This is a genomic window from Agrobacterium sp. FDAARGOS_525, from assembly GCF_003938925.1.
In the GTDB taxonomy this organism is placed as follows: Bacteria; Pseudomonadota; Alphaproteobacteria; order Rhizobiales; family Rhizobiaceae; genus Agrobacterium; species Agrobacterium pusense.
Genome location: NZ_RKIU01000003.1, coordinates 562,375 through 619,259, shown reverse-complemented (window position 1 = coordinate 619,259; position 56,885 = coordinate 562,375). Strand labels below are relative to the sequence as shown.

Here is a 56,885-nt window from a genome sequence, read left to right as displayed (position 1 = left end):
CGAACATGTTCCCGTGGATGAGCGCCCCGTGCCCCGTCTTCCGGTGAGATGAAAGGGCCTTCAACGTGGACGCCCGGAATCATCTTGGCGAGCCATTGATATTTTTTGCGGGCGGCCGCGATGACGGAAAGTGCGTTGCAGATCGTATCGCTTGATGCGGTGATCAGCGTCGGCAAGAAAGCCCTGATGCACTGGCGGCGCATTCCCACAGCAATAGCGAGGACCTTCTCTTCGTTGATATCATGGCCATTGAAGTCATGCCCGCCCCACCCGTTCACCTGCAGATCGACAAGACCCGGCGCCAGCCAGGGAATATCCCCGCCGAGATCTTCCTCTATATGACGGAGAGCGGCGATCTTGCCGTTTTCGACGGAAAGGCCGATAAGCCGTCCGCTGAGCGCATCGCGTCCGACGATCATGCCGCGCTCCTGTCGATGTCGGGCATGGAATCACCATCGATATAGAGCCGCGCCTGATTATGGGTGCGCAGGATACTCGCGGGGCAGTCTTCCGCAACTGGCCCGGTCAGCATACGTGTGATTGCCTCTTTCTTGGGCGCGCCGGGCACGACGCATATCATGCTGGCTGCGGCTAGAAGTGCAGGAATGGTAACGGTGATGGCCTGCTGCGGCACGTCTGACAGTTCGGCGAAACATTCGTCTTCCACCTGCTGCACGCGGCAATCATCTGCAAGCGTCACGACTTTGACCGCATCTTTTTCGTCGAACCGCGCTTCCGGCGGATCGTTGAAGGCAAGATGGCCGTTGATGCCGACGCCGAGGCATACGAGGTCGAGCGGTTCGGCGGCGAGGCGGCGGGCATAATCGGCGGCGCAGGCTTCGGCGGAAGCGAAACGATGCGGCTCGATGCGATGTACGGTTCCGAATGGCAGGCGTGAAAACAGATGCCGGTCGAGCCAGTTGGCGAAACGCGCCATATGGTCGGCCTCAAGTCCGATATATTCGTCCATGTGGAAGGCCGTGATCCGCGACCAATCGATATCCTTTTCCTGGCAGAGGAGGGCAAGCGTATCCTGCTGGCTGGGAGCGGCGGCGAACATGACCGAAACGCGATCCTTCGCAGCGAGAAGCTGGCGCAGCGTGGCAGCAAGGTCGAGACTGGCCATCCTGGCCATATCGCTACGCGACGCTCCGCTCCGGATGACGAGACGATCGACCTGCCATGACGATGACATATGTAAACTCCCCATTTGTTGCCTTCAGAGAAATGCAACCGATTGCATAAGTCAATAGTGGTTTTGCAGAAATTTCCATTCGTAATCATCCAGATTGCAGCAATTTTAGGCAGATCAATAATTTATATGGAATGCCTATTGCAAAATTTTATGAAATCGGTTGCATAGTCATCATCTTTAATGCGCGCGCTCAGGAAGGAGACAGACGTGTCGGTCATCAAGGTCGGGCTGGTTGGGCCTGGAACAATTGGCAGAGTTCATCGCGATGCGATCGGCGCCACTGAAGGTCTCGAGTTGACCGCCGTCGCAGGCGGCACCGAGGAAGAGCTGGAACTCTTCGCCGCGCCGCAGGGCGTGCGGCTTTTCTCCGATGCCGCATCGATGATCGAGCAGGCGAGTCTTGATGTCGTCGTGATCGCCACTCCGAGCGGCACCCATTATGCGCCGGCGCGGGCCGCACTGGATAAGGGCCTGCATGTCGTCGTGGAAAAACCGCTGGCCGTCGATCTCGATGAGGCGATCGATCTTTATCGGCGTTCGCAGGCGGCGGGTCTAGTCTGCTCCACCATGTCGCAGCGGCGTCTGGAGGCGCAGCATCAGGATATCCATCGCCGTCTGCGCTCCGGTGATCTGGGGCGGTCCGTAGCCATCGAAGGCCAGGTCTACTGGCACCGCGCGGATGCCTATTACGATGAAAAGCCGTGGCGAAAGCTCGATGTGCAAGGCGGCGGATCGCTGTTCAACCAGGGCATCCATACCCTCGATCTCATGCTCTGGCTTTTTGGCCCGCTCGCAAGCGTCATGGCGGAGGCGACCAATATCGCTGGACGTGAAGGCGGCAGCGAGGATCTCTGCCAGGCCCTTCTGACCTTCCAGAATGGTGCACGGGGCATCATTGTCACCAGCACGGCGACGCCTCCGGGGCGCCCCGCCTCGTTGATGGTGTTCACGGATCGCGGCCATGTGGCGATCAATCATACGGATGTCGTTGAGTGGACATTCCCCGATCAGCCTCTGCCGACCGCGGCCGATGCCTCGATCAAAAGCGGCGCCGGCAGTCAGGTCAGCATCGGTATTCGGGGGCACGTCGACCAGTGGCTCGATATCCGCGATGCAATCCGCGATGGGCGTCCGGCGGATATTACCTTCCGGGACGGTCTCGAAGCGGTGCGTGTCATCACCGCCATCTATCGATCCGCTGAAACCGGACGCAGAATTGTCATGAGCGACGTGGGAGACGCGTGATGTCGGTAAAAAAACTTGCCATACTGGGTGCGGCCCATGGCCATGTCAGCTATGTCACCGATGGCCTTACTGGACGCAAAGACGTTGAGCTTGTGGCGCTGGCCGATCATGACGAGCAACGTCGCCGCAGCTTCAGCGAAAAACTGGGCGTTCCGGCCTATGCGGATCTCGATACGCTTCTTGCTGCGCACGAAATCGACGGTGCCGCCGTGGTTGCCGAACCTGGCCTGCGCGCCGGTCTTATCGAGGCATGCCTTGAAAGGAATATTTTCGTCATCGCCGACAAACCTCTCGCCTTGACCGTGGAAGAGGTGGAGCGGATCGGAAGGGCCGATAATGGCCGCAACCGTGTGGCGTTGATGCTGGAAAAGCGCTTTTATCCGGTGACCAGAAAAGCCCGCGAACTCTTCTTGGGCGGGGAGATCGGCGATCTCGTCGCCGTTACCGCAACCGGGCCGCACAAGCTCCTGCCGTCGGCGCGGCCCGCATGGTTCTTTGATCCCTCGCTCTACGGCACGATCGTCAATGATCTCGCGGTGCATGACATCGATCTTGTGCTATGGCTGACGGAGGCGTCATCGGGCCGGATCAGCGGCTGGAAAAGCCCGCGCCATCCCGAGGGGCACCCAGCATTTTCCCTTGCGGGACGTGCGGTTTTGACCCTTGATTCCGGTGTGCAGGCGGCAATCGACATGGACTGGCGTCAACCGGAAGCCGCGATCCGGCATGGCGATTACGCAATGCGTCTTGTCGGAACCCGTGGACGCATGGATATTCTGTTTGGAGAGGGGCGCCTGCTGGTGGAAACCGATGGACGCCGCCTCTGGGAGCCGGAACTGCCGTCGCCCATCGGGCCGGCGCAGGATGCTCTCGATGCATTGACAGGGGTCGCACCTTTGCAGGTATCGACAGAGGAAGCGCTTCTGGCAAGTCGTATCGCGGCACTGGCCGCTCTCAGTGCCGATAACGGGGGGCACGACTATCGCTGGTAAGAAGGAACAAAAGTCGAAGGAACGCGCGAAGCCGACGCTGGAGGAAATAGCGCATCGCGCGAATACCTCCCGCTCGACGGTTTCGCGCGCCTTCAGCCGGCCGGATCTGCTCAATCCGAAGACGGTCGAGCAGATATTGTCGATTGCGGAGGAACTCGGCTATCGGCCGAACAACATGGCCCGTGCGCTGTCCACGGGCCGGACGGGCAATATCGGTCTGCTCGTCCCGGATATTGCCAACCCGTTCTTTCCGCCGCTCATCAAGGCCATTCAGCAGAATGCCGACGCCTATGATCTCTGTCTGTTCCTGGGCTCTTCCGGTGAAAGCGCGATGCGGGAAAACACGCTTTTCCAGCGTCTGGCGAGCCAGACCGACGGCATCATCCTGGCTTCGACCCGACTTAGCGAGGCGCAGGTGCGGGCCCATGCCGAAAGGCACCCGATAACCCTAATCAATCGCGACATCGCGGGATTGCCGCGCGTGCTGATAGACACGCAGGCGGCGGTGAGGGATGCGATCGGTTTCCTCATCGAGAACGGCCATCGTGATATCGCCTATCTCTCCGGCCCGAAGGAATCCTGGTCGAACCAGCAGCGACTTGAAGCCGCAACCGAAGCGTGCAAGAGTGCAGGCATCCGCTTCGAGGTCATCCAGCTGTCCGAGCCGAGCTTCGAAGGCGGCGAAAAGGCCGCCGAGGAGTCCGTCGCAGCGGGCGTGACCGCGATCCTTGCCTTTGACGATCTGACCGCGCAGGGCGCTCACGCCCGGCTTTCGGCTTTAGGGATCGTCGTGCCGAGGGACATGAGCCTCATCGGTTGCGACGACGCGCTCCCCGCCATGACCCATCCAGCTCTTTCGACCCTGAGCGGCCTTTCGCAGGAGGCGGGGCGACATGCGTTGAAGCTTTTGCAAGACGCTATACTGCATGGAAAAAGCTTGCAGGATATGAAGGTGGTTCTGGGCGCAAGGTTCATCTGCCGTGAAACATCTGGGCCGGCGCAGAGCAAGCGCCAATCGAAACATTAGTTATGGTGGCCCGTTGCCCTTTCGTAACCGGTGTCCCGCTCCCACATTGTTCTGTCCGTCCTGATCTGTGATCCGCTTTCCATGGATGAGCAAAGGGAGTTTCTCCATGGAGAGTACGTTGGAGTTTCTCACGACCAGGAAGTCTGGGCGTGAGCCGCAGCGGCACTGGCCGGACGACGTCAAGGCGCAGATCGTTTCGGAAAGCCTTCGGCCCGGAGCGTTGGTGAATGAGGTGGCAGAGCGATATGGCCTGAAGCCGAACCACCTATCCACCTGGCGGACGATGGCACGGCAGGGCAAGCTGGTTTTGCCTGCACCCGAGGATGCGATGGAGTTCGCGGCGGTGATCGTCGATCCACCCGTTGCGGAGCCGTCCCTCAAGAAAGCCAGCCGTCCCGAGATCATCGTCGGCGCTGTCACGATCCGCTTGGAAGAAGGCGCGTCCGCCTCCCGGATCGCCGCTGTCGCACGTGCCTGTGCGGTTCCGGCATGATCTTTCCCTCGAACCGGGTTCGGATCATGGTGGCGACCAAGCCTGTCGATTTCCGCAAGGGTCACGATGGATTGGCGGCGCTGGTCAAGAACGAACTGCACAAGGACCCATTCACGGGGACGGTCTTCGTATTCCGGTCACGCAAGGCGGACCGATTGAAGCTGATTTACTGGGATGGCAGCGGTCTGGTGATGGCCTACAAGCGATTGGAGGAGCATACGTTTACCTGGCCAGACATCCGGGACGGCCTAATGACCTTGGGACATGCCCAGTTCGAAGCGCTGTTTGCCGGGCTCGACTGGCGTCGGGTTCGGTCCGTAGAGGCACGAGCGCCAACCGCAATCGAATAGGTGCGTCACGATGACTCGGTTCGCAAATTCCGGCGGCGTGATGCCGCCCAATTTGATAAGATTCCAGCATGTTGGATGCGGTCGATCTTCCAGACGATATTGCTGCCCTGAAGGCGATGCTGATTGCCTCCCAGCTTCGTGAAGTCCGCAAGGACGAGCGGATCGAACGGCTGGAGAAACTGGTCGCTGCTTTCAAACAAGCCGCCTTTGGCCGCAAATCCGAGAAGGTCGATCCTGAGCAATTCGATCTTGCACTGGAAGACCTAGAAACGGCCATTGCGGCGATCCATGCCGAAGACGAGGCCGACAGCGCTCCAGGTAAGCCGCACCCCAAAACTCGCGCCGCCAATCGTGGCTCTCTTCCCGCCCACCTTCCTCGTGTCGAGGAGATCATCGAGCCCGAAAGCTTGATCTGCAACTGTGGCGGCGGCCTGCATTGCATCGGGGAAGACGTGTCCGAGCGACTCGATATCATCCCGGCACAGTTCCGCGTCATCGTCACTCGTCGTCCCAAATATGCCTGCCGTGCCTGCACCGATGGCGTATCTCAAGCTCCAGCGTCTGCACGATTGATCCACGCCGGATTGCCGACCGAGGCGACTATCGCGCATGTGTTGGTGTCCAAATACGCCGATCACCTGCCGCTTTATCGGCAGGCACAGATCATGAGCCGCCAGGGTATCGATCTCGACCGTTCGACGCTCGCCGATTGGGTCGGGCGGGCGGCATTCGAACTCGGTCCGGTCTTTGATGCTCTGATCGCCGACCTGAAGCGCTCTACCAAGCTGTTCATGGACGAGACCCGTGCCCCGGTTCTCGATCCCGGCTCGCGCAAGACCAAGACCGGATACTTCTGGGCGCTGGCGCGGGATGATCGCCCATGGGGCGGCGGCGCTCCACCGGGCGTGGCCTTCACCTACGCTCCCGGTCGCGGGGGCATTCATGCCGAACGTATATTGCAGGGCTTCTCCGGCATCCTGCAGGTGGATGGCTATGCCGGATACAACAGACTGATCGCACCAGAGCGCGTTGGGCCGGACATTCGGCTGGCCTATTGCTGGGCCCACGCACGGCGCAAGCTGGTAGAGATCACGCGCAACGGATCAGCACCCATTGCCGAGGACGGCGTCAAACGGATCGGGGAGCTGTATCGCATTGAAGCCGAGCTACGACGCCGTGATCTAACGGCTCGTCTTGCTGGACGACAGGAACGCTCAGCGCGGGTCGTCGCCGACATGCAGGCCTGGCTTGACCATCACCGTAGCCGTGTCGCGACCAAGTCCCCGCTTGGCGAGGCCTTGGCCTACATCAACAAATACTGGGATGGTTTGAAGCTCTTCCTGACAGACGGCCGCATCGAGATCGACAACAATACGGTTGAGCGGACCATCAGACCAATTGCGTTGAACCGGAAGAACGCTCTCTTCGCGGGACACGATGCGGGAGCGGAGAACTGGGCGACAATCGCCTCACTCATCGAAACCTGCAAGCTCAATGCTGTCGAGCCGTTCGCCTACATGAGCACCACCCTGACCGCCATCGCCAACGGCCACAAGCAGAGTCAGATCGATGACCTGCTACCGTGGAGCGCCCGATTTAAGTCTCGGATCGACGGCCAAATGCGGTGAGCAAAACCGCACCAATCAAGCCCGATGTCAGTGAACCCAGCAGAATGCCGATTTTCACGTGATCCTGGACGTTCGGATCGTTGAATGCCAGCAGTCCGATAAACAGAGACATGGTGAAGCCGATACCGCACAAGAGTGCCACCCCGGCCATCTGTCCCCAGCTCGCTTGTGCAGGAAGTTCGGCAAGTTTGAGGTTTACAAGAACTGCAACCGTGCCAAGAACGCCGACCAGTTTTCCGAGCAGCAGCCCGGCGGCGACACCCATGGTCAGCGGCTCGGTGACAATCGACATCGAAACCCCGGCAAATGAGACACCAGCATTGGCAAAGCCGAAGATCGGCACGATGGCAAACGCCACCGGCTTGTGAAGATGGTGCTCCAGCTTATGCAAAGGAGATTCTGCATGAGTGGCTTCCGGAGTGCCCGGCGTGAGTTTCAACGGAATCGTAAGCGCCAGTACGACACCCGCCAGCGTAGCATGGACGCCGGATGAGAACACCAGAACCCATAGCACTGCACCCAGCACCAGGTAGGGCCACAGTGCCTTTACGCCCATCCGGTTAAAGATGATGAGGTTGCCGACGACAATAGCCGCGCCGGAAAGTGCCAGCAGGTTGAGGTCGGCGGTATAGAACAGCGCAATTACGATGACTGCCCCAAGATCATCGATGATTGCCAACGCGGCCAGAAAGATTTTCAGCGATGCCGGGACACGTTTCCCGAACAGCGACAGCACGCCGAGCGCAAAAGCGATATCGGTCGCCGTCGGAATGGCCCATCCCCTGAGCGCGGACGCATCGTTCCAGTTAAAGTAAATGTAGAACAGCGCCGGAAACACCATCCCTCCGGCGGCGGCGGCTCCCGGCAGGATGCGTCTGCTCCAGGTCGATAGCTGACCGTCCAGCATCTCTCGCTTTATTTCCAGTCCCACCAGCAAGAAGAAGACAGCCATCAGTGCGTCATTGATCCAGTGCTGGATGCTGAGCGGCCCGATATAGACATGAAGGATATTGAAATACGCATCCGCCATCGGCGAATTCGCTGTCGCGATTGCCATTGCGGCAACGAACATCAGGATGACACCGCCTGATGCCTCGTTATCGAGAAAGTGGCGGAGAGTGGATTGAATGCGGCCCTTGGACATCGTCGAAGACATGGGTTCGCGCTCCTTGTGAGAGGTTGATCGTAGTCTCCGTGGATTTCGGGGGAACCCGCAGCACCGCAGCACGCGCTGTGGGCAATATCTAGCGACTATCCGTGCTCATTTCTACAAAATTCGACCCGCATGAGCCAGATACGCGCCATCAAGTGATCAAGCATGATCCTGTAAAATGTCCGCGCCGCAATTGCATGTTTGATATGGGCGCGAATTCAATGTGCCAGCGGCACACCGCTTACGCCCTTTCTACCATTGCTGACCGATATTCAACATGAGGGACGTCGATTACCCCCACAGGAGGTATTGGTCGTCTATATCTCCGTAGATGGCTGTCGTACTGAGGTCTTCTCTTCGAGACAAAAGTGTCGAAATCTTATACGGTGAAAGCCTGAATATCGTCGCGACGTGGTTTCGTTGTTGATTATGGGATGGACTGCCCTCGTGAAACATCTTGCTCGATGCCTCGCAAAGGCAATCCACCGGCGTATTGAGAAGCTTCAAAAGTCGAGTTTTCTCAGGTTCTAGGATTGAGGAGATTTTGATGAAGACGAGCAGATCATTGAACCCACCGCACTACAACCGAAAATCACATAAGCTTTATTATGAACCGACCTCTTTACGGGCAATTGGTTCGTTTCCTTTCAAGAGCCAGAGAAATTTTACAATTCTCCGTGTATTCAGGCCCCCGCAACCAAAATTACGAAGAAAGCAAACACGAAAGCCCTCTCCCAAAAGAGGGCTTTCTCGCGTTTTGGGCATAGCATAACACTAGCACAAATCCGGCCCCGAGCACCCGCGGCAAGTGGATGCACCCAAACACAGTCGAACACTCCGAAAACAACCCGGCTTCACAAAGTCCCGGATGCGACCGTGGCCCGAAGCCGAGAGCTGGCTCGGGAAATTTGAACAGCGGGGATAAGTGGAATTTCTGCCTGACTTCGGCTTAGATGCCGTGAACAGGAGATACCATGACGAGACGACCGCGCCGGAACCACAGCCCGGCTTTCAAGGCAAAGGTGGCGCTTGCCGCTATTCGAGGCGAACAGACGCTGGTGGAGTTGTCCCGGCAGTTTGACGTGCACGCCAACCAGATCAAACAGTGGAAAGACCAGCTCCTTGAGGGGGCGACAGGCGTTTTCGGTGATGAAGCGAAGGCGGAACCGGCGGGTCCAACCGTCGATGTCAAAACACTGCACGCCAAGATCGGCGAATTGACACTGGAGAACGATTTTTTATCCGGTGCGCTCGGCAAGGCGGGATTGCTGGGCGGAAAGAAATGATCGACCGCCAGCATAAGCTATCCGTCGTGCGCCAAGCGAAGCTTCTCGGCTTCAGCCGTGGCAGTGTCTATTATCTGCCTCGTCCGGTGTCTGAGGGCGATCTGGCTCTGATGCGCCGGATCGACGAACTGCATATTGACTACCCCTTTGCCGGAAGTCGGATGTTGCAAGGGCTACTGAGGGGAGAAGGGCTGGAGGCTGGGCGGCGGCACGTCGCCACGCTGATGAAGAAGATGGGCATCGAGGCGATCTACCGTCGCCCGAACACGTCGAAACCGGCACCTGGGCACAAAATCTATCCCTACCTCCTGCGCAAGCTGGCGGTTACAAGGCCCAACCAGGTCTGGGCGATGGACCTGACCTATGTTCCGATGGCTCGCGGATTCGTCTATCTCTGCGCCGTTGTGGACTGGTTCAGTCGGAGGGTTCTGTCGTGGCGGCTGTCGATCACGATGGAGGCAGCCTTCTGCATCGAAGCAGTCGAGGAAGCGCTAGCCCGTTATGGCAGACCCGACATATTCAATACGGACCAGGGATCGCAGTTCACCTCGGTGGACTTCACGGCGGTGCTGAAGAAGGCGGAAATCGCCATCTCAATGGATGGCAAGGGTGCGTGGCGGGACAACGTGTTCGTCGAGCGGCTCTGGCGTTCGATCAAATACGAGGAAGTCTACCTCCATGCCTATAAAACAGTGTCCGAGACCCGCGCTGGCATCGGCCGCTATCTGACCTTTTACAATAGCCGACGCCCACATTCATCCCTTGACCGACAGACGCCGGATCAGGCCTACTTCAACGCGCTGGCACCAATGATGGTGGCAGCATAATCGAGGCGGAAATCCACTTAACAAAAAGCCCGAAACTGTTCAGACAAACCGAGCCACCTCTCCGTGCTTGCCTGTGCCGATCACGTCTACGGCTGCTGCCAATGAGGATAGGTCACATAAGCAGTCAACGCTCCTACTTCGTGAGACCGGATCGTAACCCTGTCGCCTTTCTGCATGGCGATGATCTCTCCCGGACCTGCCATCACCGTCTTGTGGCTATCGGAAACGGTAATACTTCCTTCCAGGATGACCATCGTGTCGTGTACGGCCATTGTTTCTTCGAGAATCTGGTTTGGTCCATAACGCCCGAATCCGATAGTGACCGGCCCGCCATGGCGCTGATCGAGGAGGTTGGCGGTGAAAATGTCACCGTCTTGTCCTGGCGAGCGTTCAAATGCTGCATCAGCAACGGCGAATTTATGAATGACCATACATTGTCTCCTTAAAGGTTTTGCCGTGCGTGGAGCCGCTTTGAACCGCAGCACGTGCTTGTGCACTCCGCCGAGAGGCTTCTTGTCTGGCGATAACGCCGAAAATCTTCATTCAGGATGGCAGCGTTGATCATCAACACGCCGAGGGAATAACCGGAATAGGTCTTCAGTGTTCCGTTTTACGATTATTGCTTGCGGAAGGCTTTGGCCTGCCGTCCCCGGAAGAGTTCAGCGCTGCAGGTCGGCGACGGGCGCCGTGCCAAACATGCTCTTATACTCCCGACTGAATTGCGAAGGGCTTGCGTAGCCCACGTCATACGCCACGCGGGAGACATTGGTGCTTCCGGAGGCGAGAAGCTTTCGGGCTTCCAGCAGGCGTATATGACGCTGGAAGGCCAGGGGGCTAAATCCCGTGACAGCCTTGAAGTGCCGGTGAAAAGAGGTGACGCTCATGCCGGACGAGGCCGCCAGCTCGGGAATGACAATCGGTTCGTTGTGATTGGTGGCAAGCCAGTCGGCCGCCGTCTTGAGTTGCTGGAACCGGTCGTTTCGCCGTCCGACCTGCCGAAGCGTATCGCCCATCGAGCTTTGCAGCAAACGATAATAGAGCTCGAACTCGTAGTGTGGCGCGAGCGCGCCGACGTCATCGGGCGTGGCCAGAAGTCCGACAAGGCGAACAAATGCATCGCCGACAGGTCCGTTCAGATTGTCTGATGCGACCGCACATGTCCAGCGATCCTCATGCTTGGGCATGTCGAGCACGACACGCGTGAGCATTCCGATATCGAGATGAAGGCTCATGCCGATGTAGGGAAGCTCTGGCGTCGCGTCAGTCAGCTGGTGGATATAGGGCAGGCCGAAGGACGATGTCGCGCAGTCGCCCGCCAGCAGTTCGAAGCGATTGGCGCCCATGGTCAAAACCTTCGTGCCCCGTAGAACGGCGTAGAACATCGGCTCGAACACCGCCGGTGTGGGTGGCGTGGTGCGTGTACTTGTCCATAGCGTCAGGCGCGGGACAGGGGTCGGGATGGCGACGGTTCCCCCCTGACGCTCAACAAAGGGAGCAACGTCCTTCAGCAGTTGGGTGATTGGTTTCACGGAGCCGGCCATCATCTCAGGCATGTAGTGATTTGGAAGGATCAGGCAAGTCTCTGGGAAGATCGGGCATGTAGCTTTCGCCGTGCCCGCCTATCTTCAGGCTTAACGAATTGAGCTGCCACGATCCCCGGTAATCAGGTGGAACATACCTCGGGACCGCGCATCGGGGCGACATGAGATTGAAAGGGTCCGGATTATGCAGGAACTGGCTGGAAAGAACGCTCTGGTAACGGGTGGTTCGCGTGGCATAGGCGCAGCAATTGCGCGCGCTCTTTCTGGGAAGGGAGCGAATGTAGCAATAACCTATGAGCGGTCAGCCGAGAGCGCCGCGCAACTCGTTCGGGCGATTCAGGCCGCGGGGGGCACGGCCGTCGCGATCCAGGCTGACAGCGCCGATCCGGCCGCAATACAACACGCCGTGGACGAGACGGTCCGGGCTCTGGGCGGCCTCGACATTCTCGTCAACAATGCCGCGATAGGACGATACAATAATATTGCCGATTTCGCAGTCGAGGATCTTGACGCGTTGTTGGCGGTTAACGTCCGTGGGCCTGTTCTGGCGTCCAAGGCAGCCATTCCACACCTCAAGGAAGGTGGCCGGATCATAAATATCGGCTCAGCGGGCGCGGATCGCATCGTCGGCGTGCCCGGTACGGTCTATTATATGACCAAGAGTGCGCTTCAGGCATTCAATCGCGGACTTGCGCGAGAATTGGGTGCTCGGGACATAACGGTCAATCTGGTTCAGCCGGGATCGACGAACACCGATTCGAATCCCGAGACGGGAGAATCAGCGGACTACCAGCGCAGCCTGAGCGCGCTTGGCCGCTTCAATCAGCCGGAAGATGTCGCGGCCGCCGTCGCTTTTCTCGCAACGCCTGCCGCCCGGCAGATCACAGGGACGATCCTTACCGTCGACGGCGGCGCGCTTGCGTGAAAGCGCACTGCAGCCGGTGCTTCGCTCGATGAAAATCGGACGGGGCACCGATCGGTAACCGATCTCTGTTGAAAAATCGGCGCAGTCTGCACATCCATTCGTTCGAACCGCGAAGCGAAAAAATAGCGTCGCATCATGCTCCCTGCCAGCCAAGGAAAAATACATGAAAGCCGCAGTTTACGACAACCCCGGTCCTCCGACAGTTTTGAGATATGCTGATGTGCCCGATCCGGTTTGCGGGCCGGATGATGTGCTTATTGCCGTCGAGGCGATTTCCATTGAAGGCGGCGATCTGATCAATCGCCGGTCGACACCACAGCAATCCCCGTGGATTGTCGGCTATGCCGCTGCAGGGACCGTGATTTCCGTTGGTAAAAATGTCCGCGACCGGCGGTCGGCGAAAGGGTGGCTGCATTCGATATGCAGGGGTCCCATGCGGAACTCTGGTCCGTCCCGGCCTCGCGCACGTGGCTTTTGCCGGGAGGCGTCGGAATGGCACAGGCCGCGGCCCTGCCGATTTCGTTCGGCACGGCTCAGCATTGTCTGATCACCAAAGGCGGCTTGCAAAAGGCAGAGACAGTTCTGATACAGGCTGCCGCCGGCGGCGTGGGTCTGGCTGCCGTCCAATTGGCGCGTGACGCGGGCGCGACCGTCATTGCTGCGGCGGGCGGTAGTGAAAGACAGGCACGCCTGCGCGGCCTCGGCGCATCACATGTCATCGATCGGCTGGAAAAGGATGTCGTTGAGGAGGTTCTCCGGCTGACCGGTGGCATGGGGGCTGACCTCGTCATCGATCCTGTCGGTTCGACTTTGCAAGCGTCCTTATCCGCTCTCGCGCCCGAGGGTCGCCTCGTGTTCGTCGGGAATGCAGGTGGCGGCAGCCTCCATGCCGACCTCTGGCCGCCGATGCAGAACAATCAAACGCTGCACGGTGTCTTCATGGGGCCGCTCTTCGAGAGGCAGGCGGTATACGGAACTGTCATCCAGCTTCTCAAGGCCGTGGCCGAGGGACGCATGGAGGTCGTGATCGACCGCGTGTTTCCGTTGAGCGACGCCTCGATGGCACATGAATATGCGGAGAGAGCCAAGCCGCTTGGCCGCGTCGTGATGACACCTTGAGGCTGCTGCCACCCATTCATGCGGTCAGGCGCTTGAGCCCTTCCCACTGCCGAAGCACTCGATCAGCATTTCGGTCAGCACCCGGACTTTTCTTGCGGGATGCTGACCCGGCGGCCGGACGACATATATCCCGGCCGGGGGTGGAGGATGACCTTTCATCACTTCCACCAGCTCGCCCGCAGCCAGATAATTTTTGACGAGGTCGTAAGGCAGCACGGCGACTCCCAATCCGGCCGCCGCGGCGACAGCAAGAGCAACTCCGTTATCGGCCTTGAACTGTCCCTGCGGACGAACGGTTATCACCCTGTCTCCGTCCATCACCTGCCAGGTTTCCGTGCCTTGCATGAGAGCCTGATGAGCCACAAGTTCTTCGGGTGTTTGCGGCGAGCCGTGGACCTTGATGTAATCCGGGCTGGCAACAAAAATTCCATAGAGCGGACCGACGCGTCTGGCGACGAGGCTTGAATCCGGAAGGTTCCCGACCCGGATCGCGCAATCATATCCTTCGGCGATCAGATCCACGAAACGATCAGTGTAGCAGGTCTGGATCTGAAGCTGTGGATAGCGGCGCGCCATTTGCGCAATCACGAGCGCGAAATGCGTTGGGCCGAAAGAGAGCGGCGCCGCAATCCGCAGACGCCCGCGAAGCTCACCAGCCGGAAGAATCGTCTCCCGCGCCATATCGATGTCGGCTGAAATCCTAGCGGCATAGTCCCGGAAGGTGGCGCCCGCCTCCGTCAGGGAAGCGCCGCGTGTGGACCTGGCCAGAAGCTGAACGCCAAGTTCAGCCTCAAGCCGCGCCAGCCGCCTGCTGACCATGGACTTGGAGATGCCGAGCCGCACTGCGGCCGAAGAGACACCTCCCGCATCTGCAACTTCGACAAATGTCCTGATGTCTTCGATATCCACTCTGCGTTCCCCATTCTGCAACACAGCTCAACGCTGACAAGGACTACCGCATCATAAACAGGAATGACAAGTTTCCTCCCGCGGCAACGCCCGAAGGGATGCAGGTCCCTTGCGCAAGCGCCTCGATAAACCGCCAACACAGGATGAACCCATGACCTTTCGTAACGGCCTTGATTCACTTCTCCGCCCCGAAGATTCCGTCCTCGTTCTGATTGATCATCAGCCCTATCAGCTCGCAAACCTGAACAGCCACGATCCGCAGGCTGTGGTCAATCTCACGACGGCGCTGGCGAAGCTGGCCAAAGCCTTCGATGTTCCGACTGTCCTCACCAGCGTAATTGCGGCACGCGGCGGACTTCTCTTCAAGCAGATCACCGACGTGTTTCCTGATCAGCAAGTCATCGATCGCACCTGGGTGAACACCTGGCAGGACGAGAATGTTGTGAACGTTGTCAAGGCGACCGGCCGCAAGCAGCTGATCATTGCCGGACTGTGGACCGAAGTCTGCGTTGCAATGCCCGTGATCCAGGCCGCTGGCGAAGGCTGGGACGTGACCGTGATTACCGACGCTTCCGGCGGGATTTCGAAGGAATCTCATGAAGTTGCCATCCAGCGCATGATCGCGGCCGGCGCAAATGTGATGACGGTAATGGCGCTTGCGGGTGAATGGCAACGCGATTGGGCCCGCACCGAGCATGTTGAGGAGCTGACCGAAATTCTCATCCAGCACTTCGGCGGCAGCGGCATCGCCTATCTCTGGGAGCAGCAGTTGCTCAACACGCCTGCCCCGTCCACCAAGGGCGGCCACTAAAATAGAGCGGGATGTTGGGGTGCCGGACGGAGAGCTGCGGAAGGCTCACCGTCGCAAGCTTCTTCATCCCAGCCCTGCATCCGCATTGCACGAGAAATCGTCCGTGGCGAGTTTCGTCATGAAGCTGTTACCGAAAGGGACGCTTACCCATGGTGTGAGGCCGCGGGCAGGAGCTTAAAAGTGCCCGTTGCATCACGGGTGGTGCAACGGGCGCTTATCCGACCTACAAGTGTTTTCAGTTCGGACGAGACGGAGGCTCGGTATCTGGCACGACCGACAAGGTGTGCTTGAGACATTTGAGTGCAAAGCAGGAGCGCGAATGGCGCACGCCCTCGATCTTGTAGAGCTTGCGGCGCAGAAATTGCTCGTAACCTGCGGTTCCCGCCACCGCGACCTTGATGAGATAATCATATTCGCCGGTGGTCAGATAAGCTTCCAGCACCTCTGGAAGAGCCGCCATGGCTTCGCCGAAACGTTCCAGAACCTCATCATCGTGACGCTCCAGCATGACCTCGATGATTACCGTCTCGGTCAAGCCTAGCTGCGCCTGATCGAGAATTGCCGTATAGCCGCGGATGACACCTTCCTCTTCCAGCCGCTTGACTCGCTGCCAGCAGGGGCTGGGTGAAAGTCCCACCTTCTCGGATAGTTCCGTATTGCTCAGCCTGCCGTTTTCCAGCAGGGCGCGGAGTATTTTGCGGTCGATCCTGTCGAGCGGCTTCGTCATGCCGGTCTCTCCCAAACATGCAGCAAAAAAATCTGCCGCCGATCCGTCGGCGTGCGAAAGAAGTGTCTTGGTTTCGATGCTTTGGCGGCGCCATTCGAAAGCACCTTCGGCTGGTTTTTTAGTACCGTACTGCATGGTACAGGCAACAGGGAGGAGCGGGCATGGCACCGATATCGCAGCAGCATTTTCCAAGACCCAGGACGTTGATCCATCCCGGTATTTCCGCGCCTGTGCGCATCAACAGCCTGCGCTCGCCCTCGGCGCGCCATGTCCGGCTGTTCATCAAGCCGGGGCGCAGCCTTTACGACGGCATCGTTCAGCCGCTTGCGGGGGAAGGCATTGAAAGCGCCTCCCTGACCATACTCGGAGGGCACTTCGATGGATTGTCCTATTGCGTTGCTCCGCCTGATCCATCCGGCAACGCCGTCATCGCTTATACGAAGCCCATCGACGCCGGTGCGGCGTGGCTCATCTTCGGCAACGCTACGCTCGGGCGCAGCATGAAGGGCGAGCCGATCGTGCATTGCCACGCCGCCATGCGAACCGCGGCGGGTTTGGTCAGGGGCGGTCATTTGCTGACAGAATCCTGCATTGTCGGCGAGGGTGGCATTTCCGCGCTTGTAACCTGGCTCGACAGTTTCCTGTTGCAACAGTCTTTCGATCCAGAAACGAATATTCCCCTTCTTCAACCGAAAAATCGCATGGAGCGCGCCGATGAACATGCATGATATTGTCGAATCCGGTTCCATGGGGCGCGTGGCCTATGCCCGCATAGCCCCCAATGAAGATCTTGTGCTCGGCGTCGAAAAACTGTGCCTGGCCGAGGGCTTCCGCAATGCCTTCGTACGCGGTGCGCTGGGCAGCCTGGTGGATGCGTGCCTCGGCACCCGCAGCGGCGATTTTCTGCAGATAAGCGGCCCCGCCGTTGAAATCGTTTCGATAGCCGGCGAAGTACGCGCCCAGCCTGATGGCTCGTTGCGCGCTGCGCTGACCGGCGTTGTGGCCGATACGGAGGGTGCGGTTTACGGCGGCCCCTTCATCGCAGGCGCCAACCCTGTCTGCATGACTTTCGAGGTGACGCTGGAGGAATGGCTGCCGACGGAAAAATCGCAAGCGGCGTGAACAAAATGGGACGAGCAGGGGCGCCGTGTCGCCAAACGTCCCTGCGCCACTCAAGCTGCGGCCTCACGTTTCTCCGTCAGAAGAAGTTCGAAGGTGACGCAAACGGGGTTTTTGCCGCGCACCAACCGCCCGCCGCTGATGTGGCGGGTGAGATCGACCATCGCAATATCCAGCGCCGTGCGTTCACTGTCGGAGCTGATATGGCCTGCGCGGATAAGGATTTCGCTGGCGTAGGCGGTAATGGTCGTTCCGTCATCGTAGTCCGCGCCAATAAGGCTTCCAATGCCATTGACATCGGCTTCCGGCAGGCCGAATTCCGTGCAGGCCGCTTCGAGGGCGAGGCAGATGTCGGTGTTAGGCCGGACAGTGCATAAAAGCGCCCTCAGTCCCGCATCCTGATGCCTACGCGGCCGAGGGATGGGTGTGAAAAGCGGAAAATTCGTTTCCTCATCCTGCCGAGCGTCGAGGATCGCTCCGTCAAGCGCCAGCGCCTCAAATTGTATTTCTTGGGCAAATTCGGCTTCGAAGGGAAGCAGATGTCCCATGGAGACGACGCCCTGAGCACTTTTCCACGAACCATGGCAGTGCAGAAACGGCTGGCCATCGCGCCGTCCCATATGAAGGCCGGCATCGATGATCGTGCCCTCAGGCATGGAAAAGGTTTCGCTGTACCAGGCTGCATGGGAGGCATCAGGAGCGGCCGCGGGCATAACGTATTCCAGCCGCTTCATCGGCACGTTTTTCAGCCTGATGTAGCCACCTTGGAAACCCCGTTCCGCAAAGGCAGCGGCAATCGCTTCGTTGACGCACATGCCGGCACGGACGGTTAACGTGACGGGATGGGCACGGCAGCCGATTGCGCGAAAGCGCTCGGGTGTCTCCGGTCCGGGGTGGACGATGCTGCGCGGAAGCGCTGCCTGGGCCATCGGCGTCATACCGCCAGCCCCGCGGTGATGAAGCCGCCATCCACGGCAAGAACCTGACCATTGACGTAGCTCGCATCATCCGAGACCAGAAACGCCACGGCAGAGGCGATTTCATCGGTTCTGCCATAGCGGTGCATGGGAACACGGCTATGCCACTGGTTGCGAACATTCTCGGTATGGACCGCTTGGGTCAGCGGTGTATCGACCGGGCCGGGTGCAATTGCATTGACGCGGATGCCCGATTGTCCGAGCTCGTTCGCCATCACCATCGTCAGGAGATTGACGCCGCCTTTCGAGGCACCATAGGCGCTGCGGCCCCGGTTGCCACACATGCCGGAAACCGAGCTGATGTTGACGATGGAGCCGGGAATCTCACGGTCCAGCCAGTAACGCGCCGCCGCGCGAGCCACCGCGAAGCTGCCGACGAGATTGACGTCGACGATGCGGCGAAATTCTTCGACGCTGGTCTCGACGGAAAGCTTGTCGATGCCGATGCCGGCGCTGTTGACGACGGCCACCAGCTCAACCGCCTGTTCAACGCCATTTACCGTCAACGCGGCGAACGCCTCCTCTATCGACGCTTCATCCGCCACGTTGCACACGATGCCACGCGAGGCGTCGATACCGAGCTTCTCGCAGGCCGCGTCCAGCGCTTCGCGCTTGAGATCCAGCAGCCAGGGTTGCCATCCGCGCGCCATCAGCAGCTGCGCGGTGGAAAAACCGATGCCGGATGCTCCGCCGGTGATCGCGACAGCCCCTTTTGTCCCTGCCGTCCGTTGTGTCATACCCTCTCCTCCCGGTTGAATGCCGCGCGCGTCAGCCCGTCCGCTTTTCCTCGAAAACCGGCATCTGGCCGCGCCTTTCCAGCTCTTCGCGGATCAGTTTCTTGGTGATCTTGCCATAGGCGGATTTTGGCATGGCATCCCAGAACACGACTGCTTTGGGCAGCTTGTAACGGGCCATCTTGCCTTCCAGATAGGCCTTGAGGTCGATGCCGGCGATGTCAGCGCCTTCTCTCGCCACGCAGACCGCCACGCCCACTTCGCCCCACACAGCATCTGGCACACCCAGAACCGCCGTCTCGCTGATATCGGGATGCATGAGAATTTTTTCTTCGATCTCGCGCGGATAGATGTTCGAGCCGCCGGAAATATACATGTCGGAGGCGCGCCCGGTGATGTAAACGAAGCCGTTTTCATCGCGGTGGCCGAGATCGCCGGTGCGGAACCAGCCGTTGCGGAAGGCTTTGGCATTGGCGTCGGGGTTGTTGTAATAACCGGCGAAGACGGCGGGACCGATCACGCAGATCTCGCCGGTTTCTCCCGCCTCCACCTCTTCGCCTGCGTCGTTCTGGATCTGCACTTCCATGCCTGTCCGGTCGAACCCGCAGGTGCCGACCCGCGCTTCCGGACCGTCTTCTGCGCTATGGAAGGAAGGGGGAAGCACCGTGATATTGCCGGTGACTTCACCGAGGCCGAAATATTGCACCAGCACCGGACCGAGCTTTGCCAATGCCCGTTTCTGGTCGGCGCGATACATCGGCGCGCCGGCATAGATGACATAGCGCAGCGAGGAATGATCGAAACGATCCACGGACGGGTCTTCAATCAGCATTTTCAGAATGGTCGGCACGGTGAAGGCATTGGTGACACGCCATTTCTCGATCAGCGCCCAAACGGCGGGGACATCGAGTTTTTCCGCTGCCGGCAGCACGGTCTTTGCCCCGTGCGCCACCTGCACCAGCTGGTGAATGCCCGCGCCGTGCGAAAGCGGAGCGACAACGATGGATGCGTCGCCTGTTCCCGTGCCGGGCATCAGATCGCAGAGATGGTTGGTGATGACAAAGGCCATCTGCCCGTGGGTCAGCACCGCCGCCTTGGGGCGCCCGGTGGTGCCCGACGTGAAGAAGAACCAGCAGGGATCGTCGCGATCCACCGCCTCGCCCTTGACCTTCTGACCCAGATGACGGGCGACAATCGCATCATAATCCTCACCGAATTCCGCCTGACCGATGGCGATGGTGAAATCGATCGCTGCGGCTTCACGGCTTGCTTTCGCATGTTCGGGAAAAGCGCTGGCGCAGATCATTCCGCGTGCGCCGCTGGCCTTCGCCAGGTAGCCGACTTCATCTGGCGATTGGCGGTAATTGGTCGGCACCCACACCGCGCCCACCCGGAAGCAGGCGAACATCGATTCGAACATCTGGTTGTTGTTGGAAGACTGCACCAGAATACGGTCACCCTTGACGACACCGAATTCATTGACCAGCGCATGCGCCATGGCGTCGACGCGGGCTTCCATTTGCGCCCAGCTCCAGGTCTTTTCACCCCAGACGAAGCCGATATGATGCGGGTTGCGGCGCGCGGCCTGCGTCAGAAAATGCGAAAGGTTCATCACCCGCGTGGTTGATGGTGTGACACCGCCCGGAGGATGCTGCACGGGGCCAGGTGTCCTCATTTCACGCGCTCCATGATCGAAACATAGTTGGCAACCGCGGTGCCGCCCATGTTGAAAACGCCGGCAAGCGAGGCGCCGGGGATCTGCATGTCTCCAGCCTCGCCCATCAACTGCATCGCTGCCATTACATGCATGGAAACGCCGGTCGCTCCGACCGGGTGGCCTTTCGATTTCAGTCCCCCTGAAGGGTTGATTGGCAAACGGCCGGTCTTCAGCGCGGTGCCTTCGTGCACGACCCGGTGCCCTTCGCCTGGTTTTGCAAGCCCCATGGCCTCATATTCGATAAGTTCGGCTATGGTGAAGCAGTCGTGCGTTTCAACGAAGGAAAGGTCGTCGAGCGTAGCGCCCGCAAGTTCCAGCGAGCCTGCCCATGCGCGGCGGGCGCCCTCGAAGGCCAGCGGGTCGCGGCGGCTCAGCGCCAGAATGTCATTGATCTGTTTTCTGCCCCGAAAGCCGATAGCCCGGTGGAGGCTGGCTGCGGTTTCTTCGTCGGCCAAAACGATGGCCGCCGCGCCGTCGGAAATCAGCGAGCAGTCGGTACGGCGTAGCGGGCCTGCGACATACGGGTTCTTATCGGACACGGTGTTGCAGAATTCGAAGCCGAAATCCTTGCGCATATGGGCATAGGGATTGACCGCGCCGTTGGCGTGGTTCTTGGCGGCGATCATCGCAAGCTCCTCCGAGCGATCGCCATAACGCTGGAAATAGGCCTGGGCGATGCGACCGAACTGGCCGGCAAAACCGCCGGGGATATTGGCCTCTTCTGCGCGGTAGCAAGCAGAGAGCAGAATGTCGCCTACCTCGGCGGTGGGAAGCGCCGTCATTTTTTCGGCGCCCACGACGAGCGCAATGCGGCCCCGCCCCGCCTCGATGAAATCCATCGCGCTGTACAGGGCGGCCGATCCCGTCGCGCAGGCATTTTCGAAGCGCACGGCGGGCGTATAGGCCAGTCTTTCATCACCCATTGCCACCAGGGCGCCCTGAAAATCCTGTTTCGAGAAACCATTGTTCATCACACCGACAAAAATGCCGTCGATATCGCCAACGTCGATGCCCGCATGGTCTATGGCCGGCGCGACGACTGACGCCATCAGCTGTTCGGTATTTTCAAGGGTCGATTTGCCGAAAGGCGAATGCGCCCAGCCGACGATCTGCGCTTTGCTCATTTGCTCGTTCTCCTTGCCTGTCGCTTCGGTTCGCCGTCTCCGCGCGTGCGTGCGCGGCTGGCCATCATTTCTGCGATGCGTGTTTCGATACGTGTCACCTCTTCGCGCAGCAGCGCCGCCAGTTCTGGCTGACGCTCCGGCCGCATGCGGCTATCGACGGCGGCGATGCTCAACGCTCCCGCCACCGCTCCATCCGGCGTGCGGATTGCGACACCGATACCCCATGAATTGGAAAGGATGAGGCCGGGATTGAGCGAGTAGCCGTTCGCCCGGGTCAATTCGACATCACGGCGTAGCCCGTCGAGCGTGATGCCGGGATAATTCGCGGCGATGAGGCCGCTATTGGCGGCAATGACGCTATCCACTTCGGCATCGGGCAGGGCGGCCAGCATGGCGAGAGATCCGGCGCCGATACCCAGCGGGTGCTCGAAACCGGCCTGGAGCGCATGGGTGCGCACGGGCCAGGTGCCTTCCTCGCGATAGAGGCAGAGAGAAAACGTATCGCGGCGTACCGAAAGGAAGCTCGAATCCTCGGTGCGGCGGGAAATACGCGTCAGTCCGTCCTGGGCCATCTGCAACAATCCGAAACGGCGTGATGACAGGCTGCCCAGCACGTAGGCTTCCTCGCCGAGATAATATCGGCGTGTCTCCTCGTCCTGTTCCACGAGGCCTGCCCGGATCAACGCCAGCAGCAGGCGGCGGGCCGTTGGCTTGTTCAACCCGCTTTCGGCGACGACGCCGGAAAGCGACACACCGCGTTCGGCGTGCCGCCCCACCATGGACAGCAGCGCCAGCGCCCGGTCCACGGCACGTGCCCCTGTCAGATCGTTTTCCGCCGCAACCACCGTGGCCATATCAGGTAAACGCCCCCACTGCGCAACTTTGGCCGCCGTCGACCGGCAGGCAGATGCCCGTGATAAATTTTGCTTCATCGGATGCCAGAAAAACGGCGGCGCGGGCGATATCGAAGGCATCACCCATGCGCCCCACGGGCACCGCGGCATTACGCGCCGCCACCATTTCCTCGACGGAGGCGTACTGGCTGCTGATCTGCTTGTAGATCAGCGGCGTATCGATCATGCCCGGCAGAACGCAATTGGCGCGAATACCTTGCCGTGCGTATTGCATCGCCAGCGCCACGGTGGCCTGGTTGACCGCGGCCTTCATGGCGTAATAGGCGAAATAAGGATAGCCGGTCCAGCGGATCGAGGCGAGTGAGGAAATATTGACGATGGCGCCGCCGCCCTGCCTCAGCATCACCGGCAGAACAGCCTTGGCGGTGCGATAGACAGAGCCGATGTTGAGATCGACGGAGGCGCGAAAGCGCTCCTCATCCAGCTCCACCGGCCCGCCCATATGCGTCACGCCGACATTATTGTGCAGGATGTCGATGCCATCAAAGGCATCGCAGGTTCGTGCAACTGCCGCTGATACGGATTCCAGCTTCGTGACATCGGCGGCAACGGCGATTGCCTCAAAACCTTCTTCGCGGATGATCTGCGCGGTTTCTTCAGCCGCGCCGGCGGAGAGGTCGACACAGGCCACGCACGCGCCCTCGCGGGCAAATTGCACGGCCGCAGCCTTGCCATTGCCAAAGCCCGGCCCCGATGATCCTGCGCCAAATACAAGCGCGCGTTTTCCCGTCAGGCGACCTGTCAAAACAGTCTCCATTAAAACAGCCAGAAGTGATCGGATCGGCCCCGCTTGCGGCGGGACCGATTATTTGCTGACCGGTCAGGTCAGGCTGGCGCCAACGGCCTTTTCAAGAATGGCCCAGGCTTCGTCGCCATATTTGCTTTTCCACTCGGAATAGAATCCGGCTTCCTTGAGGGCTGCACGGAAGAGCGATGCGTCAGTATCGTTGAAGGCCATGCCCTTGCTGATCAAGTCTTCCTTCACCGAGGCGTTGAGCTTCGCCACGTCGGCGCGTTCATCCTTGCCGGCCTGATTGAGGTTCTTGGCAACGATGGTGCGCAGGTCGTCCGGCAGCCGCTCCCACGCGCGCTTGTTGGCGAGGAACCAGAAACCATCCCACATATGATTGGTAACCGAGCAGAACTTCTGCACTTCGAAGAGCTTCGCGGTGGAAATGATGGCCAGAGGGTTTTCCTGGCCGTCGACGACGCCGGTCTGCAACGCGGTGTAGACTTCCGCGAAGTTGATGGAAGCGGGAGCCGACTTGAAGGCCTTGAACATCGAGGTCCAGAGAGGGCTCACCGGCACGCGGATCTTGAAACTTTCGAGATCGGCAGGCGTGGTGATGGGTTTCGACGCGCTGGTGATCTGGCGGAAACCGTTGTCCCAGATCGTATCCATGGCGACGAGATTCTGTTTGGCAATTTCACCGCGTACATATTTGCCGAGATCGCCGTCCATGGCCGCCCATACGGAATCATAATCCGGGAAGGCAAAGCCGATGCCGCTGATGGACGCGTTTGGTACCAGCGTGGACAGGATCAGCGGCGAGAGCGTGAAGAATTCAACGCCGCCGGAACGCACCTGGCTCAGCATGTCGGTATCGGCCCCCAACTGGCTGCTGGGGAATATCTTGATATTGACCCGCCCGTCGGTTTCTTTCTCGATACGATCGGCCGCTTCCTTGGCGCGCACGTTCATGGGGTGCGCAGCCGGCAGGTTATTGGCATATTTGTAGCTGAATTCCGCGGCGCGTGCGCGCGATACGAACGCGGTGGCAAGAACGGCAGAACCGGCGCCGGCGAGCATGGTACGTCTGTTGATGATCATTGCTTTCTCCTCCCAAATAAAAGCATGTGTCGTTCGTCGGCATGGCGGGTGCGGACCCGCCACGGTGTCAGAGCAGAATTGTGGACAGACCCGGAATTCCGGCAATCAGCAGCAGGCCGATGACCATGGCTGCGAGATAGGGCCAGATGGCACCCATGGCTTCATCGGGCGAGACATTGCCGATCTTGCAGGCAATGTAGAAGCCGATGCCGATGGGCGGCGCCATCAGGCCGATATTCATGGCGACCACAACGACCATCGAATAATGGATGTCGTTGATGCCGAGCGTGCGGGCAATGGGGAACATGATCGGCGCGAGCAGAACGATTGCAGGCAGTCCTTCCAGCACGCAGCCGAGGATCATGAAGATCAGGATCGACACGATCATGTAGGTCATCCAGCCGCCCGGCAGGTCGGTTATCATCGCGGTCAATTCGAAGGCGAAACCGCTTTGCGTCAAACCCCAGGCCATGGCGGAGGCGCAGCCGAGGATCAGCAGGATCGCGCCCGAGAGCGCCGCTGTCTCCACCAGCATCGAGTAGAGTTTTTTCAGGCTGATCCCGCCATAAAGCACCGCGCCGATAATCATGGCATAGAGCACTGCAATGGTGGATACTTCGGTCGCCGTTGCCACACCGCCGCCCACAAGGCTGCGGATAAGGAAAGGCAGAACCAGAGCGGGTGCGGCAACGAGTGCCGCCTTGCCGACCAGCGGCCACGGAGTGCGTCTGGCGCCATCCATGTTTTCATTGCGCGCTTTCCACCGGGCCAATACCGCCAGCACCAGAAGCAGCACCATGGCGATCATGAAGCCGGAGGTAAACAGGCCGGCAATCGATACGCCCGCTGCCGAACCGAGGACGATGAGAACGATGGACGGCGGAACGGTATCGGCCATGGCGGCGCCGGTGGCCAGCAGTGCGATCATTTCCTTGGGCTTGTGGCCGCGTCGCTTCATTTCCGGAAACAGCGCAGGTGCGACCGTTGCCATATCTGAAACCTTGGAGCCGGAAATGCCCGAGACCAGAAACAGCGAACCGAGCAGAACATAGGACATGCCCGCGCGGATGTGGCCGAACATCGAGGACAGCAGTTCGACGATCGCCTTGCCCATGCCGGTTGCGTCAAGGACGCAGCCCAGCAGCACGAATACCGGCACCGACAGCAGAATGATGCCCGACATTCCTTCATCCATGCGCCCGACCATAACGATCATCGGAACCCAGGTGGTGAAAGTCAGATAGGACAATGTTCCAAGGCCGAAACAGAAGGCAATGGGCACGCCGAGCGCCAGAAACACCGCCACGAACAGGCCGAGGAAGATCGCCAGGTTAAAATTGCCAAAGGATTCCAGTGTGGGCGACGCCAGAAACAGAAGGCCGGCAGCCACCGCAACCGTGACGATAGCGGCGACGATGTCCCGCAGCCTTTCCCTCCGGAAGAGGTTGTTCATGACCAGGAGCAACATCAGGGAGGCGCCGAATGGCAGGGCGGCGGCGCGGAAAGTCATGGGAATGTTCAGCGCCGCCGATGTGACGACCCATTCCTCGATGGCGTATTCGATTGCGGGCTTGATGATAGCCGCAAGAAATGTCGCCACCAGCACCAGCGCCAAAGAATTGATGTAATCCAGAAAACGCTGCGGAAACATGTTGAGGAACAGCGTCAGGCGCAGGTGCTCGCTACGGTCGATGGCAATGGCCGCACCCAGCATGGCAAACCACAGGAAGCACAACGACGCCGTTTCATCGATCCAGACAATCGGCAGATGCAAGGCATAACGTGATGTCACGCCGAGCAGAAGCAGGCCGATCATCAGCGCCAAAAGAATGGCTGCCATGGCCTCGACCGGCCGCATGAACCAGGAGCCCGTTACCGGCTCCGTGTGCAGTAGCTCGCCGTCGAGCACAAAGACGTCGTCATTCGCGTTTGCGGTCATGGTCATTGGGGCCTCCTCTCCCGCAGAACAACCTTCGCAATGGATGGTGGTCAGCAAGGCAGAATGTCCGGGCCCCAGCCACGATCATGGCCGGCATCAGGATATATCTGTCATCGCAAGACCGGCCAGACCCCTCCAAAAGTCTGAGCGTATCGGTATATCTCCTCCACGATATGGACCGTTACAAAACCATACGTTCGGGATACACAGGAAGAATGATAAAATCAATAGTAAAAGGCCGCAATTACACAGTTTTAGACTCGCGTATAGAGGTCCATATAGTGGATCTTACTTTGGCCCATTCGAGCTTGTGCCTGTGCGATGATCCGGGCGACAGACGCCATCCTGCCTGACAAGTGAACATCGTCGGCATCGAATGATCCCCTCGATGCGCCCTGGGGCCGCAACGCGACCCGCGCCTCAAATGTCCTTTGCGAGGCGCAGGGCGTCGTAGATCGCCGCATGGGTGTTGCGCGCCGCGACGGCATCGCCGATGCGGAACAACCGATATGTGCCTGTCGGATTGCGCGCGACGGTCTGAGCCTCTCCGGCGAGCAGGGCGTCATAGGAAACCTCCCCGAGATTTGTCGAGCCGGGCTTGAGTTCGAAATACAGTTCATCCAGCGGGACTGTACCGTGATTGACGACGATCTGGTCGACGGTGCGCTGTCTGGAAATGCCGCCATAGTCGCTGCCGACGTGGGCGACGATCTGGTTGCCGCTTCTTTCGGCTGCTTCCAGCCGGTAAGTGACGGTGAATGTGGCGTCGAGCTTTTGCAGCGAGCGCATATAGGGAACGAGATTCATGGCCATAACTTCAGGGGCGAAGGAGCGATCCGGTGTCATGATTTCCACCTTGCCGCCAGCCTTGGCGATGAGCTCGGCCGCCTGAAGGCCGGCATGGTCTCCCGCGTCGTCATAGACGAGAACATTGGCACCCGGCCTGACGTCTCCGGAAATAATATCCCACGCGGAGACGACCAGTTCGTTGCCCTTAGACAGCACCTCGGTATGCGGCAGCCCGCCTGTGGCGATGATCACCACATCGGGTTTTTGCGAGAGAACCGTGTCCGCTTCCGCCCAGCTGTTGAAGTGGAAGACGACACCGAGCTTTTCGCACTGGCTCATGCGCCAGTCGATGATGCCGGTCATTTCCCGGCGGCGTTCGCTCTGCGCGGTGAGGCGAATCTGCCCGCCCGGATGGCTGGCTGCCTCGAAGACCACGACCGTATGGCCGCGTTCGGCACAGACCCTTGCGGCTTCGAGGCCTCCCGGCCCGGCGCCGACGATAACCACCTTCAGGCTTTTCGCGGCCCTGGTGATGGCGTGCGGCATGGTTTCCTCGCGGCCGGTTGCCGGATTGTGAATGCAGAAGGCAAGGCCGCCCTGATAGATGCGGTCGAGACAGTAATTAGCGCCGACGCAGGGACGGATATCGTCCTCCCGCTTTTCCATGATCTTGCGCACAATATGCGGATCGGTCATGTGCGCGCGGGTCATGCCGACCATGTCCACCTTGCCGGTGGCGATGGCATGCCGGGCTGTGGCAACGTCCTGAATTTTGGCGGCATGGAAGGTCGGGAAACGTGTCGCTGCACGGATTTCCCCGGCAAAATCGAGGTGCGGCGCACTTGCCATGCCCTGAATCGGAATAACGTCGGTCAGGCCGGGATCGGTATCGATATGCCCCCTGATGACGTTGAGATAATCGATCAGACCGCTTTCTTTCAGCAGTCTGGAGATTTCGAGGCCTTCTGCCTTTCCGGTGCCACCCTCCAGACATTCATCGGCGGTGTAACGAACACCGAGGATGAAGTCCTCACCCACGCGCCTGCGTATCGCCCGGAAAACGTCGAGGCAGAAACGCATGCGGTTTTCAAGCGAGCCACCATAGGGGCCATCCAGCTCGTTGGTCAGCGGGGAGGCGAACTGATCGATGAGATGACCATAGGCCTCCAGCTCCACCCCGTCCATGCCGCCAGCCTTCATACGCTCGGCGGCGTCGGCGAAATCCTTGATGACACGCTCAATATCCCAATCCTCGATTTTTTTCGGAAAGGCGCGATGAGCGGCTTCCCGCTGGTGTGAAGGTGCGAGCACCGGCAGCCAGTCACCCTTGTCCCACCGGGTGCGCCGGCCAAGATGAGTGAGCTGGATCATGATTGCCGACCCCGCCTCGTGGACGGCGTCGGTCATTTCCCTGATCCACGGAACGATTTCATCCTTGTACGCGAGCAAATTGTTGAAGACGGGAGGGCTGTCTTTCGAAACGGCGGCTGAGCCTGCGGTCATCGTCAACGCCACGCCGCCTTTCGCACGCTCGACGGTATAGGCGCGATAACGCCCTTTCGGCATGCCGTCTTCCGGATAAGCGGGCTCATGCGACGTCACGATGATACGGTTGCGCAGCGTCAGGTGCTTCAGCTGATAGGGTTGAAGAAGGGGATCGTTCGACATGGGCCTGCTCCAAGGGGGGGGGTATGGTGCGAGGCTAAGAGAAAATGTACATATGTGTCAATTAACAAAACACCAGTGTCTATAAGTTAGACAAGAGTGTACGCCTCGCCTTGTCGCGCAGGGACTGATTTGCTACTCAACTGTCATGGACGCGACATTAAACGAAACCGGTTGGCGTGGATCGCAGGAGGGTTGGCTTGAGGCCGCCTACGAGTCCCTGCTGGAATCGGGGGTGGATTCCGTCAAGATTTTGCCGTTGGCGAAGAAGCTCAATCTCTCGCGCACCAGCTTTTACTGGTTCTTCAAGGATCGGGAGGAGTTGCTGGCGGCGCTTTTGTCCCGCTGGCGCGACAAGAACACGGGAAGCATCCTCAGGCAATCGGAGGCCTACGCGGAAACCTTGGCCGAGGCGATGCTGAACGTCTTCGATTGCTGGCTGGATCCCTCGCTTTTTGACAGCAAATTCGAATTCGCGGTGCGCAGCTGGGCGCTGCAGTCCGATGATATCCTTGCCGAGGTTCGCAAGGCGGATGCTGTGAGAATGGAGGCGCTTTCGCGCATGTTCGTCCGTTTCGGCCATCCCGAAAATACTGCGGATGTGCGCGCCCGCACCACTTATCTCGTGCAGATCGGCTACATTTCCATGCAGGCCGAGGAAGATGTGGCAGTGCGGATGAAGAGAATTGCGGATTATATCGCCATCTATACCGGCGAGGTGCCGCAACAACGGGAGCTTGATCGATTTTATGCGAGGCACGGATACAGGCCAGGCCCCGGGGCCTGACGCCTGCGTGCGGATCTCGACAGGCGCGGACAACCCTCGGGACAGCGATAAGTGACGCGGCCAACGCCTTCGATGCCAGTCGGATTACGCCGTTTGGGATGGTACAAGAAGAAGGGGCGGCCGGGCTGCAATCTATCTGCAACATTCACCAATCAGTGGTGGGGATGGCAAGAGCTCATCTTTGGGGGAAAGTCATTGCGAATCCTGCTTCTCGAGGACGAACCCGAAATGGCGCGGGCGCTGCTCGAAGCCTTGCGCCGGCGCGATGTGCTTGCCGATCATGTCAGTACCATCAGCGATGCGGATGTCCTTGCGCGTGACGGCTCCTACGATGTGCTTGTCCTGGATCGCCGCCTGCCCGATGGTGAGGGGCTGAACCTTGTATCGGCGCTTCGCCGCAGCAAACATTCCGTACCGATCCTTGTCCTGACGGCGCTTGGAAGTGTCGATCACCGCGTTGACGGGCTGGATGCCGGCGCGGATGACTATCTCGCCAAGCCTTTTGCGATAGAGGAACTGCTCGCCCGCCTCAGGGCCCTTCACAGGCGCGGCCCTTCCATTTCCGACAGATATGCGATTTTCGGAAATCTGAGCATTGATCAAAGAAGCAATGAAGTCAGCGTTGCCGGCTCCATCCTCGAGTTGCGGCGTCGGGAATATCTGGCGCTCGAAGCCCTGATGCGGCGCCCGAACCGTATCGTGACGCGGTCCAACCTGATCGAGGCGGTTTATACGCTCGACGACGAGATCGAGTCCAATGCGCTCGATGCCCACATCTCCCGTATCAGGAAGAAGCTGGCGCAGGCGGAAGCCACGGTGGAGATTAGAGCCGTGCGCAATATCGGTTATCTCATTCGGGCAAAGTCATGAGTTCGCACCACAATCAATCCCTGCGATGGGGGCTGATGAAGCGCCTTCTCGTCCTGCAGGCTTTCTTGCTCGTTCTCTTCGTCGTTCTTCTCGTTGGCTGGATCTGGATCATCGATCCAAGGCTGGAAGGCGCCAATGAAGAGGCTGTGCGCATCATTGCGGAAAGCGTGACAAAGGATGGGCAGGGGCGGACGCAGGTGTCGGCTACACCCGATCTGGAGGCGCTGAAACAGCGCTATCGCAATCTCTGGTTCATGGTCCGGGACGCGGAAGGAATCGTCCTTCGATATGGAGATATCCCCACTTCCGTCGTGACGGGGGCATTTCCTTTGGGCATCGAGAGGGCGCGTCTGGAGGCTGGGGAAACAGTCCGGGCCACGATGGAGAACCGCGATACGCCCGCCGGACGGCTGCAGTTCATTGCCGGGACGGAAAAAGGTCTCGCGAATGATGGCGTGAATATCTGGATCAACATACAGCTGGATCTGGAAAAGGATGCGGATGGTGCCATTCGCTGGTTGACCGTGCTGCCGGGAATTGGGTTCATCATTCTTGTGGCCGTGGTGCCCATGTTGCTGCTGACGGGTATTGCGACATTGCTGGTGACCCCACGTGCGGTCGGCCGTTCACTGAGTGGCCTCATGGAAACGGTCACCCAAGCGCAGTCGATCAATTTCGAGAACCGGTCCGCCCGTATCGCTCGCTCGAAGGTGCCGAGTGAAATCATTCCGCTGGTGGATGCCTTCAATGTTGCCCTCTCGAAACTGGACGAGGGCTATAATCGCCGCAACCGCTTCCTGGCCGACGCCGCCCATGAACTGAGGACGCCGATTGCGATCGTGCGCGTCCGCGCCGATCTTCTTCCCGATGACACGCTGAGCCGCCAGCTGCGGGCGGATATCGACCGGCTTACCCGCGTCGCACACCAGCTTCTCGAAATGCAGGCGGTGGGCGCGGTAGACCTGCCTGCGGAAGAGCAGGATTTGAATGTTCTCGTCGAACGCATCGCGACCGATCTTGCCCCGATTGCGATGGATGCCGGTTACGAGTTCGATTTCGAGCCGGGCGAAAAAGAAGCCCTGCTGACGGTCCAGACGTCGATCATTGAGATGGCGGTCGTCAACCTCATCCGCAATGCCATCGATCACGGCGGCGGCAGGGGCGCCATTGTCGTCCGGGTGGGTGCAGCAGGAACCATAGATGTCTCCGATGAAGGTCCGGGCATACCCGTTGACGAACGCGAGCAGGTGTTCGAACCGTTCCATCGCATCAACACCAGCTCCTCCGGTGCCGGCCTTGGCCTCAATCTCGTGCAGAAAGCAGCTGAGCTGCATGGGGGCAGGGTGCTGTTCCTCGACCTTGATCCCGGCTTCTGCGTTCGGCTGGAGATCCGCTCCGTCACGCCAGGGAGCGGTGCGGGGCCATGAATCGCCTCCGGGAAGTCCGGACTCCTGAAGTTCTTAAAATAAGATTAAAGAAGTAAGTATAATCACATGAAAAATAACAATTATATTCAAATAAAACAGCCGCGTGTAATCCAGGCGCAATTCTCGCGCGGAAAATGCCCGTATCTGCTGCGCTCATTCGCACAGGAGACCATAGGAGCCGGTTTCCGGTTCTTCAACGCGAACGGAAATCCTGGCGCCTCAGATTGAGACGCCCCTGGTTTCGTCTGGAGTCATTCATGTCGTTCATTGCAAAATCGCTTGTTGCCATCAGTATTATGGCGGCACCGAGCGCCTATTCCGCTGATCTTGCCAACTACAATGCGCAGCAATTCGATTATACCAGTCCGCCAGCCTTTTCCTGGAATGGGGCTTATATCGGCGCACATGGCGGCGTCGCCTCACCAAAAGTCAATCCTCTGGCCAGTGGCCGTGGTCTGACGGGTGGCGTACAGGCCGGTTACAATTTCCAGTTCGGCTCCGGTGTCGTCGGGGCGGAGCTGGAGGGCTCGTATCTCGGCAACGAGGCGCGGGTGCCGAATGGCCGCCTGAGAGAGCGTTTTCGTGGCGCCGCCAAGCTGAAGGCCGGTGTGGCGCTTGATCGTACCCTTCTTTACGGCACCGCAGGTCTGACCACGACGAAATTCAAGGATGGAAACGGCGTTACCGGACCGGACGACTGGAAGCGGGGCTATCTCGTGGGAGCGGGTGTCGAACAGAGTTTCGGCGGCGGCCTGTCGGCCAAGTTTGAATATAACTACGTGAACACGGGAAATGTATCGACGGCGACCTCCAGCGGCAGATCGAAGACGGATGTCAGCGATCACGTCGTCAAGGCGGGCCTGAACTATCGTTTCTGATCCGCTGATATATGACGCAGAAGCATAAGACCGCCGCTTTTGGGTCGAAGCGGCGGTAAGGGGAAATGGCTCGAATGGCGAGGGGGCCGTAAGAGGATCATTCGCATTCGAGTGAGGGTTGCCGGAAGCTCGTTACATACCAGTCGTTACCGGAACCGCGGGTGTAGAAAGTGTAGTAGCAATCGATGCGCTCGACATAACCAGGCGTTTCGGACACTTCGTAACGCTCGCCATGCCGCGTCGAGCGGACCTCGCCGCTTGATGATCCGGCCACAACCTGCGTCTTGTTCTTGCGCCACTGATAGGCCTGCTGGCCGGGGCCGAGGCTATACACATTGTCAGGCGGCCCATAGTCCAGCATCACGCTGGTAATGGGTGCGCCGACATAAGTTTTCATCACGGTTGATGCGCAGGCTGTGAGCAAGAGCGATGTGGCGGCGATGAGGGTGATTGCCGGCGGGACTGCAAGTGATGACCTGTCGGACATGGGAATTCCTTTCAGCTGCGGTAAATTTCAGCAGGGATAGGAACAGGTCATTGCAGGTACATTACACTAGCAGACGGCGCGATGGACGGTCGTCTCGACGGGCCCGTGCTTCAGCGGGGCGCACCTGAACGGAATTTCGGCTTTGGTGCGCTGACAGGCTGTTGTTGACTGTGATGATACTGCTCTACAGCACCAGGGCTACGGGCGGGATTGACCGCCCTGACACTGGCCACCGGAGCCAGTATCAGCTTCCATCCGAGAGCCAGCCAGCCTTTTCAGGCAGACGAGTTAGCGGCTGCGGGCGTTCCGAAGCTGGGCGAGGGTTGCCAGCGTATTGCCGCTGATGGACATTTTGCCATTGCCGAACAAGTCGAGACGGGGATCGGAAGGCGAATTGTTCATTTCATACCTCAGCAAAAAGCGGTCAATCAGCTTGTCGACCTTGCCGGCTTCCTGCAGGTCCCTCATCTTCAGTTTCTTTTCGATCATCTTTGCCTGCATCTCGACCTTGGAATTTGCGGTTTCCGCGGGAATTCCAAGGGCGGTGCGGGTGAATTCCGAAAGCGCATTGTCAGCCAGTATGTCGTAGGCATTGGAAATGCCGCCGGCCATCCGCTTGAAATAGAGAGCAAGACGAACACCGGCGTTTTCTTCTCCCGCCCTTTCCTCCAGCGTCTGCCGAACGTATTTGTCACGCGTTTCCATCAGGCCGCGGTTGTTCTGGACATGCTGGCTGGCTGTCGCGCGAATATTCCCCTTGGTGTCGAAGTTGAAGGAACCGGCAAGCGCGCGAAAGCGGGGATCCTTTTCGGCGTTGGCGAAGCTTTTCGGGTCCTTGAGGTCGGATTTGAAGATCTTTTTCAGATAATCGGTGCTGACCGATTTGGGGTCGATGCGTTCGGCAACAAGCATGAAATCCACCAGACGGCGATCGGCAAGCAACTGATCAACGGTTTCCAACGTCTCCATCTGCTGGCGGTAATAGGCGGCCTCCGTCTTTGCCTTTTCCTTTATCTTGTCTTTGCTGTTTTTCTGGCGATAGGCGGCGAGTTCCTCATCCTGCTTGCCTGTTTTCTCCCTGCTCTTCGAGGCCGTGTTCCATCGGGTCATTTCGAGAACGTAGTTCCGGGAGATGCGGGTAATCTCGTTTTCGGCCTGGGCCAGCCGTGGCGAGCCTATCCTGCCTTGGGCATCGAAATTATAGGCTTTCGCCAGCCGAACGAACCTTTCGTCTTTGAGGCTGCGGACATAACTTTTCGGGTCCGACAGGTCACTGGTGAAGACCTTCTTCAACTTGAACGTGGAAACCTCTTCGGGGCTGATGTTGAATGCCTTCAGCGCGAAGTTGCGAATGGTAACGGCTGCCGGTGCAGCGGAGAGGAAGTCCTCCAGGTTTTTCGTCAGGCCGATATAGCGTCTGTAGTCCTTGATCGTCTTTTGGTCAGCCGCCTCCTGTGCGTCGTCGTAGCGGCTAAAATAAAGTGTCATCATCGTACTGAGCTGGGCGGCGGTCTGGATCGTCTTTCCGGCAGCGATCTTGCCTTCCCCGTCGAAATTGAACGCTCTCGCAAGATCGATGAAGCCTTTGTCCTTTTCGGCGTGAAGCGCGCTTTGCGGATCGTCGGGATTTTCGCGAAGCGCCCACTGGATTTTCTTGTCGGTATCGGTGTCGTCCCTGAGGTTGAAGGCGACGATCAACATCGTTCTAAGACGGGAATTGGATATGAGTTGTTGGGCATCGGTAATCTCGTTCATCTTTTGCGCGAAGAAGTCGCGATTGAGAACTGCGCCGGTCTGCGTCAGGCGAGGATACGATAAAACATAGGTTTCGTTGATCAGCCGCTTCTGGGTTGCCGTCTGCGCTTTCGTGCCGTCATCCACGAAACCGTCATCGCGGAAATTAAACGCTGCCGCCATTTCGAAGAGCTTGTGTGCATTGGCGATGCGCTTGTTGTACTGGCCGAGCAGATAATCGATTTTGGCCAGCGACGCCTTATCGGCGGAGGGGACTTTTGCGCGTTCGATGCGCAGATCGGCGGTCTTTGCCTGCCATTCCTCGACCAGAGGTTTGTAGGTTGTGTTGACATAACTGTCGGCGCTGCTGATATCGCTGGTCAAAACATCCCGCAGATGTTTGTAGTTGAAGGCTTCGGCGTCGATGCCGAAGGATTTGAGAACATAGTCCCGCAACCGCGTGTTTTTGAAGATGTCATCCACATGGCCGACCGTGTCGATGACGATGTTGTAATACCGCGTTTCCTCCTTCAGTTCGTCGTCTCGTTGTTTGTGTGCATCGTGATAGGCGGCAACCAGCCGGTCCTGCTGGGTTTGCGTTTGAACCGTTTTTTCCGATTTGATAGTGCCGAAATCAAACGCCGCCGCAAAGTCGCGGTAGCGGGTGTCCTTCAGCTTGTTGGCGAAACTGTTCGGGTCGTTGAGATTGCTTTCCAGCACCTTCTTCATGAAGGCGGCGGCGTAGGTCATCTCGCCGAGGCCATAGGCCTTAATGGCGTAGGAATATAGCCTGTGGTCCTTCAGAAACTCATCGAGATTTTTGATCTTGCCAATATTGTCGGCGTAATATTTGGCGTCGCGCGATACGATCGGATCGTTTGCGACGCGTTTCAGTGACGATGCCAAGTCGCGATTATAGAGGGTGTAAGTTGTATATGCGGGCAGCATCCCAAGCCTCCGGACAATATTCATTCGTGAAAACTGTCAATATTGTTTCGGATATAACTTGTGTGTGGCTGTATTTATTTAATTTATACTTCATATAATTCTTTAGTGTTTAATTTATAAAATATTGATTCATTTGGTTCTTTTGTTCGCAGCGGTGTCGGTACAATACATCGTCGCTGGAAGTGGTAGAAAAATCGGCGGTTTATCCAAAGCAGGGGAAAAGGAGCGCGCGCCCGGATCGGGGCGCAACGACATGTCGAAATCTCCGCGGGGACAGTCCTGCGCGTCGGGTTATCCATGGCGTGCTTGGCCGCAAGGCAGGTGCGGCTGCGCTATGGATTGCTGCGGGAAACCGGCGCAATGGCGGCCATTTGCTGCAATGCCCGCTCGTTCGTGCGCTTTGCCCGTGCAAGCGCATCGTCTCGATCCTCCGGCAGCGTGTAGGTCATATAGGAGAGGGAGGTTTCGAGATCGTTGTTATTATGCCCGAGAATGGCGGCGAAATAGCTGTTCTTGGTCACGTGGGGAGGTGCGAAATTATGATAGGCCACCTCCGCATAGAGATGCCGAAGACCATAGGGCTTGGGAAGCTCCTCCTTCGGCCAGAGATCTTCGAAGAGGTTAAAAACCGTGTCCCTGAGCAACAGGCGCGTCTCCGATGAAAAATCATCGATCGACATGCCATGCCACAATTTTCCCTGCCCGCTTTCGCGCAGGCGCTTGTAGGCGGCAAGAATGGTTTCCGAGCGGGCAAGCACCGGGATCTCATAGGTCACACCGTATTTCGTTCCCTCGCCCTGTTTTGTCTTGGCCTGGCCGTTGAACAGGACGCTCCATTTGGAAATGCCCTTGCCATAGGGAGCAGGCGAAAATTCCGCCTGGGTAAAGACTTCGTAGGGTCGGCGTCCGGTCATGCCGATCAGGCCGATGCCGATCATCAGGGGATCGGCTGACAGGAGTTTGTCGGCACAGATCTTCAGAACCTGGCGGTAATTCTCGAAGGTGATCAGCGCGCCGTGCTTTCTGGCGATCTTCTCCATCTTCACCCGTCGCGCATCGTCATACATCGCAGCGTCGCCGGTGGCGATTTTCAGCATCGGGTGATCGTCGCCAAACGCCTCGCGGATGGCGTTGCGATATTTGGTGATGTAGGAGATGATCGTTGTCTGGGCTCTGCCCTTCATGGTGCTGATTTCAGCATTCCACAGGGTCTGCATCTCTTCTTTCGTGCCCATGCCGTTCATCGCAGAAATGAAATCCGCGATGCGTAGAAGAACGGTGGGTTTGCGGCCGGCTGTATTATATTCCGCGCGTTCGATTTTCTCGACGATCGAGGTTGCTACGCCCGTTTTCGGATAGTCGGCACGTTCGATGTAGGTTTTCAGCCGCTCGCGCAGTTTTTTCATGTTGCAAATGGCAAGCGGCGTGCTCTTGGGACCGAATTCGGCCTTCAAGGCGTTACGGTACTTCATGATGTAAAGTTCGAGAGTCTTTTCGGTGCGCCCATTGTCGAAATGGTAGCGGACCTCGGCGTCCCACAGATCGCGGATCTTTCTGTTGCGCGAGGCGTCGTCGTTTTTCATCGCCTCTTTGACCTGTGCGACAAAGTGGTCGATGCGTTCCACCAGGACCGGCGTTTTTGTTTTTCGTTTTGAGGAAAGCATGCGGCGGCTCCCTGAACCGGTCCGGATATATAAATCGATGGTTTGCGATCAACAGCAGCAGGATTGCAGAAATAGATCAACATCCACTGCAGTCCGGTTCTTTTGAATAATAGTTTAGGCGATTCCGCAAGCGCGATGCGGAAAAGCGTCGGCAGTCCATTCGCCGCCAAGGATTGTCGAGGGCTCCTGTCGTAGCCCGGGTCAAGGTGGTGAGTGAGACGCCGTTATTTCGGCAGCCGGGTCTTCAGCGACGTCACGATACGCTTGGCCAACCCTTCATAATCCTCGTCAAAGTGGTGGCCGCCCTCGATGCCGACCGCCTCCACGCCCTTGGCTTTCAGGCCGGGGCAGGGGTCTTCGTCTTCTTCTTCCGTGCCATATATGCATTGCACCAGCTTCGGATCGATCTTGGCGATGTCATCCACCGTTTTGCCGCCCTTGCCTTCGCCGGCCACGCCAAGCCAGCCTTCGACGGAAATTTCGAAATCCACTTCGGTGGAAAGACCCATCAGGGTCAGCTGCACGACATGCGATTTGTCGCGGTCGGGCAGCAGATTATAGGTGGCGGGGATAATATCGGCACCGAAGGAATAGCCGATCAACACCACATTGCGGACTTTCCATTCCTTGCGATAGGTATCGATGATGCGGCCGAGATCGCTTGCGACCTCCTGTGGTTTCTTTTCCTTCCAGAAATAGCGGAGTGAATCGACGCCGATGACGGGTATGCCTTCCTTCTGGAAGGCGCCGCCCACTTCTTCGTCAAGATCGCGCCAGCCGCCGTCGCCGGAATAGATCACCGCCATGGTGTCCATGACAGGGCTGGTTTCCAGAACCTTGATCGGCAGGCCGAGCGGACTGTCGGTGTCGCCTGCGGCGTCGACCTGGTCGGAGAGGGTCTGGGTCAGAACCTCGTCCGCCTTATCATCCACATCCGTCACGTCGATATCGGGATGCAGCTTGACAAGCGCGTTGACGTGGTCGCGGCCCTTCTGATCCGCAGCAGAGGTGAACAGCACGCTGACGGGGGCAGGAAGGGGACCGTCGGTCAGACCATAAACGGTTTCGCCATCCACTTTATCCTTGGTGGCGGGGGTACAGAGGATCTTCTCGAGAGGCAGGCCGGCCTTGGGGTCCACGGCGATGGCCTCCCGCACGGTGGAGACAGGGCTCTGCGCAATCATCGCCAGCGCCAGCGTTCCGCCCTTGCCGATGCCGGAAAGGATGGGCTGGCGATAGCTGCTGGTGCCAGCGGTGCGCTGGATCTGCTGCGAGAGTGACTCGATGTCCGAGATCATATAGATGCACTCGTCATCGTCGGCCTCGAGCGCCTTCAGATATTCCTTGAAGTCGATGCCGACCACGGCGGCGCCCTTTTCTACCAGCGCCTTGGCACGGGTCTCATCGGCCGCCGACCATCCGTCCGCATCGGAAATCAGGAAGACGCTGGCGAGGATGTCGCCATCAGGCACCATGATGTGCCCGGCGGGGATCATGCCGGTTTCGTATGCGGGCTTGTCCTCAGCAAAAACGGCGCTAGAAACGAACAAGGGGGATGCAAACAGGGCGGAGGCGGCCAGAACTGCTTTGAGCATGCTGAATCTTCTCATTTTCCGATCACTCCTCTGACACCGCCGCTGATCAGAACCGTCGCATCCATCAGCGCCAGAGCGGCATCTGCACCGTTCTGTACGGCGAGGTAACGCGGTTCCCATTTCGGGTGGAACTTGGCCTTGAAGGCGCGAAGCCCCTTGAAGTTGTAGAATCGTTCACCGTGTTCGAACAGTGTGCTGCCGATCCGGTCCCAGACGGGCGCCGCGTCGCGTTTAGACATGCCGGACATGGGCGCCATGCCGAGATTGAAGCTCTCGTAACCGGCCTCGCGCAGATATTGCATGATGCTGACGAAGAGAAAGTCCATCGAGCCGCGCGGCGCATCCGGGGAAAAGCGTATGAGATCGACGGTGGCTTCCTTTTTCGTATCCGTCACCATCAGATTGGCGAAGGCGGTGATCTTTCCATCCTTGCGCAGCACGGCAACGGGTTGCGACAGAATGTAGTCCGGCTCGAAAGCACCGAGCGAAAAGCGTTTTTCGCGGGTGTTATGGTGGGCGAGCCAGCCGTCGGAAACCTGTTTCAGCTCTTCCAGAACATCCTGCACCTGGGTCTTTTCGATGACCTCGAAGGTCAGCCCGTCGCGCGCGCCGCGGCTCAGCGACTGGCGAAGATTGGCAAGCTTGCCACCTTTGAGTTCGAATGCGGTGAGATCGACCAGGGCCAGTTCGCCCAGCTTGAAGGCGCGCAGACCCGCGTCGGCGCAATGGGACAGCAGGAAGGGCGAAATCTGATAGAAGGCGGCACGTGCGCCAGCCGCACGGGCTCCTTCGACGAATTGCCACACGAGATCAGGGAAATCATCTTCATCGCCGACCGGATCGGCAAACGCGATCCATGAGCGGCCCTGAATGCCGTACATGATGAAGGCATTGCCGCTTTCGGAAAACATCACGTGCTTGTCGCCCATGCGCACCAGATTGGCATCGGCCGCATCCTGCTTCATGACAATGTCTGTAGCACTTGCGATATCTTCGGCCTTGATGGCATCCGGGCGGAAGGCCACCGGCCTCATGAGGCTGAAGATGGCGATGGTGGAGGAGGCAAGCACGAGGCCTAAAAGGGCGCGCAGTCCGCGTGGCGCTTCCTCGGAGAATTCGAACTGCCACCAGAGCGTATGGCTGTAATCGGTATCGCGATAGACGAAGAGAAGGATGGTGGCCGCGCCGGCGACGATGACGGCCATGGCCGCGAGCCAGCTTGGCCCGAGCGCCTGTTTGACCAGAGAGGCGTGACGGTTGAAGCTGCGCATGTTGGCGGCGAGCGCGACGATGAACAAGCCGAGAAAGATCGCTTCGAAAACCGCGATCGCCTTGAGAAGCGAGAGAATGAGCGCCAGAGATGCCGCGACGAGGGCGATCCACCATGCGCCATCCAGTCTCTGCCCCAAGCCGCGGGAGGCGACGACGAGGCCAAGGCCGAGAATGCTGGTCAGAAAGTGAGCGGCCTCGATGATAGGCAACGGGACGAAGTTCGAGAGGAAATCCAGGTTGCTGCCCGGCGTCGGTGTCACGCTCGAGAAAATCAGCATGGTGCCGAGAATGATCGCGAATGTGGACAGCAGCGGTGGCGCCAGCCGCACGGCAAGCTGGCTGATATCGGATACAACGGGCTTTGCCGCAAACTGCTTCATTTCCGAAACGATCATCACCAGAATGGCGACCACCAGCGGCAGCACGTGGTAAATGACGCGATAGAGAACGAGGCTTCCGAGCAGCTGATCAACGCTGATCGCATTGCCGAGACCGGCGACCATTACGGTTTCGAAGACCCCGAGGCCGGCGGGCACGTGGCTGAGAACGCCAAGCCCCACGGCCGTGGCATAGATCGCGAAGAAGGTCGGCCAGCCGAGATGCGTTTCCGGCAAGAGCACGTAAAGAACGGAAGCCGAGGCGGCGATGTCGAATGCAGACACCAGGAACTGACGCGAAGACGTACGGCTGTCTGGAAGGCGCAGTCGCCATTTGCCGAGGCGTATCGCCCTGCCATTGCGCCCTATATAGGCCGTGGCCACGAGAATGGCGATGACGGCGAGCGCCGCGCCCCTCAGCACGAGCGGATCGAAACCGATGATTGCGGCGATGCGGGGCGCGACGATGAAGGTTGAAAGCGCGCTCACCGACAAAAGCCCAAGGCCGAACGACAGCGTGACGAAGGCGATGACCCGTGCGATGTCTCCCGGGGAAAGCCCCAGCCGGGAATAGGCGCGGAAGCGGATGGCGCCGCCGCTCAGCGGCCCGAAGCCGGCGGTGTTGCCGATGGCATAGGCCGCGAAGGCCGTGACCGCCATTGACGGAAACCGCACTTTCTTGCCGACATATTCGATGGCATTGGCGTCATAAAAAATCAGTGACAGGAAGCTCAGCGCGGTAAAGACGATAGCAAGAAGAACCGAGGAAAAAGACGTGTCGAGAAGGGCCGCAATCACATCGTCGTATCTTACTTCCGAGGTGAGACGATAAATTGCAAACGTCATCATCACGAAGATGAGCGTTATGGCCGCGGCCGTCAGGTAGGCACGGTTCCTGGCAAAAAAGCTTTCAACCGCGGAGTCGGCAATATCGGTCTCTGTAATTTCGCTCTTGTCTGCCATTTATCTTTTCCAGCGCCGTCCCGTCGGTTGGCGAACCACAGGATTGTGTCGCTAATTCGTTTCAGTTGCGGAAATTTGCTTAGCAGAAATGCGTGACGTGTCGATGTGAAGTTTGGACAGGTTTCCGGATGATTTTGCCAATTATATTCCGATGAATGCAACCACGAAATGTGCGATTTCCGAGTTTGATGAAAACGCGACGAAATTGATCGCGCCGGTTGCTTGGTGGCGGCATTTGATGCAACTACACGCTCCTTTGGATTGAAGGAGATACCAATGAACATGCCCACAAGAATAGTCGTTTCACTCGTCGTCGCGCTCGTGGCGGGCGCCGGATATATGGCGGTGGACAAGATGCGCGGTGCCGAATGGGTCGTTTCGCCGCAGCAGATTGCCGAGGCTAAGGCAAAGGGCCAGATGGGTTATGAATCGCAGCCGGGAACCGTAACCGTGCTGCCGATCCGCAGCGAGACGGCGGACGTGCTGCCGATGAAATGGGCCATGATCGGGCTGGTGGCCGGGCTTCTGACCTTCCGTGCGACCGGCAGGAAAAAAGCGGCAAAGGCCTGAAGGCCCGCCGCTTTCTGTCTCCGGCGCTTTGCGCCGGGGATGAAACTTTATTTTTGCCTCACGCGCCCCAGGTCTTTTCCAGCACCCGAATCCAGTTGCTGTGGCAGATTTTGGCAAGCGCCACGTCGTCATAACCGCTCTTGCGCATCGCTTCGACCAGCAATTGCAGATCGGCCGCATCCTTCATGGCGGCGGGTATGGTGGTGCCGTCGAAATCCGAACCGAGCGCCACGTGATCGATGCCGATGCGGTTGACGATGTAGTCCACATGGCGAACGAGTTCGTTGAGATCGGTATCCGGGTTCTTCACGCCGTCCTGACGCAGGAACAAGACACCAAAGTTGATGCCAGCGAGGCCACCCGTATCGCGGATGGCGTCCAGCTGACGATCCGTCAGGTTGCGGCTGTGGTTGCAGATTGCGTAAGCGTTGGAGTGTGATGCCACCAGCGGTGCATCCGATATCCTGGCGATGTCCCAGAAACCCTGTTCGTTCATATGCGACAGGTCGACCATGATCTTGAGTTCGTTGCAGGTCTTTATCAGCCGCTTGCCGGCATCCGTCAGGCCCGGGCCGATATCCGGTGTTGAGGGGAAACGGAAGGGAACGCCGTAGGCGAAGATGTTCGGGCGGCTCCAGACCGGTCCGAGTGTGCGCAGGCCCGCCTCGTGAAGAACGTGGAGGGCATCCAGATCAGCACCGATTGCTTCTGCGCCTTCGATATGGAAGACGGAGGCGAAGGCGCCCTCGGCCATGGCCTTGCGGATATCGGCGGTCGTGAGGCAGACTTTCAGCGCGCCCTTTGACTGCTTCTCGGCCCGGAACAAAAGGCCCGCCATGGCAAGCGTCGCCTTCAGCGCATCCGCCTCGGTGGGCGTCGGGTAGTCGCCGTTGGCGTCCTTATCCATGCTGGGCGAAGGTACATAGACGGCGCAGAGGCCACCGGCGAGGCCGCCTTTTTTTGCACGAGGCAGATCGATATGGCCGACGGTATCGCCTTCGATCAGAAGTGTTTCGGGAGAAGCGTTGCCCGATCGCCATAACCGCAGAAGCACGTCATTGTGGCCGTCGAAGACGGGTACGGTTTTTTGATCGGTCATGGTCTCACCTTCGGAAATGGGATTGCGCGGACGCGCCTGCGGACAAGTTTTCGGAATTGGTAGAGGAAAGGTCAAGGCGGGAGCAAATGCAATCCGTGCATAGGCTCTGCCAAATTTGGAATTGGTCGGGCCTCGTTTGCTCGTGGTAATCGCGGGAAAACATAAAAAAAACGACTGGATTGGGGCAAACCCACCATTTTCCGAAAAATAAGGTCCGAAAGGGGATTTTCGATGATTTCAAGACGCAACCTGTTGATTGCCGGCGCCGCCGTTCCGTTCCTGTCCTATGCGCGCATCCCGGCCTTTGCCGCCACGCCGAAGGATATTCTGGTCGTTGCGCAGCAGCTGGACAACATGACGAGCCTTGACCCACATGAAGGTTTCGAGGCTGTCGGCGGTGAAATCATCTCCAACATGTATCAGAAGCTGGTGCGCGCCAACCGCGAGGATTCCACCAAGGTCGATCCCGTCATCGCCAAGTCGTGGGAAGCCGATGCGGACAGCAAGGTCTTCACCTTCACCATCGGCGACGACGCGACCTTCTCGAGCGGCGCCAAGGTCACGGCGGAAGACGTTGCCTTCTCGCTGCAGCGCGCCATCAAGATGAACAAGAGCCCGGCCTTCATCATAAGCCAGTTCGGCTTTGCGCCTGACAATGTCGAGACGACCATTGTTGCCGCCGACGAGAAGACGGTGAAGCTGACGACGGCGAGGCCGACCGCCATCTCCTTCCTGCTTTATTGCCTCTCGGCCAATATTGGCGCGATCGTCGAAAAGAAGGTGGTTCTTGCCAATGCTTCTGGTGAAGACCTCGGCAATGGCTGGCTGCAGAAGAACAGCGCCGGTTCCGGCGATTTCGTGCTGCAGGCCTGGAAACCCAGCGAAAGTGTCGCGCTCAACGTCAACCCGAACGGCCCCTACAAGGGCAACATCAAGCGTATCATCCTGCGCCACGTTACCGATCCGTCTTCCCAGCTGCTGATGCTGCAGAAGGGCGATATCGACATTGCCCGTGACCTGACCTCGGAGCAGCTGCGTACCGTCAAGGACGACGCCAATATCGAGCTGGAGCGCAAGTCCATCGCTTCGCTGGTGCTGATCTCGCTCAACCAGGGCAATGAGAACCTTGCGAAGCCGCAGGTCTGGCAGGCGATCAAGTGGGCGCTGGACTACAAGGGCATGCAGGAAAACATCGTGCCGCTGACGCACGAAATCCACCAGAGCTTCGAGCCGAAGGGCTTCCCCGGCGCCGTCAACGACATTCCGTTCCAGCGCGATGTCGAAAAGGCCAAGGCACTGATGGCCGAAGCCGGCCTTGCCGATGGTTTCGAAATCAGCATGGACCATTATTCCGCCCAGCCTTATCCGGATCTGGCGCAGGCCATCCAGGCAAACCTTGCCGATATCGGCATCAAGGTGCGCCTGCAATCGGCCGAGAACCGCCAGGTTCTGACCAAGATGCGCGCCCGCGAACACCAGATGGCGCTGTCGGCCTGGGGCACGGATTATTTCGATCCGCATTCCAACGCCGATGTCTTCAACATCAACAAGGACAATGGCGACGACGCCAAGTCGAAGCCCTTCCTGTGGCGTTCGCGCTTCAAGAACGACGACTTTGCCGCCAAGGCGGAAGCCGCGCGTGACGAGAAGGATCCTGCAAAGCGCGTGGAGCTTTATGAAGCGCTGCAGCGCGAGCATATGGAAAACAGCCCCTTCGTGTTCATGTTCCAGACCACCAAGACGGCAGCCTTCCGCAAGGGCGTTTCCGGTTTCGAACTCGGCGTTCTCTCCGAGGGCAATTCCTACCACGATGCGAAGAAAGCGTGACATTGAACAAGCGCGTTAAGAGCATATCGCCGATACTGAGCAGCGTCCTTCTGACGCTGTTCGGTTTGATGATCATCACCTTCATGATAGGGCGCGTCATGCCCGTCGATCCCGTCATCGCGGCGGTCGGCGACAATGCGCCCGAAGACGTCATCGTGCGGGTCCGGGCCGAAATGGGTCTCGACCAGCCGCTGGTCGTGCAGTTTTTCCATTATGTCACGCAGGTTCTGCATGGCGATTTCGGCAATTCGATCCTGACCCGCAATCCGGTCTGGATCGATATCAAGCGCGTTTTCCCCGCCACCTTCGAACTTGCCACCGCAGCGCTCATTCTTGCCGCGCTGATCGGCATTCCGCTTGGTGTCTGGGCCGCCGTCAAGCAGGGCAAGCTGACGGATCAGGTCATCCGCGTCGTCTGCCTTGCCGGCCACTCGGTTCCGGTCTTCATGCTGGCGCTGATTTCGCTGCTCGTCTTTTACGCCACGCTTGGCGTCGCACCGGGGCCGGGGCGTCAGGACATCATCTATGACGGCATGATCACGCAGGTTACCGGCCTGATGACGGTCGACACGCTGCTTGCGGGCGACTGGGACGCCTTTTACGACGCCATCGCCCATATGGTGCAGCCCGTCTGCATTCTCGCCTATTTCAGCATGGCCTATATCACCCGCATGACGCGCGCCTTCATGATCGATGCGTTGAAGGGCGAATATGTCATCACCGCCCGCGCCAAGGGGCTTTCTGCCATGACCGTGATCTGGGGACACGCCTTCCCGACGGTCGCCGTGCAGCTCGTCACGGTTCTCGCGCTCACCTATGCCGGCCTTCTCGAAGGCGCCGTGGTGACGGAAACCGTCTTCAGCTGGCCGGGCCTTGGTCAATATCTCACCGTCTCGCTCATGAACGCGGACATGAACCCCGTCGTCGGAGCCACCCTGTTGATCGGCTTCATCTATGTCGCCCTCAACCTGCTCGCAGACGTGCTTTACAGAGTTATGGATCCTCGCGTTCGATGATGTTAGCTAATTTCAGAAACTGGGCGCTGGATGAAACGCCGCATTCGCGAACACAGGCTGCCTGGGGCAACCGGTATCGCATCTGGCTCAACCTCAAGTCCAATCCGCTGGCGGTGGTCGGTCTAACGATCATCGTCCTCTTCATCGCGCTGTCGCTGCTGGCGCCGCTGCTCGCTCCCTACGATCCGGCGACGCAGAACCTCGGCAACCGCCTGGCGTTCCCGAGCGCCGAGCACTGGTTCGGCACGGATGAGCTTGGTCGCGACATTCTCTCGCGTATTCTCTACGGTGGTCGCGTCACGCTTGGCATGGTCATTGCCGTCGTCGTTCTCGTCGCCCCCATCGGCCTCGCCATCGGCTGCATCGCCGGATATTTCGGCGGCATCGTCGATACGGTGCTGATGCGCGTGACGGACGTGTTTCTAGCGTTTCCGCGGCTCATCCTTGCGCTGGCCTTTGTCGCGGCGCTGAAACCGGGCGTCGAAAGCGCCATTCTCGCCATCGCGCTCACCGCCTGGCCGCCTTATGCGCGTCTGGCGCGCGCTGAAACCATGACGGTTCGCGGCAGCGACTTCGTCGCGGCCTATCGGCTGACGGGTGCTTCCGCCTGGCGCATCATCGCCCGGCATATCGCGCCGCTCTGCGTGCCGAGCCTTATCGTGCGCATCACGCTCGACATGAGCTCCATCATCATCACCGCCGCCAGCCTCGGCTTCCTCGGCATGGGCGCGCAGCCGCCTTCGCCGGAATGGGGCGCGATGATTGCGACAGCCAAGCGCTTCATCTTCGAACAATGGTGGGTCGCCACCATTCCCGGTATCGCCATCTTCCTCGTTTCGCTCGCCTTCAACTTCCTCGGCGATGGCCTGCGCGACGTTCTCGACCCGAAGGGACATTGAGCCATGCTGGTCGAAATCGAAAATCTGAAGATCGCCTTCCAGACCCGCACCAGCCGTTTCGAGGCGGTGCGTGGTGTCTCCATGAAACTCGGCACTGAAAAACTCGGCATCGTCGGCGAATCCGGTTCCGGCAAGAGCCTGACGGCGCGGGCGCTGATGAAGCTTCTGCCCTCCAATGCCGATATCCGTGCCGACAAGCTCGCCTTCGATGGCATCGACGTGCTGTCCGCCAGCGAAAGGCAGATGCGCCAGATCCGCGGCAAGCGGGCCGGCTTCATCCTGCAGGACCCGAAATATTCGCTGAACCCGGTGAAGACTATTGGTGCGCAGGTGGCCGAAGCATGGCGCACCCACAAGGGCGGCAGCAAGCGAGCCGCCATGGAAGCGGCAATCGCGCTGCTCGATCAGGTGAAAATCCGCAATCCGCGTCAGGTTGCTTCGTCCTATGCGCATGAGGTTTCAGGCGGTATGGGCCAGCGCGTGATGATCGCCATGATGCTCGCCCCCGATCCGGAGCTGCTGATTGCCGACGAACCGACCAGCGCGCTCGACGCCACGGTGCAGGCGGAAATCCTGCGGCTGATCGAGGAGCTGGTGTCGGAGCGGGGCATGGGTCTTATCCTCATCAGCCATGACCTGCCGCTCGTTTCGCATTTCTGCGATCGTGTTGCGGTGATGTATTCCGGCCGGGTGATGGAGGAGCTGAAGGCTTCCGAGCTTCTGAAAGCCCAGCATCCTTATACGCAGGGACTTTTGAACTGCATTCCCTCGCTGACGCATCCGCGCGAGCGTCTTCCCGTTCTCAACCGTGATGCAGCGTGGTCCAGCCAATGATCGACGTCGATAATCTCCGTATCAAGTTCGGCGACCGCGAAGTGGTGAAGGGCGTCACCTTTTCGGTGGAAAAGGGCGGCAGCTTCGGCATCGTCGGTGAAAGCGGCTCGGGCAAGTCCACCATCCTGCGCGCCATGGCCGGCCTCAATGAAAGCTGGGAAGGGCGTATCGCCTTTGCCGGCAAGGATGCCCCTCTGCGTCGTACGCCGGAATTCTTCCGGCAGGTGCAGATGGTGTTTCAGGACCCCTACGGGTCGCTGCATCCGCGCCAGACCATCGACCGTATCCTCAGCGAACTGCCGCTGGTGCACGGCATGGACAATATCGAAAAGCGCATCCAGCAGGCGCTCTCGGACGTCGCCCTGCCGCAGGCGGTGCGTTTCCGGTTCCCGCACCAGCTTTCCGGCGGCCAGCGCCAGCGCGTGGCGATTGCCCGCGCCTTGATCGCCGATCCGCAGGTGCTGCTGCTTGATGAGCCTACTTCGGCGCTCGATGTGTCGGTGCAGGCGGAAATCCTCAACCTGTTGCAGGACCTGCGCGCGGCGCGCAACCTTACCTATATTCTCGTCAGCCACAATCTGGCTGTCATTGCGCATCTTTGCCCGCAGGTGGGCGTGATGTTGAATGGGGAGATGGTGGAGCAGCTGAGCGCGGGTGATCTGCGCGAGGGACGGACGAAACATCCGCATACGGAAGAGCTGCGTAGCCTGAGCATCCGGCTGGAAGAGCCGGCCTGAGTCCATGCGACCATGGATCGAGCGGGTGCCGCTCGCTTCTTCTCCCCGCCGGGGAGAAGTCCGCGGCAGCGGGATGAGGGGGGCCAGCTCTCCGCATATCGCTGGCGTCGCCCCCTCATCCAGCCCTTCGGGCCACCTTCTCCCCGGCGGGGAGAAGAAACAAGCGGCGGTGCCGAGGCTTTTCTGTAAAGACGACGAGATAAGAGACCGAACCATGCCACAGCAACTCGACTGGAACGCCGCGTCAGCCCTTTCAGAGACCTTCGTCTCGCAGTGGACAGGCAACGAGCCGGGCGGGGCGGTCATCGGTTTTGATCTCGATGGTATCCGTTTTACCCATGCCGGCGGTGTCGAGAGCCTCTCGACCTTTGCGCCCTTCACGCCGCAGAGCGTGGTGCGGTATGCCTCAGTCACCAAGCATGTCTTTTGCGCCATGGTGCTGGCCCATGCGGATCTGATCGGGCTCGACGATCCGCTCGGCAAACATCTGCCGGAGCTGCAATCGCCGCTGTGCGATGTCACGGTCGGGCAGGCGCTGGATATGAGCGGCGGCCTGCCGGACACGCGCGAGTGTCTCTCCTTGCTTGGGCTTTCCGTCTATACCGAAACGAAGGCCGGTCCGCTTCTCGAATACCTGTCCCGGCTGACCCGGCTGAATTTCGATGCCGGCAGCGAAGTTTCCTATTCCAATACCGGTTACCGTCTGGTGGAAGCGGCGCTGGAGCGCAATGGTTTCCGTTTTGACGATTTCGTGCAGACGCAGATTGCCGGCCCCTTTGGCGTTTTCCTGAAGGCGCCCGACGTCTGGAACGATCCGGTGGATGGGCTTGTGCCGGGTTACTGGAAGTCCGAAGACAAGTGGCAGCTTTCGGCCGCGGGCCTGCATATTTCCGCTTCAGGCAGTCTTGCCGGCAGCGCCGAGGCGCTGACCCGTTGGTTGCAGGGTTTGATGCGGGGCGAGGGTGGCTTTGCAGGTGTTCTGGAGAGGCTTTCCACTGAACGTCCCTTGGCGGATGGGCGTATGAGCGAATATGGGCTCGGCCTGCGCTGGTCGCATCTCGGGAATAGGCGTTTCGTCGGCCATGGCGGTTCACACCCCGGCTACAAGACATATTTCCTGCTCGACCCCGAAAACGGAACGGGCTTCGTCGTGGTCTCGAACCGCGAGGATACCAATGGCTTCAAGATTGCGCTTGAAAGCATGGCGGCTTTGACCGGCCTGCCTTTGCCCAAGCCGGCCGCCAACCTGCCGGAAGGCCTCTATGTCACCGAAAGCGGTCCGTGGTGGCTGGAGATCAAGGGCAGCACATCCACCTTCATCGATGGCGATGACACGCTCTATGAAGATGCCGAGGGCTGGGTATCGTCGCGTTCGGCATCGTCGCCCATGCGTCTGAGGCTTGAGGGCGATGCAATCGTCGGCGAGGCCGGCCACGCGACGCGCCGTTTCCTACCGGTCGGGGAGCATACGGTGCCGGATTATCTGTCGGGGTCGTGGCGTTCGGATGAGGGCGCTGAGTTTTCGATCAACGGCTCCTCACTGACGATGGGCATCGGCCCCGTCCGCCGCAGCATGCCGTTGAAGGCGCTCGGCAATGGCCGTTTCCTCTTCACGCTGATTGATGGGCCATGGACGAAGCGTGTCTGCCTCAATCGTCTGGGGGACGACCGGATCGAGCTGGTTTGCAGCCGGGCGCGGATGATTGAATATTCACGGAGCCGCTAACGACTGAGACCAACCCCGTCGCGCGCCACATGCTCGGACCTGTCCAGAGGATGTGCAAGCCGAGGGATGACGAGAATGGGGCTCGGGCTATTTCCTCAACAGCCTGAAACCTTCTAACGGGTTTCAATCAGCTCCTATTCCTCCTAATAAAGAGCCGTGTTCCCGGCAGGCCGGGATGGCATCTTTGTGGGAGAACAGACCCTTGGAAGTCAAATGGCTCGAGGATTTCCTGGCATTGGCCGGAACGCTGAATTTTTCGAAGGCGGCGGATGAGCGGCATGTGACGCAATCGGCTTTCAGCCGGCGCATCAAGCAGCTGGAAGCCTGGGTGGGCGCGACGCTGGTCGACCGGGCGTCCTATCCTTCCCGGCTGACCGAGGCGGGGGCGAAATTCGTGCCTGTCGCCCAGGAAACGCTGAAACAGCTTTACCACGCACGGCGCACGCTTCTTCAGGAGGAGGGGGCGGATGCCAGGACGGTGCGGCTGACGGCGCTGCATACTTTATCCTTCACTTTCTTTCCCGACTGGTTGAAACGGGTGAACGAAAAGGCGGGCCCGCTGTTTTCCGTGCTGCGGCCCGATTCCGGCAGCATGGAGGAAAACCTCAATTCGCTGGTGGACGGGCAGAGCGATTTCCTGCTGACTTATGCCCATCACGAAGTGCCGATGCTGCTCGATTCGCAGCTTTTCGAGTTTCGCGTGCTGGGTGCGGAAAAGATCATTCCCGTTTCAGCGCCCGCAAAAGACGGTTCACCGCTGCACGCGCTTCAGCAAGGTGCGAAAAAACCCTTCGCTTATCTGGATTATGAAAAGGCCTCTTTCTTCGGGCCTTTGCTGCGCGATCTCCTGAGCGCGCGGTTGCCGCAATTCGAGCGGGTGCATGAGGGCAGCATGTCGGTGGGGCTGAAAGCCATGGCGATGGCCGGCTGGGGTGTGGCCTGGGTACCGGAAAGCCTGATGCGGCACGAGCTTGATAGCGGCGCTCTGGTGCGGGCCGCAGACCCGACCTACGATATCGCGGTCGATATCAGGCTCTATCGCTCCAAGGAGAACCGCCGGCCCGTTGTCGAGCGCATCTGGGCGGTTCTCGAAGACTAGAGCATTTCCGGCCGCGGTTCTCCGACCGGAATGCGATAAACAAAACGCGTTCGATCAGATCGCCGTGCGGCGTGCGTTTTCGAGGTAGAGCGCGCGCAGGCGGCTTACCATCGGTCCGGGCTTTCCGTTGCCTACCGGCTTGCCGTCGATCTTCGTGACCGAAACCACGAAGTTGGAGGCGCTGGTCAGGCAGGCTTCATCGGCATTCAGCGCCTCCTCCAGCGTGAAGGGGCGTTCCTCCAGCGTGAAGCCTGCTTCCTTTGCCAGTTGCAGGGCGGCGAGGCGGGTGCAGCCGGGCAGGGTCTTGTTGCTGTTGCCGCGGGTGATGATCTTCTTATCGGCGGTGACGATATAGGCGGTGGAGGACGCGCCTTCAGTGACGAAACCGTTCTCAATCATCCACGCCTCGTCACAGCCTTCGGCCTTCGCGATGCGCTTTGCCATGACCTGCGGAAGCAGGCAGACGCTCTTGATGTCGCGACGTTCCCAGCGCTGGTCGGGAACCGACTTGACGGCGATCCCGACCTCTTCGACCGGAGTGCCGATCAGCTTCTTCGCCTGGGTGAACATGACCAGCGTCGGCTTCAGATCGGCAGAGAACAGGAAGTTGCGATCTTCCGCACCACGTGTCAGCTGCAGATAGATCATGCCTTCGACGAGATTGTTGTCGGCGATCAGGCGGCGTTCGGCCTCGACGATCTCCGCGGTCGTGACCGGCAGGGCGACATCGATCTCGCGGGCGCTGCGTTCCAGCCGCGCCATATGCAGGTCGCTGTCGATCAATTTGCCCTCCAGAACGGAGGTGACCTCGTAGATGCCGTCGCCAAACAGGAATCCTCGGTCGAAGATGGAAAGGCGGGCGTCCGCTTCGGGCAGGAACTCGCCGTTGACGTAAACGATGCGACCGGATGGGCTAGTCATGAAAACTCCGTCTGGAAAAGTCAGGCTGAAAGAAGGGTTTTGAGGGTGTCGATGGAAATGGCTTCGACCGTGGAGGCCTTGCCGGTGCCGGCATTGAAGCCGGTTGTCGTTTCTGCTGCGCAGAGCGAATTGAGGATCGCTTCCTCCGTCGCCTCTATCGTGGCTTCGAAGAGCGGCGAGATCGCGTCGTTGGAAAGCTCGGGGTAGTCCGTAACGGCCTTGCGGCGCGCAGGCGTGCGGCGCAGGCGCTGATCGGTGGAAAATGCCAGCGCATAATCACCGGAGCCATTGCTGAGTGCCGCACCCGTGCGGGCAAGTCCGCCGAAGCTTCTGGCCGCCAAGCGCTTCAGATTGCGGGAAGAGAGCGGCGCGTCGGTGGCGACAATGATGACGATGGAGCCATCCTTGTCCTGGTGATCAGGGTTGACATAGGGTTTGCCGCAGACCAGCAGATGGCCGCCATAGTTGGATTGTACGAGAACGCCGATGGTGTAAGCATCACCGGCAATGGTGACGATGCGGGAGGCGGTGCCGATGCCGCCCTTCATGCCGAAGGCGACCGTGCCGGTTCCTGCGCCCACCCCGCCCTCTGCGATGGGGCCGATGGTCGCATTTTTCAACGCGGACGAGATTTCCTCAACGGTGGGGCGGCCGGCGCGGATGTCGTTCAGGCGGGAATCGTTGGTCTCGCCGACGACGGCATTGATCGAGACGACTTTTTCATTCCCCGGCTGCGCCAGCGTATGGCGGTTGATCGCCTCGATGGCACGACCGGTTGCCAGCGTATTGGTGAGAAGGATCGGTGTCTCCAGTTCGCCGAGTTCCTCGATCTGGGTTGAGCCTGCAAATTTGCCGAAGCCGTTATAAACGGCGAAGGCGGCGGGCACCTTGTCCTGAAACAGGTTGCCGTCATGCGGCAGGATCGCGGTTGCGCCGGTGCGTATTTTGTCTCCTTCGATGACGGTCGAATGGCCAACGGCCACCCCTTCGACATCGGTGATGGCGTTGAGCCGGCCGGTTTCGAAATGGCCGGGCCGGAAACCGATATCGCGCAGTCTCGGGCGGGTCGTCTGATGCATCGGGCGATCACTTTTGCGGAATGCGGGCTGAGGTCGAGGCGAGCGCATCTTGCGAAAAGCTTTGCTCTGACTTGACGTTAGCCTAGTTCGCCGGGAAACGGCATCGCAAAAATGGAATAGTTTTATGCGGGCAATGGATGCCCTCAGGAGGCGCGCAGCGCGGGTTCGCCATCACGCTCCAGCCAGTGCCGTATCGCGTCTTCCGTCTCTTCGCGCGTCGGTGCGCCGGCTCGGCCGCCGAAGACTGTGCATTTGAGCGCGGCAGCAACGGAGGAGAGGCGGATGGCGGCGCGGCTTTCCATGCGCTCAGCCATTGCGAGCGCAAACGTGCCGTGGAAAATATCGCCCGCCGCCAGTGTGTCGACTGCTTCGATGGACATCGTCTCCTGAAAATGCACAGTGGGATCATCGGGCTCGGTCCACCAGCAACCGGCTGGTCCGGCGGTAACAGCGATGAAGGTCTCAGGGTAGCGAGCATGCAGCACCGGCAGCATGTCTTTCACCGTTTCAAGCCCCGTCAGCCGGACAGCAGCGGGTTCGGAAAAGACGATATGGCTCGCGGCTGGTGCAAGCTTCTCAAGGATTTCGACGGGTGCAACGTCTCCATCGAGAATGGCGGGTTTGCCAAGCGTGCGCGCCACCGTGAGCACATCAAACGCCAGTTCCGGCCAGCGCACATCCACCAGAACGGCGTCGAAAGGCGCGATGTCTTGCGGCGTGCACGACCGCTTCTTCTCGTGCAGCCGGTGATCGTAGAACGGCACGATCAGCCGCTCTCCCCTGTTATCGATGATAATCGTTGACAGGGCCGAGCGTGCGCCGGTCGCGACCGTCATACCGCTCGTGTTGATGCCGCTTTCGCTAAGATCGCGAAGGATACGGCTTCCGGTCTCGTCGTCGCCCACCGCTCCCCATAGGCTGGCGCGGCCGCCCATGCGATGCACGGCATAGGCAGCGCTGGACGCCATGCCTTCGGCGATCTGCAGCATTTCATAGGGCAGGACCTTGCCTTCACCCTTTGGCATGTCGTGAACGCGAAACAGGGTGTCGAGCACGGCTGCCCCCACGCAGAGGACATGCTTGCCGCCCTGATTGTCTGCCATGCTGCTCACTCCTGCCGTGTTCAAATACGCTTGCCGCTGTCTTTGTCGAACAGATGCACCGTTGCCGGATCGATGGCAATGTGGATCGTATCGCCGAAGCGGACATTGAGGCGTTCGCGGAACAGGCAGGCGATGTCGTCGCTCTTGCAATCGAGTTTGGCATAGATTTCCGATCCGGTGCCTTCGACCAGTTCGACCCGGCCTTCAATGCCGGTCTCGGCCGCGCGGATATGTTCCGGGCGCACGCCGTAGACCAGGTCTCGGCCGCCGAGCTTGCCGATATCGGCATGGGCGGGCAGCGGCAGGCTGAGACCCTTGGCAGTGCGGAAGACGCCTTCTTCGACCCGGCCGCGAATGAAGTTCATGGCGGGTGAGCCGATGAAGCCGGCAACGAAGAGGTTGGCGGGATTGTCGTATAGCTCCAGCGGTGCGCCGATCTGTTCGATCACGCCGTCATGCAGCACCACGATCTTGTCGGCCATGGTCATGGCTTCCACCTGGTCGTGTGTGACGTAGATGGTCGTCGTGCCGATGCGCTGGTGCATGGCCTTGATCTCGCCGCGCATCTGCACGCGCAGCTTCGCGTCGAGATTGGAGAGCGGTTCATCGAACAGGAAGACCTGCGGATCGCGCACCAGCGCGCGGCCCATGGCGACACGCTGACGCTGGCCGCCGGAGAGCTGGCGCGGATAACGGTCGAGCAGTTTTTCCAGCCCGAGAATGGCGGCCGCCCTATCGACCTTGGTTTTGGTTTCCTCGGCGCTCACCTTCTTCAGCTTCAGCGCGAAGCCCATATTATCCTTCACCGTCATGTGCGGATAAAGCGCGTAGTTCTGGAAGACCATGGCGATATCGCGGTCGCGGGCGGGCAGGTGGCTGACCTCGCGCGGGCCGATATGGATTTCGCCATCGCTCAGCTCTTCCAGCCCTGCAATCATGCGCAGCAGGGTGGATTTGCCGCAGCCGGAAGGACCGACGAGGACGACGAATTCGCCATCCTTGATGTCGATATCGATGCCGTGGATGACGTTGACGGAGCCGAAGCGCTTCTGGACGTTTTGGATATTGACCGGTGCCATGTGCAGGTTCCCGTATTTATTTGTTTGATGGTTCAGCCGCCCTTGACGGCGCCGGCGGTCAGGCCCGCCACGATCTGTTTCTGTGCGAACATGGTGAGCAGCAGCACTGGCAGCGTCACAATCAACGCGGCTGCAGCCAGCGGACCCCAGCTCACCTGTTCGAAGGACAGCATGTTGTAGACCGCGACCGGCAGGGTGCGGGTTTCACGGCTGGCCAGCACGATGCCGAAGACGAAGTTGTTCCACGAGAAGATGACCGCCAGAATGAAGGAGACGACGATGCCGGGCTTGGCGATCGGTAGCGCCACGAGGCGAAACACCTGCCAGGAGGATGCGCCATCAATGCTTGCGGCCTCTTCCAGCTCCTTCGGTGTCGTCTCGAAATAACCGATCATGATCCAGACGACGATCGGCACCGTCACGACAAGATGGATGATGATCTGCGGCCAGAGCGTGCCGAGCAGGTTCAGCCATTGGAACAGCAGGAACAGCGGAATGAGGAAAGAAAGGCCGGGTGTCATGCGGGCGATCATGATGACGACCGCCGACTTTTCCGCCTTCAGCCGCGCGATGCCGTAACCGGCGGGTACGCCGATAACGAGCGCCAGAATGGTGGCCGCCCCTGTCACGAGAACCGAATTCCAGAAATAGAGGAAGAAATTGTTCTCTTCGAACACCTTCACATAGTTCGACCAGGCGAAACGTTCGGGTATCAGGATTGGTGGATAGGCGCCGTTGTCGATTTCATATTTCAGCGACAGCGAGATCATCCAGATGAAGAACAGGATAACAGGCGAAATCATCACCAGCGCCACGAAGAACAGGCCGAGCCGGTCGAGATTTCTGCGTTTCAGGAT

At 59.3% G+C, this 56,885-nt stretch carries 52 protein-coding genes (1 of these 52 running past the window's edge); 25 read left to right on the top strand and 27 right to left on the bottom strand.

What is annotated here, in order from left to right:
- Together EGT36_RS04300 and EGT36_RS04295 are read right to left on the bottom strand one after the other, a co-directional pair.
- Nucleotides 1-419: the beginning of an N-acetylglucosamine-6-phosphate deacetylase gene (locus EGT36_RS04300; protein ID WP_125270080.1), read on the bottom strand. 733 nt of this gene lie to the left of the window's left edge; the window shows 419 of its 1,152 coding nt (coding positions 1-419); its start codon is at nucleotides 417-419; its stop codon lies off the left edge, out of view.
- Complete coding sequence (locus EGT36_RS04295; RefSeq protein WP_286083556.1) at nucleotides 416-1,195, bottom strand: 6-phosphogluconolactonase; 780 nt, start codon at nucleotides 1,193-1,195, stop codon at nucleotides 416-418. Before EGT36_RS04295 ends, EGT36_RS04300 begins: the two co-directional genes overlap by 4 nt.
- Nucleotides 1,196-1,402: 207 nt before the next feature.
- Here EGT36_RS04295 and EGT36_RS04290 point away from each other — a divergent pair, with 207 nt between their 5' ends.
- The 6 genes from EGT36_RS04290 (at nucleotide 1,403) to tnpC (ending at nucleotide 6,930) form a co-directional block, all read left to right on the top strand.
- On the top strand, nucleotides 1,403-2,440 hold the full coding sequence (locus tag EGT36_RS04290) for a Gfo/Idh/MocA family protein (RefSeq protein WP_172965622.1): 1,038 nt from the start codon (nucleotides 1,403-1,405) through the stop codon (nucleotides 2,438-2,440).
- Nucleotides 2,440-3,432 (top strand): Gfo/Idh/MocA family protein, encoded by a 993-nt coding sequence (locus EGT36_RS04285; protein ID WP_125270078.1) that lies wholly within the window; start codon nucleotides 2,440-2,442, stop codon nucleotides 3,430-3,432. Before EGT36_RS04290 ends, EGT36_RS04285 begins: the two co-directional genes overlap by 1 nt.
- A complete protein-coding gene (locus EGT36_RS04280; protein WP_286083555.1) occupies nucleotides 3,398-4,459 on the top strand; it encodes a LacI family DNA-binding transcriptional regulator in 1,062 nt (353 codons plus the stop codon). The genes EGT36_RS04285 and EGT36_RS04280 overlap by 35 nt, the downstream gene beginning before the upstream one ends.
- Before the next feature lie 106 nt (nucleotides 4,460-4,565).
- The gene (gene tnpA, locus EGT36_RS30345; protein ID WP_286083554.1) at nucleotides 4,566-4,952 is read left to right on the top strand and encodes an IS66-like element accessory protein TnpA; all 387 of its coding nucleotides are present in this window, start codon (nucleotides 4,566-4,568) and stop codon (nucleotides 4,950-4,952) included.
- Nucleotides 4,949-5,302 carry an IS66 family insertion sequence element accessory protein TnpB gene (gene tnpB, locus EGT36_RS30340; protein ID WP_133308182.1) on the top strand — a complete coding sequence of 118 codons (354 nt, stop codon included), beginning with the start codon at nucleotides 4,949-4,951 and terminating at the stop codon, nucleotides 5,300-5,302. Before tnpA ends, tnpB begins: the two co-directional genes overlap by 4 nt.
- A gap of 68 nt (nucleotides 5,303-5,370) precedes the next feature.
- A complete protein-coding gene (gene tnpC / locus EGT36_RS04270; protein ID WP_125270077.1) occupies nucleotides 5,371-6,930 on the top strand; it encodes an IS66 family transposase in 1,560 nt (519 codons plus the stop codon).
- Here tnpC and nhaA read toward each other — a convergent pair.
- Complete coding sequence (gene nhaA, locus EGT36_RS04265; RefSeq protein ID WP_125270076.1) at nucleotides 6,899-8,086, bottom strand: Na+/H+ antiporter NhaA; 1,188 nt, start codon at nucleotides 8,084-8,086, stop codon at nucleotides 6,899-6,901. The two genes, tnpC and nhaA, sit on opposite strands and share 32 nt — an antisense overlap.
- Before the next feature lie 971 nt (nucleotides 8,087-9,057).
- Between nhaA and EGT36_RS04260 the strand changes: the two genes are divergently transcribed.
- A protein-coding gene (locus EGT36_RS04260; RefSeq protein ID WP_125270075.1) for an IS3 family transposase occupies nucleotides 9,058-10,196 on the top strand; the annotation gives its coding sequence in 2 pieces (ribosomal slippage) (nucleotides 9,058-9,316 and nucleotides 9,316-10,196; 1,140 coding nt in all).
- Between the two features lie 86 nt (nucleotides 10,197-10,282).
- Here the strand turns inward: EGT36_RS04260 and EGT36_RS04250 are convergent.
- Both EGT36_RS04250 and EGT36_RS04245 read right to left on the bottom strand, forming a co-directional pair.
- Nucleotides 10,283-10,627, bottom strand: coding sequence for a EutQ-related cupin domain-containing protein (locus EGT36_RS04250; protein ID WP_037091943.1), 345 nt, complete (start codon nucleotides 10,625-10,627; stop codon nucleotides 10,283-10,285).
- 228 nt (nucleotides 10,628-10,855) lie between these two features.
- Nucleotides 10,856-11,725, bottom strand: a complete 870-nt coding sequence (locus EGT36_RS04245) for an AraC family transcriptional regulator (protein ID WP_234794421.1) — start codon at nucleotides 11,723-11,725, stop codon at nucleotides 10,856-10,858.
- A 196-nt stretch (nucleotides 11,726-11,921) separates the two neighbouring features.
- Here EGT36_RS04245 and EGT36_RS04240 point away from each other — a divergent pair, with 196 nt between their 5' ends.
- The 3 genes from EGT36_RS04240 (at nucleotide 11,922) to EGT36_RS04235 (ending at nucleotide 13,781) form a co-directional block, all read left to right on the top strand.
- Nucleotides 11,922-12,662 carry an SDR family NAD(P)-dependent oxidoreductase gene (locus tag EGT36_RS04240; RefSeq protein WP_077987219.1) on the top strand — a complete coding sequence of 247 codons (741 nt, stop codon included), beginning with the start codon at nucleotides 11,922-11,924 and terminating at the stop codon, nucleotides 12,660-12,662.
- A 163-nt stretch (nucleotides 12,663-12,825) separates the two neighbouring features.
- Nucleotides 12,826-13,209, top strand: coding sequence for an alcohol dehydrogenase catalytic domain-containing protein (locus tag EGT36_RS31510; RefSeq protein WP_234882080.1), 384 nt, complete (start codon nucleotides 12,826-12,828; stop codon nucleotides 13,207-13,209).
- Nucleotides 13,155-13,781, top strand: coding sequence for a quinone oxidoreductase family protein (locus tag EGT36_RS04235; protein ID WP_234882079.1), 627 nt, complete (start codon nucleotides 13,155-13,157; stop codon nucleotides 13,779-13,781). The genes EGT36_RS31510 and EGT36_RS04235 overlap by 55 nt, the downstream gene beginning before the upstream one ends.
- A gap of 24 nt (nucleotides 13,782-13,805) precedes the next feature.
- On the opposite strand, the gene EGT36_RS04230 is transcribed toward EGT36_RS04235, so the two are convergent.
- Nucleotides 13,806-14,690, bottom strand: a complete 885-nt coding sequence (locus EGT36_RS04230; RefSeq protein WP_004443585.1) for a LysR family transcriptional regulator — start codon at nucleotides 14,688-14,690, stop codon at nucleotides 13,806-13,808.
- A 151-nt stretch (nucleotides 14,691-14,841) separates the two neighbouring features.
- Here EGT36_RS04230 and EGT36_RS04225 point away from each other — a divergent pair, with 151 nt between their 5' ends.
- Nucleotides 14,842-15,501, top strand: a complete 660-nt coding sequence (locus EGT36_RS04225) for a hydrolase (RefSeq protein ID WP_004443583.1) — start codon at nucleotides 14,842-14,844, stop codon at nucleotides 15,499-15,501.
- A gap of 235 nt (nucleotides 15,502-15,736) precedes the next feature.
- Here EGT36_RS04225 and EGT36_RS04220 read toward each other — a convergent pair whose 3' ends face one another.
- Nucleotides 15,737-16,228, bottom strand: coding sequence for an Lrp/AsnC family transcriptional regulator (locus tag EGT36_RS04220; RefSeq protein WP_037091956.1), 492 nt, complete (start codon nucleotides 16,226-16,228; stop codon nucleotides 15,737-15,739).
- Between the two features lie 161 nt (nucleotides 16,229-16,389).
- Here EGT36_RS04220 and EGT36_RS04215 point away from each other — a divergent pair, with 161 nt between their 5' ends.
- Complete coding sequence (locus EGT36_RS04215) at nucleotides 16,390-16,956, top strand: PPC domain-containing DNA-binding protein (RefSeq protein WP_125270074.1); 567 nt, start codon at nucleotides 16,390-16,392, stop codon at nucleotides 16,954-16,956.
- Nucleotides 16,943-17,350 (top strand): PPC domain-containing DNA-binding protein, encoded by a 408-nt coding sequence (locus EGT36_RS04210; RefSeq protein WP_004443574.1) that lies wholly within the window; start codon nucleotides 16,943-16,945, stop codon nucleotides 17,348-17,350. Before EGT36_RS04215 ends, EGT36_RS04210 begins: the two co-directional genes overlap by 14 nt.
- Before the next feature lie 50 nt (nucleotides 17,351-17,400).
- Here the strand turns inward: EGT36_RS04210 and EGT36_RS04205 are convergent, their stop codons facing one another.
- From EGT36_RS04205 to EGT36_RS04165, 9 genes are all read right to left on the bottom strand, one after another.
- Entirely contained in the window at nucleotides 17,401-18,285 is an 885-nt protein-coding gene (locus tag EGT36_RS04205) for a PPC domain-containing DNA-binding protein (protein ID WP_037091941.1), read from the bottom strand.
- Nucleotides 18,282-19,061, bottom strand: a complete 780-nt coding sequence (locus EGT36_RS04200; protein WP_037091939.1) for an SDR family NAD(P)-dependent oxidoreductase — start codon at nucleotides 19,059-19,061, stop codon at nucleotides 18,282-18,284. The genes EGT36_RS04205 and EGT36_RS04200 overlap by 4 nt, the downstream gene beginning before the upstream one ends.
- Nucleotides 19,062-19,092: 31 nt before the next feature.
- On the bottom strand, nucleotides 19,093-20,733 hold the full coding sequence (locus EGT36_RS04195) for an acyl-CoA synthetase (RefSeq protein WP_037091936.1): 1,641 nt from the start codon (nucleotides 20,731-20,733) through the stop codon (nucleotides 19,093-19,095).
- Complete coding sequence (locus tag EGT36_RS04190) at nucleotides 20,730-21,899, bottom strand: acetyl-CoA acetyltransferase (RefSeq protein WP_004443563.1); 1,170 nt, start codon at nucleotides 21,897-21,899, stop codon at nucleotides 20,730-20,732. The genes EGT36_RS04195 and EGT36_RS04190 overlap by 4 nt, the downstream gene beginning before the upstream one ends.
- The gene (locus EGT36_RS04185; RefSeq protein WP_037091933.1) at nucleotides 21,896-22,753 is read right to left on the bottom strand and encodes an IclR family transcriptional regulator; all 858 of its coding nucleotides are present in this window, start codon (nucleotides 22,751-22,753) and stop codon (nucleotides 21,896-21,898) included. The genes EGT36_RS04190 and EGT36_RS04185 overlap by 4 nt, the downstream gene beginning before the upstream one ends.
- A 1-nt stretch (nucleotide 22,754) precedes the next feature.
- Entirely contained in the window at nucleotides 22,755-23,558 is an 804-nt protein-coding gene (locus tag EGT36_RS04180; RefSeq protein ID WP_162719315.1) for an SDR family NAD(P)-dependent oxidoreductase, read from the bottom strand.
- 75 nt (nucleotides 23,559-23,633) lie between these two features.
- Nucleotides 23,634-24,644, bottom strand: coding sequence for a TRAP transporter substrate-binding protein (locus EGT36_RS04175; protein ID WP_004443559.1), 1,011 nt, complete (start codon nucleotides 24,642-24,644; stop codon nucleotides 23,634-23,636).
- A gap of 67 nt (nucleotides 24,645-24,711) precedes the next feature.
- The gene (locus EGT36_RS04170; protein WP_037091929.1) at nucleotides 24,712-26,589 is read right to left on the bottom strand and encodes a TRAP transporter large permease; all 1,878 of its coding nucleotides are present in this window, start codon (nucleotides 26,587-26,589) and stop codon (nucleotides 24,712-24,714) included.
- Nucleotides 26,590-27,003: 414 nt separating this feature from the next.
- Entirely contained in the window at nucleotides 27,004-29,040 is a 2,037-nt protein-coding gene (locus EGT36_RS04165; RefSeq protein WP_004443552.1) for an NADH:flavin oxidoreductase, read from the bottom strand.
- Between the two features lie 145 nt (nucleotides 29,041-29,185).
- On the opposite strand from EGT36_RS04165, the gene EGT36_RS04160 reads away from it, so the two are divergent.
- From EGT36_RS04160 to EGT36_RS04145, 4 genes are all read left to right on the top strand, one after another.
- Complete coding sequence (locus EGT36_RS04160; RefSeq protein ID WP_006698730.1) at nucleotides 29,186-29,824, top strand: TetR/AcrR family transcriptional regulator; 639 nt, start codon at nucleotides 29,186-29,188, stop codon at nucleotides 29,822-29,824.
- A 195-nt stretch (nucleotides 29,825-30,019) separates the two neighbouring features.
- Nucleotides 30,020-30,694, top strand: a complete 675-nt coding sequence (locus EGT36_RS04155) for a response regulator transcription factor (RefSeq protein WP_037091920.1) — start codon at nucleotides 30,020-30,022, stop codon at nucleotides 30,692-30,694.
- Nucleotides 30,695-30,729: 35 nt separating this feature from the next.
- The gene (locus EGT36_RS04150; protein ID WP_169692199.1) at nucleotides 30,730-32,121 is read left to right on the top strand and encodes a sensor histidine kinase; all 1,392 of its coding nucleotides are present in this window, start codon (nucleotides 30,730-30,732) and stop codon (nucleotides 32,119-32,121) included.
- 257 nt (nucleotides 32,122-32,378) lie between these two features.
- Nucleotides 32,379-32,999, top strand: coding sequence for an outer membrane protein (locus EGT36_RS04145; RefSeq protein WP_125270073.1), 621 nt, complete (start codon nucleotides 32,379-32,381; stop codon nucleotides 32,997-32,999).
- Between the two features lie 97 nt (nucleotides 33,000-33,096).
- On the opposite strand, the gene EGT36_RS04140 is transcribed toward EGT36_RS04145, so the two are convergent.
- The 5 genes from EGT36_RS04140 to mprF all read right to left on the bottom strand — a co-directional run bounded on the left by EGT36_RS04140 (nucleotide 33,097) and on the right by mprF (nucleotide 42,039).
- Entirely contained in the window at nucleotides 33,097-33,486 is a 390-nt protein-coding gene (locus tag EGT36_RS04140) for a hypothetical protein (RefSeq protein ID WP_004443537.1), read from the bottom strand.
- A 288-nt stretch (nucleotides 33,487-33,774) separates the two neighbouring features.
- A complete protein-coding gene (locus EGT36_RS04135) occupies nucleotides 33,775-36,168 on the bottom strand; it encodes a DUF1217 domain-containing protein (protein WP_037091914.1) in 2,394 nt (797 codons plus the stop codon).
- Between the two features lie 332 nt (nucleotides 36,169-36,500).
- The gene (telA, locus tag EGT36_RS04130; RefSeq protein ID WP_125270072.1) at nucleotides 36,501-37,832 is read right to left on the bottom strand and encodes a telomere resolvase TelA; all 1,332 of its coding nucleotides are present in this window, start codon (nucleotides 37,830-37,832) and stop codon (nucleotides 36,501-36,503) included.
- Between the two features lie 224 nt (nucleotides 37,833-38,056).
- Entirely contained in the window at nucleotides 38,057-39,442 is a 1,386-nt protein-coding gene (locus EGT36_RS04125) for a virulence factor (RefSeq protein ID WP_162699469.1), read from the bottom strand.
- Entirely contained in the window at nucleotides 39,439-42,039 is a 2,601-nt protein-coding gene (mprF, locus tag EGT36_RS04120) for a bifunctional lysylphosphatidylglycerol flippase/synthetase MprF (RefSeq protein WP_125270071.1), read from the bottom strand. Before mprF ends, EGT36_RS04125 begins: the two co-directional genes overlap by 4 nt.
- A gap of 276 nt (nucleotides 42,040-42,315) precedes the next feature.
- Between mprF and EGT36_RS04115 the strand changes: the two genes are divergently transcribed.
- A complete protein-coding gene (locus EGT36_RS04115; RefSeq protein ID WP_037091912.1) occupies nucleotides 42,316-42,609 on the top strand; it encodes a hypothetical protein in 294 nt (97 codons plus the stop codon).
- A gap of 58 nt (nucleotides 42,610-42,667) precedes the next feature.
- On the opposite strand, the gene EGT36_RS04110 is transcribed toward EGT36_RS04115, so the two are convergent.
- Nucleotides 42,668-43,708: a dipeptidase gene (locus tag EGT36_RS04110; protein ID WP_037091911.1), complete on the bottom strand. Its 1,041-nt coding sequence runs from the start codon at nucleotides 43,706-43,708 to the stop codon at nucleotides 42,668-42,670.
- Between the two features lie 231 nt (nucleotides 43,709-43,939).
- Between EGT36_RS04110 and EGT36_RS04105 the strand changes: the two genes are divergently transcribed.
- The 7 genes from EGT36_RS04105 to EGT36_RS04075 all read left to right on the top strand — a co-directional run bounded on the left by EGT36_RS04105 (nucleotide 43,940) and on the right by EGT36_RS04075 (nucleotide 51,846).
- The gene (locus tag EGT36_RS04105) at nucleotides 43,940-45,535 is read left to right on the top strand and encodes an ABC transporter substrate-binding protein (protein WP_004443523.1); all 1,596 of its coding nucleotides are present in this window, start codon (nucleotides 43,940-43,942) and stop codon (nucleotides 45,533-45,535) included.
- 2 nt (nucleotides 45,536-45,537) lie between these two features.
- Complete coding sequence (locus EGT36_RS04100) at nucleotides 45,538-46,551, top strand: ABC transporter permease (protein WP_172965653.1); 1,014 nt, start codon at nucleotides 45,538-45,540, stop codon at nucleotides 46,549-46,551.
- Nucleotides 46,548-47,450: a nickel transporter permease gene (nikC, locus tag EGT36_RS04095; protein WP_004443520.1), complete on the top strand. Its 903-nt coding sequence runs from the start codon at nucleotides 46,548-46,550 to the stop codon at nucleotides 47,448-47,450. Before EGT36_RS04100 ends, nikC begins: the two co-directional genes overlap by 4 nt.
- A 3-nt stretch (nucleotides 47,451-47,453) precedes the next feature.
- Nucleotides 47,454-48,284: an ABC transporter ATP-binding protein gene (locus tag EGT36_RS04090; protein WP_004443518.1), complete on the top strand. Its 831-nt coding sequence runs from the start codon at nucleotides 47,454-47,456 to the stop codon at nucleotides 48,282-48,284.
- Nucleotides 48,281-49,021: an ABC transporter ATP-binding protein gene (locus EGT36_RS04085; protein WP_037091909.1), complete on the top strand. Its 741-nt coding sequence runs from the start codon at nucleotides 48,281-48,283 to the stop codon at nucleotides 49,019-49,021. Before EGT36_RS04090 ends, EGT36_RS04085 begins: the two co-directional genes overlap by 4 nt.
- Before the next feature lie 214 nt (nucleotides 49,022-49,235).
- Nucleotides 49,236-50,747 (top strand): serine hydrolase domain-containing protein, encoded by a 1,512-nt coding sequence (locus tag EGT36_RS04080; protein ID WP_037091907.1) that lies wholly within the window; start codon nucleotides 49,236-49,238, stop codon nucleotides 50,745-50,747.
- A gap of 202 nt (nucleotides 50,748-50,949) precedes the next feature.
- Nucleotides 50,950-51,846: a LysR substrate-binding domain-containing protein gene (locus tag EGT36_RS04075; protein ID WP_037091905.1), complete on the top strand. Its 897-nt coding sequence runs from the start codon at nucleotides 50,950-50,952 to the stop codon at nucleotides 51,844-51,846.
- A gap of 54 nt (nucleotides 51,847-51,900) precedes the next feature.
- Here EGT36_RS04075 and EGT36_RS04070 read toward each other — a convergent pair whose 3' ends face one another.
- The 5 genes from EGT36_RS04070 to EGT36_RS04050 form a co-directional block, all read right to left on the bottom strand.
- Nucleotides 51,901-52,767 carry a D-amino-acid transaminase gene (locus EGT36_RS04070; protein ID WP_037091903.1) on the bottom strand — a complete coding sequence of 289 codons (867 nt, stop codon included), beginning with the start codon at nucleotides 52,765-52,767 and terminating at the stop codon, nucleotides 51,901-51,903.
- Between the two features lie 20 nt (nucleotides 52,768-52,787).
- Nucleotides 52,788-53,846 (bottom strand): DmpA family aminopeptidase, encoded by a 1,059-nt coding sequence (locus tag EGT36_RS04065; protein WP_037091902.1) that lies wholly within the window; start codon nucleotides 53,844-53,846, stop codon nucleotides 52,788-52,790.
- Between the two features lie 143 nt (nucleotides 53,847-53,989).
- Entirely contained in the window at nucleotides 53,990-54,949 is a 960-nt protein-coding gene (locus EGT36_RS04060) for a sugar kinase (protein ID WP_037091899.1), read from the bottom strand.
- A gap of 20 nt (nucleotides 54,950-54,969) precedes the next feature.
- Nucleotides 54,970-56,028 carry an ABC transporter ATP-binding protein gene (locus tag EGT36_RS04055; RefSeq protein WP_037091897.1) on the bottom strand — a complete coding sequence of 353 codons (1,059 nt, stop codon included), beginning with the start codon at nucleotides 56,026-56,028 and terminating at the stop codon, nucleotides 54,970-54,972.
- Nucleotides 56,029-56,060: 32 nt separating this feature from the next.
- Nucleotides 56,061-56,882 (bottom strand): carbohydrate ABC transporter permease, encoded by an 822-nt coding sequence (locus EGT36_RS04050; protein ID WP_169538611.1) that lies wholly within the window; start codon nucleotides 56,880-56,882, stop codon nucleotides 56,061-56,063.
- Between the last annotated feature and the right edge of the window lie 3 nt (nucleotides 56,883-56,885).

What these genes read in the sequence shown, in the direction of transcription:
- EGT36_RS04125 (WP_162699469.1), bottom strand. Translation starts at nt 39,442, where the DNA reads ATGAGAAGATTCAGCATGCTCAAAGCAGTTCTGGCCGCCTCCGCCCTG.
- tnpB (WP_133308182.1), top strand. Translation starts at nt 4,949, where the DNA reads ATGATCTTTCCCTCGAACCGGGTTCGGATCATGGTGGCGACCAAGCCT.
- EGT36_RS04220 (WP_037091956.1), bottom strand. Translation starts at nt 16,228, where the DNA reads ATGACGAAGCCGCTCGACAGGATCGACCGCAAAATACTCCGCGCCCTG.
- EGT36_RS04135 (WP_037091914.1), bottom strand. Translation starts at nt 36,168, where the DNA reads ATGCTGCCCGCATATACAACTTACACCCTCTATAATCGCGACTTGGCA.
- EGT36_RS04215 (WP_125270074.1), top strand. Translation starts at nt 16,390, where the DNA reads ATGGCACCGATATCGCAGCAGCATTTTCCAAGACCCAGGACGTTGATC.
- EGT36_RS04105 (WP_004443523.1), top strand. Translation starts at nt 43,940, where the DNA reads ATGATTTCAAGACGCAACCTGTTGATTGCCGGCGCCGCCGTTCCGTTC.
- EGT36_RS04250 (WP_037091943.1), bottom strand. Translation starts at nt 10,627, where the DNA reads ATGGTCATTCATAAATTCGCCGTTGCTGATGCAGCATTTGAACGCTCG.
- EGT36_RS04090 (WP_004443518.1), top strand. Translation starts at nt 47,454, where the DNA reads ATGCTGGTCGAAATCGAAAATCTGAAGATCGCCTTCCAGACCCGCACC.
- EGT36_RS04110 (WP_037091911.1), bottom strand. Translation starts at nt 43,708, where the DNA reads ATGACCGATCAAAAAACCGTACCCGTCTTCGACGGCCACAATGACGTG.
- EGT36_RS04205 (WP_037091941.1), bottom strand. Translation starts at nt 18,285, where the DNA reads ATGACGCCGATGGCCCAGGCAGCGCTTCCGCGCAGCATCGTCCACCCC.
- EGT36_RS04195 (WP_037091936.1), bottom strand. Translation starts at nt 20,733, where the DNA reads ATGAGGACACCTGGCCCCGTGCAGCATCCTCCGGGCGGTGTCACACCA.
- EGT36_RS04055 (WP_037091897.1), bottom strand. Translation starts at nt 56,028, where the DNA reads ATGGCACCGGTCAATATCCAAAACGTCCAGAAGCGCTTCGGCTCCGTC.
- EGT36_RS04140 (WP_004443537.1), bottom strand. Translation starts at nt 33,486, where the DNA reads ATGTCCGACAGGTCATCACTTGCAGTCCCGCCGGCAATCACCCTCATC.
- mprF (WP_125270071.1), bottom strand. Translation starts at nt 42,039, where the DNA reads ATGGCAGACAAGAGCGAAATTACAGAGACCGATATTGCCGACTCCGCG.
- EGT36_RS04170 (WP_037091929.1), bottom strand. Translation starts at nt 26,589, where the DNA reads ATGACCATGACCGCAAACGCGAATGACGACGTCTTTGTGCTCGACGGC.
- EGT36_RS04145 (WP_125270073.1), top strand. Translation starts at nt 32,379, where the DNA reads ATGTCGTTCATTGCAAAATCGCTTGTTGCCATCAGTATTATGGCGGCA.
- EGT36_RS04200 (WP_037091939.1), bottom strand. Translation starts at nt 19,061, where the DNA reads ATGACACAACGGACGGCAGGGACAAAAGGGGCTGTCGCGATCACCGGC.
- EGT36_RS04150 (WP_169692199.1), top strand. Translation starts at nt 30,730, where the DNA reads ATGAAGCGCCTTCTCGTCCTGCAGGCTTTCTTGCTCGTTCTCTTCGTC.
- tnpC (WP_125270077.1), top strand. Translation starts at nt 5,371, where the DNA reads ATGTTGGATGCGGTCGATCTTCCAGACGATATTGCTGCCCTGAAGGCG.
- EGT36_RS04085 (WP_037091909.1), top strand. Translation starts at nt 48,281, where the DNA reads ATGATCGACGTCGATAATCTCCGTATCAAGTTCGGCGACCGCGAAGTG.
- EGT36_RS04115 (WP_037091912.1), top strand. Translation starts at nt 42,316, where the DNA reads ATGAACATGCCCACAAGAATAGTCGTTTCACTCGTCGTCGCGCTCGTG.
- EGT36_RS04060 (WP_037091899.1), bottom strand. Translation starts at nt 54,949, where the DNA reads ATGGCAGACAATCAGGGCGGCAAGCATGTCCTCTGCGTGGGGGCAGCC.
- EGT36_RS04175 (WP_004443559.1), bottom strand. Translation starts at nt 24,644, where the DNA reads ATGATCATCAACAGACGTACCATGCTCGCCGGCGCCGGTTCTGCCGTT.
- EGT36_RS04235 (WP_234882079.1), top strand. Translation starts at nt 13,155, where the DNA reads ATGGCACAGGCCGCGGCCCTGCCGATTTCGTTCGGCACGGCTCAGCAT.
- tnpA (WP_286083554.1), top strand. Translation starts at nt 4,566, where the DNA reads ATGGAGAGTACGTTGGAGTTTCTCACGACCAGGAAGTCTGGGCGTGAG.
- EGT36_RS04065 (WP_037091902.1), bottom strand. Translation starts at nt 53,846, where the DNA reads ATGCATCAGACGACCCGCCCGAGACTGCGCGATATCGGTTTCCGGCCC.
- nikC (WP_004443520.1), top strand. Translation starts at nt 46,548, where the DNA reads ATGATGTTAGCTAATTTCAGAAACTGGGCGCTGGATGAAACGCCGCAT.
- EGT36_RS04185 (WP_037091933.1), bottom strand. Translation starts at nt 22,753, where the DNA reads ATGGCCACGGTGGTTGCGGCGGAAAACGATCTGACAGGGGCACGTGCC.
- EGT36_RS04285 (WP_125270078.1), top strand. Translation starts at nt 2,440, where the DNA reads ATGTCGGTAAAAAAACTTGCCATACTGGGTGCGGCCCATGGCCATGTC.
- EGT36_RS04070 (WP_037091903.1), bottom strand. Translation starts at nt 52,767, where the DNA reads ATGACTAGCCCATCCGGTCGCATCGTTTACGTCAACGGCGAGTTCCTG.
- telA (WP_125270072.1), bottom strand. Translation starts at nt 37,832, where the DNA reads ATGCTTTCCTCAAAACGAAAAACAAAAACGCCGGTCCTGGTGGAACGC.
- EGT36_RS04190 (WP_004443563.1), bottom strand. Translation starts at nt 21,899, where the DNA reads ATGAGCAAAGCGCAGATCGTCGGCTGGGCGCATTCGCCTTTCGGCAAA.
- EGT36_RS04240 (WP_077987219.1), top strand. Translation starts at nt 11,922, where the DNA reads ATGCAGGAACTGGCTGGAAAGAACGCTCTGGTAACGGGTGGTTCGCGT.
- EGT36_RS04210 (WP_004443574.1), top strand. Translation starts at nt 16,943, where the DNA reads ATGAACATGCATGATATTGTCGAATCCGGTTCCATGGGGCGCGTGGCC.
- EGT36_RS04165 (WP_004443552.1), bottom strand. Translation starts at nt 29,040, where the DNA reads ATGTCGAACGATCCCCTTCTTCAACCCTATCAGCTGAAGCACCTGACG.
- EGT36_RS04295 (WP_286083556.1), bottom strand. Translation starts at nt 1,195, where the DNA reads ATGTCATCGTCATGGCAGGTCGATCGTCTCGTCATCCGGAGCGGAGCG.
- EGT36_RS04080 (WP_037091907.1), top strand. Translation starts at nt 49,236, where the DNA reads ATGCCACAGCAACTCGACTGGAACGCCGCGTCAGCCCTTTCAGAGACC.
- EGT36_RS04225 (WP_004443583.1), top strand. Translation starts at nt 14,842, where the DNA reads ATGACCTTTCGTAACGGCCTTGATTCACTTCTCCGCCCCGAAGATTCC.
- EGT36_RS04160 (WP_006698730.1), top strand. Translation starts at nt 29,186, where the DNA reads ATGGACGCGACATTAAACGAAACCGGTTGGCGTGGATCGCAGGAGGGT.
- EGT36_RS31510 (WP_234882080.1), top strand. Translation starts at nt 12,826, where the DNA reads ATGAAAGCCGCAGTTTACGACAACCCCGGTCCTCCGACAGTTTTGAGA.
- nhaA (WP_125270076.1), bottom strand. Translation starts at nt 8,086, where the DNA reads ATGTCTTCGACGATGTCCAAGGGCCGCATTCAATCCACTCTCCGCCAC.